The 57,671-nt window shown below is 41.4% G+C and carries 50 protein-coding genes (2 of these 50 running past the window's edge); 28 read left to right on the top strand and 22 right to left on the bottom strand.

Going from position 1 to position 57,671, the window contains the following annotated elements; translation table 11 throughout:
- From ACQY4U_RS00455 to ACQY4U_RS00470, 4 genes are all read left to right on the top strand, one after another.
- Positions 1 to 1,243 carry the 3' portion of a TIM barrel protein gene (locus ACQY4U_RS00455; RefSeq protein ID WP_428327386.1) on the top strand. It extends 32 nt beyond the left edge of the window, so 1,243 of the gene's 1,275 nt are visible here — the last part of the coding sequence; its start codon lies off the left edge, out of view; the stop codon is at positions 1,241 to 1,243.
- Positions 1,244 to 1,253: 10 nt separating this feature from the next.
- A complete protein-coding gene (locus tag ACQY4U_RS00460; RefSeq protein ID WP_428327387.1) occupies positions 1,254 to 2,639 on the top strand; it encodes an FGGY-family carbohydrate kinase in 1,386 nt (461 codons plus the stop codon).
- A 231-nt stretch (positions 2,640 to 2,870) separates the two neighbouring features.
- On the top strand, positions 2,871 to 3,797 hold the full coding sequence (locus ACQY4U_RS00465) for a Nif3-like dinuclear metal center hexameric protein (RefSeq protein WP_428327388.1): 927 nt from the start codon (positions 2,871 to 2,873) through the stop codon (positions 3,795 to 3,797).
- 94 nt (positions 3,798 to 3,891) lie between these two features.
- Positions 3,892 to 4,923 (top strand): aldo/keto reductase, encoded by a 1,032-nt coding sequence (locus ACQY4U_RS00470; protein ID WP_428327389.1) that lies wholly within the window; start codon positions 3,892 to 3,894, stop codon positions 4,921 to 4,923.
- A gap of 63 nt (positions 4,924 to 4,986) precedes the next feature.
- On the opposite strand, the gene ACQY4U_RS00475 is transcribed toward ACQY4U_RS00470, so the two are convergent.
- Both ACQY4U_RS00475 and ACQY4U_RS00480 read right to left on the bottom strand, forming a co-directional pair.
- A complete protein-coding gene (locus ACQY4U_RS00475; RefSeq protein ID WP_428327390.1) occupies positions 4,987 to 5,571 on the bottom strand; it encodes a carboxymuconolactone decarboxylase family protein in 585 nt (194 codons plus the stop codon).
- A 71-nt stretch (positions 5,572 to 5,642) separates the two neighbouring features.
- Positions 5,643 to 6,188 (bottom strand): peroxiredoxin, encoded by a 546-nt coding sequence (locus tag ACQY4U_RS00480; protein WP_428327391.1) that lies wholly within the window; start codon positions 6,186 to 6,188, stop codon positions 5,643 to 5,645.
- Positions 6,189 to 6,966: 778 nt separating this feature from the next.
- Between ACQY4U_RS00480 and ACQY4U_RS00485 the strand changes: the two genes are divergently transcribed.
- From ACQY4U_RS00485 to ACQY4U_RS00495, 3 genes are all read left to right on the top strand, one after another.
- Positions 6,967 to 8,634, top strand: a complete 1,668-nt coding sequence (locus ACQY4U_RS00485; RefSeq protein WP_428327392.1) for a hypothetical protein — start codon at positions 6,967 to 6,969, stop codon at positions 8,632 to 8,634.
- Between the two features lie 82 nt (positions 8,635 to 8,716).
- Positions 8,717 to 9,589, top strand: coding sequence for an ABC transporter ATP-binding protein (locus ACQY4U_RS00490; protein WP_428327393.1), 873 nt, complete (start codon positions 8,717 to 8,719; stop codon positions 9,587 to 9,589).
- Between the two features lie 4 nt (positions 9,590 to 9,593).
- Positions 9,594 to 11,171, top strand: coding sequence for a hypothetical protein (locus ACQY4U_RS00495; RefSeq protein WP_428327394.1), 1,578 nt, complete (start codon positions 9,594 to 9,596; stop codon positions 11,169 to 11,171).
- A gap of 16 nt (positions 11,172 to 11,187) precedes the next feature.
- Here the strand turns inward: ACQY4U_RS00495 and ACQY4U_RS00500 are convergent, their stop codons facing one another.
- The 4 genes from ACQY4U_RS00500 to ACQY4U_RS00515 all read right to left on the bottom strand — a co-directional run bounded on the left by ACQY4U_RS00500 (position 11,188) and on the right by ACQY4U_RS00515 (position 13,386).
- Positions 11,188 to 11,532, bottom strand: coding sequence for a hypothetical protein (locus ACQY4U_RS00500; protein WP_428327395.1), 345 nt, complete (start codon positions 11,530 to 11,532; stop codon positions 11,188 to 11,190).
- Between the two features lie 26 nt (positions 11,533 to 11,558).
- Complete coding sequence (locus tag ACQY4U_RS00505) at positions 11,559 to 12,380, bottom strand: N-acetylmuramoyl-L-alanine amidase family protein (protein ID WP_428327396.1); 822 nt, start codon at positions 12,378 to 12,380, stop codon at positions 11,559 to 11,561.
- Positions 12,381 to 12,414: 34 nt separating this feature from the next.
- Entirely contained in the window at positions 12,415 to 12,870 is a 456-nt protein-coding gene (locus ACQY4U_RS00510) for a Fur family transcriptional regulator (protein ID WP_428327397.1), read from the bottom strand.
- An 87-nt stretch (positions 12,871 to 12,957) separates the two neighbouring features.
- Positions 12,958 to 13,386, bottom strand: a complete 429-nt coding sequence (locus ACQY4U_RS00515) for a MerC domain-containing protein (RefSeq protein ID WP_428327398.1) — start codon at positions 13,384 to 13,386, stop codon at positions 12,958 to 12,960.
- 142 nt (positions 13,387 to 13,528) lie between these two features.
- On the opposite strand from ACQY4U_RS00515, the gene ACQY4U_RS00520 reads away from it, so the two are divergent.
- From ACQY4U_RS00520 to ACQY4U_RS00545, 6 genes are all read left to right on the top strand, one after another.
- A complete protein-coding gene (locus ACQY4U_RS00520) occupies positions 13,529 to 14,149 on the top strand; it encodes a phosphatase PAP2-related protein (RefSeq protein ID WP_428327399.1) in 621 nt (206 codons plus the stop codon).
- Between the two features lie 112 nt (positions 14,150 to 14,261).
- Entirely contained in the window at positions 14,262 to 14,945 is a 684-nt protein-coding gene (locus ACQY4U_RS00525; RefSeq protein WP_428327400.1) for a response regulator transcription factor, read from the top strand.
- Between the two features lie 3 nt (positions 14,946 to 14,948).
- Complete coding sequence (locus ACQY4U_RS00530; protein WP_428327401.1) at positions 14,949 to 16,307, top strand: HAMP domain-containing sensor histidine kinase; 1,359 nt, start codon at positions 14,949 to 14,951, stop codon at positions 16,305 to 16,307.
- 77 nt (positions 16,308 to 16,384) lie between these two features.
- Positions 16,385 to 17,668, top strand: coding sequence for a TolC family protein (locus tag ACQY4U_RS00535; protein ID WP_428327402.1), 1,284 nt, complete (start codon positions 16,385 to 16,387; stop codon positions 17,666 to 17,668).
- The gene (locus ACQY4U_RS00540; protein ID WP_428327403.1) at positions 17,665 to 18,780 is read left to right on the top strand and encodes an efflux RND transporter periplasmic adaptor subunit; all 1,116 of its coding nucleotides are present in this window, start codon (positions 17,665 to 17,667) and stop codon (positions 18,778 to 18,780) included. Before ACQY4U_RS00535 ends, ACQY4U_RS00540 begins: the two co-directional genes overlap by 4 nt.
- Before the next feature lie 99 nt (positions 18,781 to 18,879).
- On the top strand, positions 18,880 to 22,011 hold the full coding sequence (locus ACQY4U_RS00545) for an efflux RND transporter permease subunit (protein WP_428327404.1): 3,132 nt from the start codon (positions 18,880 to 18,882) through the stop codon (positions 22,009 to 22,011).
- 139 nt (positions 22,012 to 22,150) lie between these two features.
- Here ACQY4U_RS00545 and ACQY4U_RS00550 read toward each other — a convergent pair whose 3' ends face one another.
- From ACQY4U_RS00550 to ACQY4U_RS00575, 6 genes are all read right to left on the bottom strand, one after another.
- Complete coding sequence (locus ACQY4U_RS00550) at positions 22,151 to 24,592, bottom strand: ABC transporter permease (RefSeq protein ID WP_428327405.1); 2,442 nt, start codon at positions 24,590 to 24,592, stop codon at positions 22,151 to 22,153.
- Between the two features lie 161 nt (positions 24,593 to 24,753).
- Complete coding sequence (locus ACQY4U_RS00555) at positions 24,754 to 25,776, bottom strand: asparaginase (protein ID WP_428327406.1); 1,023 nt, start codon at positions 25,774 to 25,776, stop codon at positions 24,754 to 24,756.
- A gap of 46 nt (positions 25,777 to 25,822) precedes the next feature.
- A complete protein-coding gene (locus tag ACQY4U_RS00560; protein WP_428327407.1) occupies positions 25,823 to 26,590 on the bottom strand; it encodes a TatD family hydrolase in 768 nt (255 codons plus the stop codon).
- Between the two features lie 45 nt (positions 26,591 to 26,635).
- A complete protein-coding gene (locus ACQY4U_RS00565) occupies positions 26,636 to 27,583 on the bottom strand; it encodes an FKBP-type peptidyl-prolyl cis-trans isomerase (RefSeq protein WP_428327408.1) in 948 nt (315 codons plus the stop codon).
- A 50-nt stretch (positions 27,584 to 27,633) separates the two neighbouring features.
- Entirely contained in the window at positions 27,634 to 28,608 is a 975-nt protein-coding gene (locus ACQY4U_RS00570) for an FKBP-type peptidyl-prolyl cis-trans isomerase (protein ID WP_428327409.1), read from the bottom strand.
- Positions 28,609 to 28,610: 2 nt separating this feature from the next.
- A complete protein-coding gene (locus tag ACQY4U_RS00575; RefSeq protein WP_428327410.1) occupies positions 28,611 to 29,621 on the bottom strand; it encodes a DHH family phosphoesterase in 1,011 nt (336 codons plus the stop codon).
- Positions 29,622 to 29,846: 225 nt separating this feature from the next.
- On the opposite strand from ACQY4U_RS00575, the gene ACQY4U_RS00580 reads away from it, so the two are divergent.
- Positions 29,847 to 30,266 carry a nucleoside-diphosphate kinase gene (locus ACQY4U_RS00580; protein ID WP_428327411.1) on the top strand — a complete coding sequence of 140 codons (420 nt, stop codon included), beginning with the start codon at positions 29,847 to 29,849 and terminating at the stop codon, positions 30,264 to 30,266.
- A 150-nt stretch (positions 30,267 to 30,416) separates the two neighbouring features.
- Positions 30,417 to 30,614, top strand: coding sequence for a hypothetical protein (locus ACQY4U_RS00585; RefSeq protein ID WP_428327412.1), 198 nt, complete (start codon positions 30,417 to 30,419; stop codon positions 30,612 to 30,614).
- On the opposite strand, the gene ACQY4U_RS00590 is transcribed toward ACQY4U_RS00585, so the two are convergent.
- Positions 30,601 to 30,891 (bottom strand): DUF721 domain-containing protein, encoded by a 291-nt coding sequence (locus ACQY4U_RS00590; RefSeq protein WP_428327413.1) that lies wholly within the window; start codon positions 30,889 to 30,891, stop codon positions 30,601 to 30,603. The genes ACQY4U_RS00585 and ACQY4U_RS00590 overlap by 14 nt on opposite strands.
- Positions 30,884 to 31,984: a DNA replication/repair protein RecF gene (recF, locus tag ACQY4U_RS00595; protein WP_428327414.1), complete on the bottom strand. Its 1,101-nt coding sequence runs from the start codon at positions 31,982 to 31,984 to the stop codon at positions 30,884 to 30,886. The genes ACQY4U_RS00590 and recF overlap by 8 nt, the downstream gene beginning before the upstream one ends.
- Before the next feature lie 247 nt (positions 31,985 to 32,231).
- Here recF and ACQY4U_RS00600 point away from each other — a divergent pair, with 247 nt between their 5' ends.
- From ACQY4U_RS00600 to ACQY4U_RS00625, 6 genes are all read left to right on the top strand, one after another.
- Positions 32,232 to 32,909: a tetratricopeptide repeat protein gene (locus tag ACQY4U_RS00600; protein WP_428327415.1), complete on the top strand. Its 678-nt coding sequence runs from the start codon at positions 32,232 to 32,234 to the stop codon at positions 32,907 to 32,909.
- Positions 32,910 to 33,029: 120 nt separating this feature from the next.
- A complete protein-coding gene (ribH, locus tag ACQY4U_RS00605; protein ID WP_428327416.1) occupies positions 33,030 to 33,524 on the top strand; it encodes a 6,7-dimethyl-8-ribityllumazine synthase in 495 nt (164 codons plus the stop codon).
- A gap of 237 nt (positions 33,525 to 33,761) precedes the next feature.
- Positions 33,762 to 34,091: a bacillithiol system redox-active protein YtxJ gene (ytxJ, locus tag ACQY4U_RS00610; RefSeq protein WP_428327417.1), complete on the top strand. Its 330-nt coding sequence runs from the start codon at positions 33,762 to 33,764 to the stop codon at positions 34,089 to 34,091.
- 119 nt (positions 34,092 to 34,210) lie between these two features.
- Positions 34,211 to 35,089, top strand: coding sequence for a lipoyl synthase (gene lipA, locus ACQY4U_RS00615; RefSeq protein WP_428327418.1), 879 nt, complete (start codon positions 34,211 to 34,213; stop codon positions 35,087 to 35,089).
- A 24-nt stretch (positions 35,090 to 35,113) separates the two neighbouring features.
- Positions 35,114 to 35,665, top strand: a complete 552-nt coding sequence (locus ACQY4U_RS00620; protein WP_428327419.1) for an RNA polymerase sigma factor — start codon at positions 35,114 to 35,116, stop codon at positions 35,663 to 35,665.
- 10 nt (positions 35,666 to 35,675) lie between these two features.
- Positions 35,676 to 36,503 (top strand): anti-sigma factor, encoded by an 828-nt coding sequence (locus tag ACQY4U_RS00625; RefSeq protein ID WP_428327420.1) that lies wholly within the window; start codon positions 35,676 to 35,678, stop codon positions 36,501 to 36,503.
- Between the two features lie 334 nt (positions 36,504 to 36,837).
- Here the strand turns inward: ACQY4U_RS00625 and ACQY4U_RS00630 are convergent, their stop codons facing one another.
- Positions 36,838 to 38,343, bottom strand: a complete 1,506-nt coding sequence (locus tag ACQY4U_RS00630; protein WP_428327421.1) for an NAD(P)H-hydrate dehydratase — start codon at positions 38,341 to 38,343, stop codon at positions 36,838 to 36,840.
- A gap of 222 nt (positions 38,344 to 38,565) precedes the next feature.
- Between ACQY4U_RS00630 and ACQY4U_RS00635 the strand changes: the two genes are divergently transcribed.
- Positions 38,566 to 39,816 (top strand): acyltransferase family protein, encoded by a 1,251-nt coding sequence (locus ACQY4U_RS00635; protein WP_428327422.1) that lies wholly within the window; start codon positions 38,566 to 38,568, stop codon positions 39,814 to 39,816.
- 48 nt (positions 39,817 to 39,864) lie between these two features.
- On the opposite strand, the gene uvrA is transcribed toward ACQY4U_RS00635, so the two are convergent.
- Both uvrA and ACQY4U_RS00645 read right to left on the bottom strand, forming a co-directional pair.
- Entirely contained in the window at positions 39,865 to 42,711 is a 2,847-nt protein-coding gene (uvrA, locus tag ACQY4U_RS00640; RefSeq protein ID WP_428327423.1) for an excinuclease ABC subunit UvrA, read from the bottom strand.
- A 226-nt stretch (positions 42,712 to 42,937) separates the two neighbouring features.
- Positions 42,938 to 43,681: a lytic transglycosylase domain-containing protein gene (locus ACQY4U_RS00645; RefSeq protein WP_428327424.1), complete on the bottom strand. Its 744-nt coding sequence runs from the start codon at positions 43,679 to 43,681 to the stop codon at positions 42,938 to 42,940.
- Between the two features lie 271 nt (positions 43,682 to 43,952).
- Between ACQY4U_RS00645 and ACQY4U_RS00650 the strand changes: the two genes are divergently transcribed.
- On the top strand, positions 43,953 to 45,488 hold the full coding sequence (locus tag ACQY4U_RS00650; RefSeq protein WP_428327425.1) for a pseudouridine synthase: 1,536 nt from the start codon (positions 43,953 to 43,955) through the stop codon (positions 45,486 to 45,488).
- A gap of 160 nt (positions 45,489 to 45,648) precedes the next feature.
- Complete coding sequence (locus ACQY4U_RS00655; RefSeq protein ID WP_428327426.1) at positions 45,649 to 46,785, top strand: lactonase family protein; 1,137 nt, start codon at positions 45,649 to 45,651, stop codon at positions 46,783 to 46,785.
- A gap of 65 nt (positions 46,786 to 46,850) precedes the next feature.
- Here the strand turns inward: ACQY4U_RS00655 and ACQY4U_RS00660 are convergent, their stop codons facing one another.
- The 4 genes from ACQY4U_RS00660 to ACQY4U_RS00675 form a co-directional block, all read right to left on the bottom strand.
- The gene (locus ACQY4U_RS00660) at positions 46,851 to 47,345 is read right to left on the bottom strand and encodes a hypothetical protein (protein ID WP_428327427.1); all 495 of its coding nucleotides are present in this window, start codon (positions 47,343 to 47,345) and stop codon (positions 46,851 to 46,853) included.
- 83 nt (positions 47,346 to 47,428) lie between these two features.
- A complete protein-coding gene (gene bshA, locus ACQY4U_RS00665; protein ID WP_428327428.1) occupies positions 47,429 to 48,568 on the bottom strand; it encodes an N-acetyl-alpha-D-glucosaminyl L-malate synthase BshA in 1,140 nt (379 codons plus the stop codon).
- A gap of 248 nt (positions 48,569 to 48,816) precedes the next feature.
- Entirely contained in the window at positions 48,817 to 50,634 is a 1,818-nt protein-coding gene (locus ACQY4U_RS00670; RefSeq protein ID WP_428327429.1) for a serine hydrolase domain-containing protein, read from the bottom strand.
- Positions 50,621 to 52,252 (bottom strand): amidohydrolase, encoded by a 1,632-nt coding sequence (locus ACQY4U_RS00675; RefSeq protein WP_428327430.1) that lies wholly within the window; start codon positions 52,250 to 52,252, stop codon positions 50,621 to 50,623. Before ACQY4U_RS00675 ends, ACQY4U_RS00670 begins: the two co-directional genes overlap by 14 nt.
- 132 nt (positions 52,253 to 52,384) lie before the next feature.
- Here ACQY4U_RS00675 and mutL point away from each other — a divergent pair, with 132 nt between their 5' ends.
- From mutL to ACQY4U_RS00695, 4 genes are all read left to right on the top strand, one after another.
- Positions 52,385 to 54,241: a DNA mismatch repair endonuclease MutL gene (gene mutL / locus ACQY4U_RS00680; RefSeq protein WP_428327431.1), complete on the top strand. Its 1,857-nt coding sequence runs from the start codon at positions 52,385 to 52,387 to the stop codon at positions 54,239 to 54,241.
- A 21-nt stretch (positions 54,242 to 54,262) separates the two neighbouring features.
- On the top strand, positions 54,263 to 54,961 hold the full coding sequence (locus ACQY4U_RS00685; RefSeq protein ID WP_428327432.1) for a rhomboid family intramembrane serine protease: 699 nt from the start codon (positions 54,263 to 54,265) through the stop codon (positions 54,959 to 54,961).
- A gap of 112 nt (positions 54,962 to 55,073) precedes the next feature.
- Positions 55,074 to 55,940, top strand: coding sequence for a rhomboid family intramembrane serine protease (locus ACQY4U_RS00690; RefSeq protein ID WP_428327433.1), 867 nt, complete (start codon positions 55,074 to 55,076; stop codon positions 55,938 to 55,940).
- Positions 55,930 to 57,042, top strand: a complete 1,113-nt coding sequence (locus ACQY4U_RS00695; RefSeq protein WP_428327434.1) for an endonuclease/exonuclease/phosphatase family protein — start codon at positions 55,930 to 55,932, stop codon at positions 57,040 to 57,042. Before ACQY4U_RS00690 ends, ACQY4U_RS00695 begins: the two co-directional genes overlap by 11 nt.
- A gap of 99 nt (positions 57,043 to 57,141) precedes the next feature.
- Here the strand turns inward: ACQY4U_RS00695 and cysM are convergent, their stop codons facing one another.
- Positions 57,142 to 57,671 carry the 3' portion of a cysteine synthase CysM gene (gene cysM / locus ACQY4U_RS00700; protein WP_428327435.1) on the bottom strand. Its footprint extends 343 nt past the window's final position, so 530 of the gene's 873 nt are visible here — the last part of the coding sequence; its start codon lies beyond the right edge, outside the window — the gene reads right to left on this strand; it ends in the stop codon at positions 57,142 to 57,144.

Consider the following 57,671-nt stretch of genomic DNA (forward strand, 5'->3'; position numbering starts at 1 on the left):
AAACCAGCAGCAATTAGCCGCACATAAACGCAAACTTGATTTTGTGAGCGATGGCATAGCTAATGCCGGCGAAGTAATCAATAAACTACAGGCCTTTAATATAGCTATTCCGAGCTGGGCCTTGGGTACTGGTGGGACACGTTTTGGTCGTTTTTCGGGCGGTGGTGAACCACGCAGCCTGGAGGAAAAGATTGAAGATGTTGGCGTGATCCATGCATTAAACAAATCGAGCAATTCCATCTCGCTGCATATCCCCTGGGATATTCCTGAAAATGCATCGTCAATAAAAGCATTGGCGGGGCAGCTGGGTTTGCATTTTGATGCCGTTAACTCAAATACCTTTCAGGATCAGGCTGATCAAAAACTTAGCTATAAATACGGCTCATTACACCATGTGGATAAGGCGGTGCGCAAACAAGCCGTAGAGCACAATATTGAAGTTATAAAGTACGGCGAGCAGTTAGGCTCAAAGGCATTATCTGTTTGGTTGTCTGACGGGTCAAATTTTCCGGGGCAGCTTAACTTTCGCAAAGCATTTCAAAATACATTGGAAAGTTTGCAGGAAATATATGATGCCTTACCTAACGACTGGAAAGTTTGGATAGAATACAAACCATTTGAGCCAAACTTTTATTCAACCACCATTGGCGATTGGGGCCAATCCTACCTGTTATCATCAAAATTAGGCAGCAAAGCACAAACGCTTGTTGATCTGGGCCACCACCTACAGGGCACCAATATTGAGCAGATCGTATCCTTATTGCTAATGGAAGGCAAGTTGGCCGGTTTTCATTTTAATGATTCAAAATATGGCGATGATGATCTTACCGTAGGCAGTATAAACCCTTATCAGCTCTTCCTGATATTTAAAGAATTGGTTGAAGGCATGGATGCCCGCAACATGACCCACGCTACCGATATTGGCTGGATGATTGATGCATCGCACAACGTGAAGGATCCGATTGAAGATCTGCTGCAATCAGTAGAAGCTATAAAAATAGCTTACGCGCAGGCTTTATTGGTTGATAATGCGGCATTAACTATCGCCCAAAATAATAATGATGTGGCAATGGCGCAGGAAATTTTGCAAACGGCTTACCGTACAGATGTACGCCCGCTATTGGCCGAGGCCCGTTTAAAAGCCGGCGGTACATTGGATCCTGTTGGCACTTATCGTAAACTAAGCATCAGGGAAAATTTAATAAAAGAACGCGGCTCAAAAACTGTTGCTACAGGACTATAATATAACTAACATGAGCGCCATACACGTAATTGCTATAATTGATGTAGGTAAAACCAATAAAAAGTTGTTTTTATTTGACGAGAACTATCATTTAGTTTTTGAAAAAACAGCCCGCTTTATTGAAACTACCGACGAGGATGGCTTTCCTTGCGAAAACCTGGAAAGCTTGCGGCTCTCTGTTTTTGATTCCCTCAGCGAGATCTTCCGGCTGAAAGAATTTGAGGTTAAGGCGGTTAATTTTTCGGCTTATGGCGCAAGCTTTGTTTATGTAGATGATGCCGGTAAACCCGTTTGCCCACTGTACAACTACCTTAAACCATATCCTGAAGACTTAAGTGAAGGTTTTTATGAAAATTACGGCGGTGCCGTGCAGTTCAGTATCCAAACGGCTTCGCCGCTTTTGGGGAGCCTAAATTCGGGCTTGCAGCTTTACCGCTTAAAAAAAGAGCAGCCTGAAATATTTGCCCGGATAAAACATGCACTGCATTTGCCGCAATATTTGAGCTCCTTGTTAACAGGTAGCTTTTATTCGGATATTACCAGCATTGGCTGCCATACCGCCCTATGGGATTTTGAACACAACCGCTATCACGAATGGGTACAGAACGAAGGGATAGCTTTAAAGCTGCCCCCAATAGTGGCTGCCAATAAAGTATTTGCATCGCTTTTTCCGGGGAATACTTATAAGGTAGGAATTGGCTTGCACGATAGTTCGGCGGCGTTAATTCCCTACCTGGTTAATTTTAGCGAACCCTTTATCCTGCTATCTACCGGTACCTGGTGTATCAGCTTAAACCCTTTTAATAATGCACCTTTAACGGCGGCGGAGCTCAATAATGATTGCCTGAATTTTTTGCAATACCAGGGCAAAACGGTAAAGGCATCCCGGCTGTTTTCGGGCCACGAATATGAGTTGCAGGTAAAGCGAATAGCTGCTCATTTTAGTACCGATGTGATTAAATACCGCAATATTCCTTACGATCCTGAGATCATTGGTCGCCTTAAAAAAGAGGCATCACCTTATAAGGGTGGTGATGTTTTGAGTAAGGAGTCGGTATTTAATTCAAGGGATCTTTCTGTATTTAAAAACGACGACGAGGCCTATCATCAATTAGTGCTCGACCTGATCAACTTACAGGTGGCATCAACCCAGTTAGTTTTAAAAGGAACGCCAGTAAAAAGAATATTTGTTGATGGCGGCTTCAGTAAAAATAGCGTATTTATGCATTTGCTGGCTTCGGCGCTCCCGCAATTAGAGGTTTTTGCGGCTTCAATGGCGCAGGCAACGGCGGTTGGCGCAGCATTGGCTATCCATAAAGAATGGAACCGCAAAAACATCCCTAATGATATTATTGATTTAAAATATTACTCTGCCGTGCAGGCAATTTCAATTTAAGAAGCGGAGTTTTGCTAACTGTCAGGCATCCCGATAGGACGAGAAGCTCAATTCTTGTTACTTACCAAAATGCCTACCGGATTATCATCCCTGTCCCATAGGGACAACTGGTGGGTAGCAAAAATGATGAGAAGACATTGTGTTCCGCAGGAACGTTTCGTGCAAAATCAGGCTTTGATTTGCACCGTTATCATGAATAATTCCTTAATTTTAATTCCATATAAACCACCTATGGATCCATTATCAAATCTCCCTGGTAAACCTGTTGGCAACAGAAGAAAATTCATTATCAACTCAGCAAAAACTGCCGGTGTCCTTTTAGCAATGCCGGTGATGAGCAAGGCCGGAAACTTCATCAGCATCAATGAAAATTATACGGTTGGGCAAATAATGGACCTGTTTATAAACAGCGTGCCGGGTGGTGCGATAACTAAAACGGTTGATACTTTAAAGTCAGGCAGCCGCGATACGGTGGTTACCGGCATAGTAATGACCATGTTTGCTACCATCGAAGTGATCCGTAAAACAATTGAACTTGGTGCCAATTTTATTATAGCACATGAGCCTACTTTTTATAACCATGCCGACGATACCACCTGGCTAAAAAACGATGAGGTTTATAAATACAAAGCCGACTTGCTAAAACAGCATAATATTGCCGTTTGGCGCAATCACGATTATATTCATACGCTGGTACCCGATGGGGTGATGACGGGTGTACTGAAACAAATGGACTGGGAAAAATATGCAGACAAAGCCATACCTAACATTATAACCCTGCCGCCTACCAGCCTAAAAAATCTGATCAGCTATACCAAATCAAAGCTGCACATTGACAAAGTAAGATATATTGGCGACCCCGAACAAGTATGCAAACGGGTATTGTTTATGGAGGGATCTCCGGGTGGGCATGCTGAAATTGAAGATGTGACAACAACAAAACCTGATGTGCTGATCTGCGGGGAGATCTCGGAATGGGAAATTGCCGAGTACGTGCGCGACGCAAGGGCAAAAGGCGATAGCTTAGCCCTGGTGGTAACTGGCCATATTGCCAGCGAAGAACCAGGGTCTGAATTTATGCTGGGTTGGCTTATGCAGCACGTGCCATCAGTTAAGGTTACACATATCCTGTCGGGTAATTCTCTATCATTTTTATAGCTAAAAGTACCCGGCTTTGTGATAACCTGAAATTGTGCTGACATATTTATGCCCGCACTGTTGTTACTTTGAAAAAGACATCAACAAAACAACTATGGAATACAGACAATTGGGCGCATCGGGTTTAAATGTACCGGTGCTTAGTTTCGGTACGGCTACCTTTGGTGGTGGTAATGAGTTTTTTAAAGCCTGGGGAAACACACAGGTTGAAGAAGCAAAACGTATGGTTAACCTTTGCCTGGATGCAGGCGTTAACTTTTTTGATACGGCAAATGTATACTCGCGCGGTTTATCTGAAGAAATATTAGGCAAGGCGCTTGAAGGCCTGCATAGCAAGGTACTTATATCAACCAAAGCCACATTTACAATGGGCGATGGCCCAAATGATTTTGGATCATCGCGCTCACACCTGATCCAGATGTGTGAGGATAGCTTAAGCCGCCTTAAAACAGACCATATTGATGTTTACCACATGCATGGTTTTGATGGCAATACCCCCGTTGAAGAAACCCTGCGCGCACTTGACGACCTGGTTACCAGCGGAAAGATACGTTACATTGCCTGCTCTAACTTTTCGGGCTGGCACTTAATGAAATCATTGTCGGCATCGGAGCGTTACGGCTGGTCAAAATATATTGCGCACCAGGCCTACTATTCATTATTAAACCGCGAGTTTGAGTGGGAACTGATGCCGCTTGGCATTGATCAAAAAGTAAGCACCATTGTATGGAGCCCTTTATCATCAGGTCAGCTTAGCGGTAAATTCAGAAGAGGGCAGCCGCTTCCTGAAAATAATCGCACCGCACAGGGAGGATCACATGGCCCGGCAACTGATTTTGAGCATTTATACAATATTGTTGATGCACTGGATGAAGTGGCCGAAGAAACTGGAAAATCAGTAGCCCAAGTATCATTAAACTGGCTGTTACAAAGGCCAACTGTTGTGAACCTTATAATAGGTGCCCGTAATGAGGAGCAACTGAAACAAAACCTTGCCGCAGTAGGCTGGAACCTGACTACAGACCAAGTGAAGAAGCTTGATGAAGCCAGCAATGTTGACCCTATTTACCCGTACTGGCACCAGCGGCAAAATGTTAAATTAAACCCGCTGCCAAAGTTTTATTAACTGGTACCCATAAAAAAAGCTGCTCAGTAACGGGCAGCTTTTTTATTTAATCTTTACGGGGATTTAGAATATTATTTTACCTGTTGCGGTTACTAATGATGCAATTCTAACTGCATCAAAAACACGCTCCTCGGTAGTGCCTAATTTAATCAGGGAATCTTCATGGGCGTTTACACACATTTCGCAACCGTTAACGGCCGAAATGGCAAGGCTCATCAATTCAAAAAATTCTTTTCCGGTTACCGGTTTCATCATTAACTGCATGCGGATACGCGCAGGGATCTGCGTATATTTTTCTTTTTGCGTAAAGTGACGGAAACGGTAAAACACATTGTTTGATGCTAATAATGAAGCACAGCCGGCAGCTTCGGCAATATCGGCAGCGGTTGCACCATGTGCCTCGGCATAAGCGGTAAAGTATTTGGTTAATACTACGTTATTATTATTAATAGCCGTTGAAAGGCCTAATAAAGCACATTCTTTGGTTGACAAATGCTCAGATGTAAGCGTGCTGGTAAAGTTCAGCTTCATGTCACGCAGGTAGCGCGATTCGCCTTTTTCCAAAAGGGTAAGGCTTTCTGTACGGTAAGCGGTATCAACACCAATACTTTGCAATATCTCGTTGATGATCTCGGTTGATTCGTTCATTTTTTTTCAGACTTGAATAAATAAAAAATCCCCGCACTTTATAAAATACGGGGACCTGATATTTTAATTAATTATACAGTAATGGTGTCTTCGCCTTTAACCCAGTTACAAGGGCAAAGCTCGTCAGTTTGTAAAGCATCAAGTACACGTAAAACTTCTTTCACGTTACGGCCAACATTTAAATCATTAACTGATACCCAACGGATAATACCTGTAGGATCAACAATGAAAGTAGCACGGTAAGCCACTTTTTCAACAGGCTCTAAAATACCCAAATCTTCAGCTAATGATTTTGAAGTATCAGCAAGCATCGGGAATTTTAAATCGCGCAGGTCATCGTGGTTTCTTCTCCATGCAGCGTGCACAAATTCAGAATCAGTTGAAGCACCGATTAAACGTGCATCACGGTCACGGAACTCGCCGTAGTTATTATTAAATTCTGCAATCTCAGTAGGGCAAACAAAAGTAAAATCTTTTGGCCACCAGAACATTACAGTCCAAACGTTGTCTTCATTTACCAGGAAATCAGAAGTGATGGTTTCAAGTTCTTTTCCTTTTTCAATACTTACAACCGCTGTTTTAGAAAATTGAGGGAATTTTTGACCTATAGTTAGCATATCTATATATTTTTAATTTATTTATTGCAAATATATCATTTTTAGCGAAGCCGTTTTATACAAAGAATTGATACCATATAACTAATATCTATAATCAATTTAATATTCAATCGTTTTTATCAATATATTAAAATCACTCCTTTTTGCAATCAGTTTAATTTAATTTTTTAAAAAACAGCTCATAAAAATTGCGAAATATTTAATACAGATAGCCGCCTTTTTTTGCTTTCCTATCTTTAAAATCGGTTAAGTCATCCCAGTTAATTTTTCAGAACAGGTTAACCAAAACAGCATACTTTTTACATCACTCCTTACACCCTATAGGAATAGTTAATTTATAAGAAAAATTTAAAATAAAATTAACATCTTAATTTTCAATATTTTAAAATCACATTATGTATATTTGTTAACCACCAATTATAAACCTATTGCATGAGAGGTAGACATTAAATGTTTTACTTTAACCAAAAGGTATCATGCAAACAAGCTCATCTTCAAAAGCTTCACTCAGTGAATCGTTATGCCCTTGTGGTAAAGCAACCCGTTCAGAAATTGAACGCATACCAAGGGGGCTGTTTTTAAAAACATTCCTGTTTTTTTTACCGTTAAAAAGATACCGGTGCCATAGATGCGGACGTAAAAAACTTAGCTTCAACTAAATACACACCTAACTATAACTACTTAATACTCTTTCCTATTTTATTTACAAATTGTGCTTGTATTTTAATTTGTTCTGCTACTTTTATCCAATAGCATTATAATAATTAATTTATCCTTTATGCACAGACGGCATTTTGTAAAGCTTTCGGCCACTTCTATGGCTGCATTATTGATCAGCAGGATCACTTATGCTGAAGGCAACGGCAGATTAATGAACCACCCTGACGAAGTATGGACTTCTACCGGCAGCGACTGGTTTCAGCTAAAGTCATCTGGCGGTTCGGTATTTACCAATAAAGGCATCGAGGTAAGTATAAAAACAGAGGGTAATGCCAAAGGTGTATACGCATTATCGCCTGCTGCTCCGTTAAGCGGGATCCGTTTAAAATGGAAACATCAGGTAGCCCCTGACACCAAAGTTTTAGGAGATAGCTTTGAACGCACCTATGGCGATGCCGCCTGGAAAGCCCCTGATGCCAATAATAAAAACCCCTGGTATGTATTACTTTATGACGAAAAGCAAACAGCCTGCTTTGGTGTAAAAACCGGCTGCAATACTATTTGCTGGTGGACAGTAGGTAACAACAGCCTTGAGTTAACCCTTGATACACATTCAGGCGGTGTGGGTGTTCAGTTAGGTCAGCGCCAGCTTCATGCGGCTGATATTATAACTACAGAAAGTAACGCAACAGAAACCCCTTATGCAACAAACCACCGTTTTTGTAAACTGATGTGCGAAAAGCCGCGTTTACCTAAACAACCCATATACGGTATAAACGATTGGTATTTTGCCTATGGCAATAACTCCGCAAAATTAATACGTGAAACAACGGCTACGATGGCCGAATTGGTTACCGATACCAACAATCGTCCATTTTCGGTAATTGATGCGGGTTGGGCTCAGTATTCGCCGCTCTTGCCGGGCGATGGTGGCTGGAACGAAGATTTTTCAAAGCCTAATGATAAGTTTAAGGATATGCACGTCCTCGGCGATGAGATCAAAAAACTGGGCATGCGCCCCGGTTTGTGGATGCGCCCCCTTTGTGCACGCCACGATGAAAAAGCCAACCTGCTGGCGCCAAAGATCCCCGGCAGGGACGACCCTAAAAACCCGGTGCTTGATCCAACCATTCCAGAAAATATTGCCCGTATTAAACAGTGCTTTACAGTTTACAAACAATGGGGCTATGAAATGGTGAAACATGATTTTAGCACTTATGATATAATGGGCCGCTGGGGGTTTGAGATGAAAGATAGCCTTACATCACCAGGCTGGAGCTTTAACGATAAGACTAAAACCAATGCCGAAATAATCAATCACCTTTATTACTCCATAAGAGAAGCTGCCGGCGAAAACATATATGTTATTGGATGTAATACCATGAGCCATTTATCGGCCGGGATATTTGAAATGTGCCGCATTGGCGATGATACCAGCGGACACGAATGGGCGCGTACCCGTAAAATGGGTGTTAATACATTGGCCTTCCGTCTATCACAGCATAATGCTTTTTATGCAGTTGATGGTGATTGCGTGGGTTTAACCACCCAAATCCCTTGGGAGAAAAACAAACAATGGATGCAACTGCTTGCTGAAAGCGGTGCGCCCTTATTTATTTCGGCACAGCCGGAAGCATTAGGTGCTGAGCAAAAAGCATTTATTAAGGATTGCTTTGCCAAAGCAACAAAAGTGCAGCGGGTTGGTGAACCTTTAGATTGGCTGACCAACCCCTTGCCCACCAAATGGAAGTTAGATAACAAGGAAGTAAATTTTGACTGGAGTTAACCTGCACTGATCAAACTAAAATATTTATTTATACGCTGTAACCTAAGGTTGTATTTGATGTCAAACAGGCATATAAAACCTTATGGCCTTAGAAATTAAAAATCTTACCAAACAATATAATAAGCATAAAACAGGGTTAACAGATTACTCCATCACTATTGAAAAAGGAGTATTGGGACTGCTTGGGCCCAATGGTGCGGGTAAATCAACACTGATGAAAATTATTGCCACCATCAGCAAACCCACTACAGGCACTTTATTTTTAGATGGCGTAGATATTGTAAAAGACCCCGACCATATTCGCAAAATACTTGGCTACCTGCCGCAGGATTTTGGCGTGTACCCCAATCTAAATGCTTATGAGTTTTTAGAATATATTGGCGCCATGAAAGGCGTTGGCGGCAGCAACTTACGCAAGCGGATTGACATGCTGCTGGAGGGTGTAAACCTAACTGCCGATGCAAAGCGCCCGATCGGCACTTATTCGGGTGGGATGAAACAGCGGATAGGGATTGCACAGGCACTGCTTAACGACCCGAAAATATTAATATTTGATGAGCCCACCGTAGGCCTCGACCCTGAAGAACGGGTAAGGTTCAGACAGCTGATCTCTGACCTGGCCGATGATTGTATTATTATACTTTCATCGCACATTGTATCAGATATTGAAACCATTGCCGATGAAGTGGCTATTATGCAAAACGGCAAACTACTTGAAAAGGCAGAACAACCGGATATTATTAAATTAGTTGAGGGCCGGGTATTTGAGCTATTGATTGATAACAGCGAGCTTACCGCCTTGAAGACAAACCAGTTGGTTATTGATACCAGCCGCCAAAAAGATAAAACACGGGTGCGTTATATTCTTAAAACCAGCGCTCATGAACCAGCATCAACCCTGGTGAATGCCACCTTAGAAGATGCTTATTTGTTTTTAACTCAAAACAAAGCCTGAGCCCGTGAAATACATTTACAGCATTATTAAGGCCGATTACCTGCAACGTACACGCAGTTATTCATTTTTGATCACACTGGCCATAACTATTTACGCGGCTTACTCGTTTGTGCCGCCACCTACAGCATCATATACTACCCTTAATGTGGTTGGTTATAAGGGCGTTTATAACGCTGCATGGGTGGGCCATGTTTCAGCAATGATGACGGCTATTATGTTATCACTCTATGGTTTCTTTTTAGTGAACAGCGGCATTAAAAAAGATATTGATACCGAGGTGGGTTTAATAATTGCCACCACGCCGATCACCAATTTTGGCTATTTGTTAAGCAAGCTATTGAGCAACTTTTTGGTACTGCTAACTATTGCAGGCATCACCTTTATTATTAGTATAGTGATGTTTTTTGTGCGCACCACCGGCCAGCCATTTATTACCAGCGACTTTATTTTCCCTTATCTGTTCTTCGTACTACCTGCTTTATTTACTATAAGTGCTTTAGCCATAGCCGGCGAGGTGTTTTTACGCAAGCGTACCATATTACAATATGTTGCATTTATTTTTCTTTTCGGGGTAATAATGGCTAACGTAAACGGGCAAAAGAATAATACGGTAGCTGTTTTTATCGACCCATTTGGGGTAAGGACAATGGTTCAAAGCGTTAAGGATAAGATAAACACGCAATACCACGAAAACATCCAGGCAATTAACCTGGGTTTTACTTTTAACCACAGGCAGGGCTTTAAAACTTTTGAATGGAACGGCATTGCCTGGACAAGTATTTTCTTTTTAAGCCGCCTGGTATGGATCAGTTTTTCACTGGCTTTGGTTTACTTCTCCTCGTTCTTTTTCCACAGGTTTGATTTTAAACAACCGCTCAGCAAAAAAAAGAAAACGGCAATTACTATACAAGATACACCGGCTATCAGCATTGCGCCGGCAGGCATCAGCAGGGAATCATTACCGCCAGTAGTGGCCGATTACAGTATCTTCCCCTTTATAAAAACCGAATTACTCTTGCTGCTCAGGCAAGGGCCACAATGGTTATGGCTTATTAATGGTGGGCTTTGGATAAGTATGCTATTTGTGCCTTTAAATATTGCTTATGCATATTTACTACCTGTTTTATTGTTTATGCAGGTTACCCGCTGGTCTGACCTGGCTACTAAAGAAAAAACGAACAGGCTGCATTATTTCACCTATTCGTCTTACAAACCTTTGCAACGCATGCTGCCATCACAACTGCTTGCCGGTATTGTTATGGCGCTGGCACTTTTGGCTCCGGTATTACTGCGCTGTTTAATTACTGCCGATCTGTTTTCGGTCATCAATATTATTAACGGCTGCCTATTTATAGTGCTGTTAGCTGTATGCTTTGGCATTGTGAGTGGCAGTAAAAAGCTGTACGAGATCATCTTTTTTTTACTCACTTATTTAATTATTGATAAGGCGCCTTTTGCAGATTTTATAGGCGGCATACCACATGATAACCATGCTGCTTATTTAACAACTATGGTAATACTTAACCTATTTTTAGCCATAACAAGCTTTACAGTACGAAGCTACCAGGTAAGGCATTTATAAATAAGAGGCAATGGGATTATTTTGCGTTGATCTGTTCCGGTTCAGCAATCTGAATTTCGGGCCTGTCCTTAAATAATATAAAAACACCGGTTACGCACAGTGGCTTGCCTTTAAGGTCGGCCCAATTAAGGTTTATTTTGTTTCCCTTTACGGCAACAGTATATTTTTGATTTGGATAGGCACCACCCATATTTAATAAAGTAAGGGTATCGCTCACTATCCGCAGCGAATAAATAGTATCGCAAAGTGTACCGGTTTTACCCAGGTTCTTTTTAAAATCAGCTGCCGAAAAGGTGTTTTGTGCTAAAGCTACCCCTGCAAATGCAACACTGACAATTAGGGTTAGTATTAATTTTTTCATATAAATAGATATTTGCGTTAGGCTAATTAATGACTATTGATCTCTTTACGATAAATTTTAATGGCGCGTACTATTGAAGCAGCAATTTCGCTTTGCCCGCTTTCGGAGTTCAGGTATTTTTCTTCGCCGGGATTATTGATATAGCCGGTTTCAACCAACACGGCAGGCATGGCACTATGTGCCAATACTAAAACACCTTGTTCCTTTACACCCCGGCTTTTACGACCATTATTGTCAATAAACTGTTTGTCCAAAATCTCCCCAAACAAAATACTTTGCTTACGATATTTTTGCATAAAAGTATTCAGCACTATCATTGAGGTTGGGTCCTTTTCATCGTACCCCGCATAATTTTTCTTGTAATCCTTTTCAATATATATAGAGGAGTTTTCCCGAAGGGCTTCCAATTGTTCTTCCTTACGGTGATAACCGTAAACTAACAGCATTACACCTTTTTCTTTATGAGCAATTTTTGCGGTTCCTTCTGGCGATGAGTTACAGTGTATTGATACAAACAGGTTGGCATCAATACTATTGGCTATATCGGCACGCTTGTTTAACTGAACAAATTTGTCTGTTGAGCGGGTCATTACCACTTTAACATCAGGCATATCCTCTTTTAATAAATGATCTACCTTTTTGGCAATGGCCAATGCCACATTTTTTTCTAACGAGTATGAGCCATGCGCGCCGGGATCTTTACCGCCATGCCCTGCATCAATAACTACAGTTTTAAACCTGAAAGAGGGCTTAGTCTGAGCAATACAGTGGCTAAAGGAGATTAATATAAAAAACAAACCAAAGGTAATTGGTAGAAGTCCCTTTAGTTTTTTAGCTTGTTTGATCATCGGAATACATAAGAATGGAATCAAATAAATTGTTTTAATCTATTTTTTTTTCCGCTGTTTTACTGCATTTGGGGCATAGGCCTGCAGCATATAAAGTAAAACCTTCGGGCTTAAAGCCTTTAGGGAGTTTTATTGGTGGTAAATTAAGGTCATCCAGGCAGTATACATTTTTGCAAACGGTACAATTAAAGTGCAGGTGCTCATCATGGTGATGGTCCTCGCCGCAATCAGACGAACACATGGCATAATTTGCCGTTCCATTAAGGTCAAATACTTTATGTATAATTCCCTTTTCTTCAAAAGCACTTAGTATGCGGTACAAGGTTACACGGTCAATACCGTCCATAACACTTTCAAGATCAGGCTGCGAAGTAGCCACATCCTTTGCAGACAACATGGAGAGCACCTTCAGGCGCGGCCCGGTTTTCTTCAAGTGGTGCTTTTCAAGCAGGTCCTCAAAATTTATATTATGATTGTGAACGTGACTCATTGATAAATGAATGATTTACGAGTACAAATTTAAAAAGAATAAAACTCAGATCAGAAAAAAGTATTGACCAATTGCAGTTTAGCCTTTTTAATGAGCGTGCGGATGGTTATGCCCTAAATGAAACAGGGTGTTTCCGCGGTTGCAGCTTTCTGTGTATTTATAGTTAAAAAAATGAGCCGCAGCTATATGAAAACCACCTATGGGTACAATAATAGCTTCGCGCCAATCGGTAACAAAAATATGCCCGGCAATGATTATTAAAAAGCCGGCCACCATTAAAATTATAGGTAAAACTTTGTGGTGTGCCCTGAAATAAGAAAGCCCGATTGCATAAAAACCAATAAACACCGCAAAAGTTATCATGCTCCACTCTACCCAGGGGTTGGCTAAAAAACCCAGGCCTAACAAAGGCAAACTGGTAATTAATAAGGGCACAACAGCGCAATGAATAGCACAAAGTATAGATGCCGTCATCCCTATATTATCTAACCGTGGCGATCTTTTATGACTTTTCATGTTGCAAATATAAAAACAAATGCAACAAAATTGCTTTTAAAAATACAGGTTTTTGTCATGTTAATTTAATATAACTTTAAGGTTTCCTAATCCTTAATCAATTCTTACTTTTGCAATCGCTAAAATTAATGCTGTGCCCCTTATGCCATTAACAACATTAAACTGGAAAGAAACCTGGAAATTGCCTTATAAACGCGGCCAGATCATTATTGGTACAACCATTATGATGACCGCAGTTTTTATGATGCCTATATTTTTTGGATATATTGAGAAAAGACAAGGCGTGCTTTTGAACGACTGGATTTTAGCCAGCATTCCACCCTACAATGTATCGGTATTTATTTTTGCCATTATATGGGGAATGGTATTGCTTACGCTTTACAGGGCCATTTATAATCCTTACATCTACATACTTTATTGCTGGGCCCTTATACCTGTTTGCATTGCACGCTTTATAAGTATAGCATTGGTTGCCCTTGCACCACCCAAAGGCCTTATCCCCCTAACCGACCCGCTAACAGGTATTTTTTACGGACAGGCGCTCATTACCAAAGATCTTTTCTTTTCGGGCCATACGGCTACCCTTACCCTGATGTTTTTATGTCTCGAAAAAAGATCTGACAAAATAATAGGGTTTATGGCCATTATTACGGTTGCCTGCTTATTACTGGTACAGCATATTCATTATACCATTGATATTTTGGCAGCCCCTTTTGTGGTTTATGTGAGCTACCGGGTAACCCGCCATTTTCTACGGAAATAAAATTCCTCTTTCTATACTCTTCATATAATGACGCCATTTTAAATAATGTGGCCGCAGTTTGCCTGCAATTTTACATGGGTTTATAAGCTAATAAATTACCATATTTGTTGGTATGGCTAATATCTGTTTAGTTGAAGACGAACAAAAGGTTTCTGCATTTATTTGCCGGGGATTAGAGGAAAACGGCTATAAGCTGCAAACAGCTAAGGATGGTGCATCGGCAAAGGCGCTGCTTCAAAAAACAGAGTTCGATCTGATTATAATGGATGTGATGCTGCCTGATATTAATGGCATTGAACTATGCCGCCAGGTAAGGTTTACAGATACCAAAACACCGATACTGATGCTTACCGCACTGGACCAGATCCAGAACAAGGTATCGGGTTTAAAAGCCGGGGCCGATGATTACCTGGTTAAACCCTTTCACTTTATTGAGCTGCTTGCCCGCATTGAAGCATTACTGCGCAGGCAAAAGGTTACAGAAGCTGTTGAGCACGTACTAACATTTGACGACCTGAAGTTAGATACCTGGAGCAATATTGCCGAAAGGGCCGGCCACCAGATTTCGCTTACCGCTAAGGAATATACTTTGTTAGAGCTGTTTATGCGGCACCCTAATAAGGTATTGTCGCGCGAGTACATTGCCGAGCAGGTTTGGAACATTGGCTTTGACACAGGTACTAATTTTATTGATGTGTACGTAAACTATCTGCGCAAAAAAATTGAAAAAGGCTTTAAAAATAAACTGATACATACTGTTATTGGCATGGGCTATATTTTAAAAATCGAAAAGTAGCAGATGAAGATCAAGAACCGCCTGTCGCTTTACTTTACGGCAGTAAGCTCCTTTGTGTTGCTTATTGTACAGGTGGTTATCTGCTTAACATTTAACTCGTTCATTAAATCTGATTTTTATGATCATTTGATGGATAGGGCCAATGTTGCCGCCAAATTATATCTCGAGGCCGACGAAATCTCTGCCGACTCATTAAACCGGGTAAGAGAATCATACATCCACAGCCTGCCAAATGAAGTGATCCGCTTGTATGATGAGCGCAATGGCGCATCTTTTATAAAAGATAAGAACCAGTTTTGGACCAGCCCTGTGATTGAATCGGTACGGAAACATAAATACCTTCAATTCAGCGAAGGCCAGCGGCAAACGGTTGGTATCTATTATAATGATAACCAGGGTAATTTTGTGATCCTGGTTTCGGCTATTGATACCCAGGGCAACAAAAGGCTCAATGATTTGATTGGAACTATGGCGATATTGCTGCTTAGCGTTACTGCCTTGCTATTTGTGATGAGCAGGTGGTTTGCCCAAAAAACGCTGGAGCCAATTGACAAAGTAATTACACAAATGCGCCGGGTTAGGGCAGGCGATTTAAGCCTGCGCGTTAATGAGGGCAATGGTAAAGATGAGATAAGCGCGCTGGCCCATAATTTTAACCAGCTTTTAGAACACCTTGAAAATGCCTTTGAGCTGCAGCAAACCTTTGTGATCAATGCATCGCACGAGTTAAGGACACCCATAACCACAATGGTTGGCGAAATTGAGATAGCCCTCAATAAACCCCGCACAAACAGTGAATATGAGCAGATACTGCGGTCGGTATTAAATGATTCTGACCGGTTAAATGAAACCATCAGCAGTTTGCTTGAATTAGCAAATGTAGACATGAACTACACGCAGCCTGCTTACAAACCGGTAGCTATTGATGAACTGATATGGGAACTTAATGATTACTGGACTGATAAAGCCGGCAAAGGCAAGTTTATAGTTAACATACTGCACCTGCCCGATGACCAGGAGAAATTACAGTTGCTGGTCAACAAATCGTTATTAAGCATTGCGCTAAACAATATTATTGGCAACGCCTTTAAGTTTTCGGAAAACAAGCGCGTAGATTGTGACCTTTATGCCGACAACAAAGACATTATTGTAAAAATAACCGACCACGGTGTTGGCATTATGCCCGATGAGCTTGAAAAAGTATTTGAATCATTTTACCGGGGCACTAATGTAAAAGGTTACCGGGGTAACGGAATTGGCCTTTATATAACCTCAAAAATCATCCATCTTTTTAACGGCACTATAGCTGTCGACTCTATTCCGGGCCAAACTACAACTGTTACCATTAAATTCAGCAGGTAAAATTCTAATCCAATTCTAATGCTCCTTTAATTCAGCTTTAATATTAGCCGTATAACTTTGCAAAATCAAATTATACCATGCTAAAAAAAGTTGTTCTTCATATATTATTACTGCAATTAGGTTTCGCAATAGCGGGTACTGCTGCTAAGGCGCAGGATGTAGCCACCGATACCCTGAAAATAACTATAAAACAAGCTGAAGACCTGTTCCTTAAAAACAACCTTCAACTGATCATTCAGCGTTACAATATTGATAACGCAAATGCACAGATCATTACCGCCCGCTTGTTTCCAAATCCCGATTTTAATTACAGCAATGGTATCCATACCAATGATGCATCGCAGGGGCCGGCTTATAAAGACCACTCGATGGGCATTTCGCAGCTTTTTACAACTGCGGGCAAGCGCAATAAAAACATCCAGCTGGCAAAAATCAGTGTTGAGCAATCAAAATACCAGTTTTTTGATTTGCTGAGAACCTTAAAATTTACTTTAAGGAATGATTTTTACACTATTTATTTCCAGGAACAATCGGCCAGGGTTTATAATGATGAGATCAACTCCTTATCAAAAACCTTAGTGGTATTTAAACAGCAATATGACAAGGGCAACATTGCTAAAAAGGAAGTATTACGCATCCAATCACAACTATACTCACTGCAAGCCGAGTACAATAACCTGCAGGCAGGGATAGATACCACGCAGAGTGAATTTAAGCTCCTGATCAAATCGGGCTCAAATACCTACGTTAAGCCGGTATTTAATTATGATTTAGACGGCAAAAACATCGTATCTGCTGTGCCATATCAAAAGCTGCTTGATTCGGCTTATGTAAACCGTTATGATCTGAAACTGGCAAAATCGGCGGTTGACTATAACAATGTTAACCTGCAACTGCAAAAAGCTACAGCCGTCCCGGATTTTTCCCTTTCTCTTAATTACGATAAGTTAGGTGGCTATGGTACCAACTTTTTAGGTGGCGGCATTGAATTTAACCTGCCATTTTTTAACCGTAACCAAGGTGGTATTAAACAGGCCCGCATAGCAATTGACCAAAGCAAAGTGCAGCTGCAAAGCCAGCAAGACCATATAGAAAGCGATATAGCAACCAACTACAAAGGGGCATTAAGGTTAGAAAAACTGTACAACAGTTTTGACCCGCAGTTTAAGGATGATTTTGAACACCTGATACAGGAGGTTTTTAAGAACTACGAAAAAAGAAATATCAGCATGCTGGAGTTTCTTGATTTTTACGATTCGTACAAAACAAACACCTTACAGTTAAATACCCTTGAGCTTAACCGCGTTACCTCGCTTGAGCAGCTTAACTATGTTACCGGCACTTCTTTTTTTAATCAATGATCATCCCTATAAAAATGCATACTAAATATAAAATACTATCAATCTCTGCCGCTTTATTTATCACCGGCTTATCATTGCAAGGTTGTCATCATGCTGATGAAAGCCAGGAGAAGGATACCCGCTTCCAGGTTACAGATACCTTATTAAACAGCCTGCTGACGGATACTGTAAAAGAAGCAAGCGCAGTATCACAAATTTCACTTACCGGCAGCATTGCTCCCGACGAAACTAAAATGGTAAAGATTTTCCCATTGGTGAGCGGGGTTGCCCAGGATGTTAATGTGCAATTAGGTGATGTGGTACAAAAAGGACAAACGCTAGCCATAATGAAGAGTGCCGAAATGGCTGCCTTTACCAAGGATTACGTTTCGTCTGAAGCGGACATCCGTAATACCAAGCGTATTTATGAATCAACCCAGGATCTTTACAAAAGCGGTTTAGCATCACAGAAAGATTTAGAGCAGGCACAATCAGATTACCAAAAAGCCCAGGCCGAAGGTAAACGTGCCAACGCAGTAGTATCTATCAACAAAAGCAATGCAAATGGCTACGAGGTTAAAACACCATTATCAGGATATGTAGTGGAGAAAAACCTAACCAGTAATACACAGGTAAGGGCCGATAACAGCCAAAACCTTTTTACCATTGCTGATCTGTCGACCGTATACGTGTTGGTTAACGTGTATGAGTCTGATATATCAAAAATACAAACCGGTGATCCGGTAAAGGTTACCACCTTATCATACCCTGATAAAACATTTGAAGGGAAGATTGACAGGATTGACAACATGCTTGATCCTGATAACAAGGTGATGCATGCCCGTATCAAAATTGTTAACCCGGGTAATTTGCTTAAACCGGGCATGTTTGCCAACATACAGATCAAAGCAAAATCAGGCGAAACTTTACCAGAGATCAGCTCGAGTACCCTGGTATTTGATAATAATAAAAACTACGTGATTGTGGTTGATGGAAAGGCCAAAGTTCATATCCAGCCTGTTGAGGTTGCCAAAACTGTTGAAGACAGGGCCTATATCAGCAAAGGTTTAAAACCTGGCGACCGTGTTATAGCGTCAAGACAGGTATATATGTACGAGTCACTTAAAGATTAGTTAGCAAGCGGGGTGTAAGCCCGGTTTTGAAAACTATATAACTACATAAAATAATACTTAATCCGAATCCGGACACCCGTATTTCGATATAAAAGAAACATGAACAAGTTCATAAAAAATATACTTTCTTTCGCCCTTAAGAACAGGTTTTTCGTGTTCTTTGTTACTGCCTTACTTGCTGTTGCGGGTTATATCAGTTTCAAAACCATCAGCATAGATGCTTTTCCTGATGTTACCAATACATCGGTTACCATTATTACCCAATGGCCCGGCAGAAGCGCCGAGGAGGTGGAGAAATTTGTTACCCGCCCTATTGAAATAGCCATGAACCCTGCGGAGAAAAAGACCAGTATCCGGTCTTCTTCGCTGTTTGGTCTATCGGTAGTAAAAATAACTTTTGATGATGATGTAGACTACAATACAGCCCGTTTACAGATCAACAACCACATTGGCGACGCCAATTTACCCGATAACGTAAGCCCATCAATAGAGCCGCCTTACGGCCCTACCGGTGAGATATACCGCTTTACATTAACCAGTAATAAAAGATCAGTTAAGGAGCTAAAAACCATTGAGGATTGGGTTGTTGACCGCGAGATCCGCGCTGTACCCGGCATTGCTGATGTTAACAGCTTTGGCGGCGAGGTAAAAACTTACCAGATCACTATCAACCCCGAAAAAGCCGTTCAGTATAATGTAACCCCCTTACAGTTATATGATGCCGTATCAAAAAGCAATGTTAACGTTGGCGGCGATGTAATTGACCAAAACGGACAAGCTTATGTGGTTAGAGGAATAGGCCTGTTGAATAATATTGACGAGATCCGGAATATTGTAATCAACAATATTAAGGGTACACCTATTTATGTAAAAACCATATCAGAGGTTACCGAATCATCATTACCCCGTTTAGGGCAGGTAGGCCGCGACAGGGATCCGGATGTGGTTGAAGGTATTGTGGTAATGCGCAAAGGCGAAAACCCGAGCGAGGTTATTAAAAATTTAAAAGCGAAAATAAGTGAGCTAAACGGTAAAATATTACCGGATGATGTTAAGATAAAACCATTTTATGACCGCGAGGTATTGGTAGATTTTGCTACACATACTGTATTGCATAACATGGCCGAAGGGATCATTTTTGTAACGGTGATCGTATTCCTGTTTATGGCCGACTGGCGTACTACTTTAATTGTATCGCTTATTATCCCGCTTGCTTTATTATTTGCCTTTATCTGTTTAAAGTTAAAGGGCATGTCTGCCAACCTATTGTCAATGGGTGCTATTGACTTTGGTATTATTATAGACGGGGCCGTAGTAATGGTTGAAGGGATTTTTGTTGTGCTTGACCATAAGGCCAAAGAAGTTGGCATGGAAAACTACAACAAAATGAGCAAGCTGGGCCTTATTAAAAAAGCCTGCCAGGTAAATGGTAAAGGTATATTTTTTGCCAAGCTGATCATTATTACAGGCTTACTGCCAATCTTCAGCTTTCAAAAGGTTGAAGGTAAAATGTTCTCGCCATTGGCATGGACACTTAGCTTTGCTTTGTTAGGTGCTGTAATTTTAACTTTCACTTTTGTACCGGCTTTAGCCAGCGTGCTTTTGCGTAAGGATGTTAAAGAAAAACACAACGTTTTTGTAAACGCCTTAACCAATGGCGCCATGCGCTTTTACTCGGTATGTTTTAAAAGCAGAAAATTAGTGTTCCCTATTGCTATAGTTGCCCTGGTAGTTAGCCTTGGCTGCTTTAAGTTTTTAGGTACCGAGTTTTTACCCGAACTAAATGAGGGTGCCATATATGTACGTGCCACCGGTCCTTTAAGCATCTCGCTAAAAGAGTCTGTTAAAATGGCAAACGAGATGCGTACCATATTTTTAAGCTTTGACGAGGTAAAACAGGTAATGTCACAAACCGGCAGGCCTAATGATGGTACCGATGCAACCGGCTTTTATAATATTGAGTTCCACGTTGATATTTATCCCGAAGACCAGTGGAAGAGAAAAGAAACCAAGGAAGAACTGATCCAGCGGATGCAGGAGAAGTTAAAATTCTTCCCGGGAGTTGATATCAACTTCTCGCAGCCAATATCTGATAACGTGGAAGAAGCGGTATCGGGTGTAAAAGGCTCCATCGTAGTAAAAATGTTTGGCGATGATTACCCATACATTGAGAAACAAGAAGTTGGCATCTATAACATATTAAAAGGTGTACAGGGTATCACCGATCTTGGTATACTTCATAACGTTGGCCAGCCCGAGTTACAGATTGACCTTAACCAGGATGAAATGGCACAATACGGTGTTACCGCTGCCGATGCCAACGCTGTAATTGAAACTGCCATTGGTGGTAAAGCAGCTACACAGATCTATGAGGGTGAGCGCAAATTCGACCTGCGGATCCGTTATCCCGAAGATTTCAGAAACAATGAATTATCAATTGGCGACCTTAGGGTGCCAACACTAAATAACAATACTGTACCCCTACGCGAAATAGCAAATATCAAAAAAACCACGGGTGTGAGCATGATCTACCGCGACGATCATCATCGTTACGGCGCCATTAAGTTCTCCATCCGTGGCCGTGATATGGGTAGTACTATTGAAGAAGCACAATCAAAGGTTAATGCGCAAATTAAACTGCCCAAAGGTTATAACCTGGAGTGGGCCGGTGATTTTGAAAACCAGCAGCGTGCAACCAAGCGTTTAAGCCAGGCAGTGCCTATCAGCTTACTCATCATCTTCTTTATCCTTTTCATCCTGTTCGGTAACTTCCGCGACTCGCTGTTAGTGCTAAACAATGTCCCGTTCGCCATAATGGGCGGTATCCTGGCCCTGCTTATAACAGGGGTTAACTTTAATATATCGGCAGGTATAGGCTTTATTGCATTGTTTGGTATATGCGTACAAAACGGGGTGATATTGATCAGTAAGTTTAAAAGCAACATTTCCGAACTCAAGCACCACACCACCTGGACATCATTTGCTGTAGCGTTAAAAGCCGGCGTTGCCGATCGTTTACGCCCCGTGGTAATGACAGCCATGATGGCTGCAATTGGTTTGTTACCGGCCGCTATATCACACGGTATAGGGTCTGAGGCATCTAAACCATTAGCTATTGTGGTAATTGGCGGGTTAATTACCAATACCATATTTAACCTCTTTATTTTCCCGATAGTGTTTTTCTGGTCGTACCGCAAACGTGTTGAAAGCGGTGTAATAAGCCGGATCTAATTCCCTTTGACTTAATACCCCTAACTATATATTAAATGGGTAAAGGCAGTGTGATTGACCTCACACTGCCTTATTCAATTCTGGCCGGTTCAAATACATTGAATAATCCCCTAAAAACCTATCCTCAATACCTGATAATCTACTCCGCCCTTAAACTGTTTATAGGATTAGCCATAGCTGCTTTGATAGTTTTAAAAGCGATGGTTGCAAAGCCCGTAATTAGCCCTGCTGATAGGGATGCAGCAAACATCCACCAGCTGAGGTGTATCCGGTAAGGGAAATCATTAAGCCAACTGTTCATAAAATACCAGGCTACTGGCCATGCAATCATATTGGCTATCAGCAATAGTTTAAAATACTGCTTTACAAACAGCGATACCACGCCGCCAACGCTGGCCCCAATTACCTTGCGGATGCCTATCTCCTTTGCCTTTTGAGCCACCGAATAGGTGATGAGCCCCAATAAACCCAGGCATGAAATAAAAATGGCAATAAAGGTAAATGAACCTATCATTTGCTGCTCGCGCTGATCCTGCTGGTAATCGCCCTGAAAAATATCATTCAAAAACCCATAGGTAAATGGCGTATCCGGATTTAAACTTTTCCATTGATCACCTGCATATTGAATGGCTGCTGCAATATGCCGGCTATCAACCTTAGCAACAATGGTGGTACACCTTAAAGGGTTTATAGCCATAATACCGCATGGGCCAATTGCCGCGTGTAAAGAAAAGTAATGGTAGTTTTTCACTACACCCACTACCTTATAATTATAAACTACCCCATTATGCAGGTGCGACACATACTTGCCTATTACGTTGTTCGGGGTAAATCCTAATAGCTTTACGGCCTCTTCGTTTAAAACTACCTGCTTACCAAAATCGTGCAGTTCCATGTCTTCCTGCATATTGGTATTGGTAAATGCCTGCGAACTAAAATTGCTGCCTGCCGTTAGCTCAAGCCCAAGGGTTTTTAAATAGTTTTCATCCGCAAAATCAAAAAACACCTCCTTCTTGTCGTTGATGGTTTTTTCTGCCGGATACAAATTCATATCACCCGATACTAAAGCAGCGCTTGCATTGGTAACTGATTTAAAATTGATATTACCCGCAAGCTGTCTTACCAATAGGGTGCTATTTTTTTGCGCCTGCTCGCTGTTAAGGTTTAAAACCAATTGCTGATCATGATCAAAGCCAGTTTTTGCATTGATCATAAAATGCAGCTGGTTCCAGATAACAATGGTGGCAAATACCAAACAGGTTGAGATAATAAACTGCGAAACGATAAGCACTTTACGCACACTAAACATTCCTGATGAGTCAGTCACCTTTCCCTTTAATACCTTAACTGGCTTAAAGGCCGACAAATAGAACGCCGGGTACAAACCTGCCGCAAAGCCGGTTATACCTGTAACCAATATTACCCATAAAATTAGACTGCTGTTTTCTTTGGCAAAAAACGAAAGCGTTTGCCCGGTAAAATTGTTAAACACCGGCAAAAACAAAAAGGCCAGCACAATAGCTACCAGCAGTGCAAAAAAGCTGATGGTCATGGTTTCAATCAAAAACTGGTAACGGATGGCATTTTTACCGGCACCCATAACCCGGCGTACACCTACCTCGCGTGCACGGCCTATGGCCTGAGCCGTTGTTAAATTCATGTAGTTTATACAACCTAAAAGCAATATCACCAAAGCAATGGACGCTAACAGGTACAAGTATTTTATATTGCCCTGCTTATAGCCCAGGTAATCCTGATAAGCGCCAGAGTGAAGGTGAATATCACTTAGCGCCTGTAATGAATTGGTCATATAATCGTTAGATGCCTTCATATCGGCACGGGCGTGCTTAATCAGGTAACTATTGAGCTTTTTAATTACCTGCGCAACATTACTGCCATGCTTTAGCTTTATATAGGTGTAATAATTATCGTTTACAACCCAATTGTTATTGTTAGCTATCTGATCCCTGAAATGATCGCTGTTGTTTGATGCGTAAAACCCGGCCTGGATATGGTTTAAAAAATCCTCCTTAAAAACACCTGTGATGGTATAAGTATTAATCCCCGCTTTTAATGTTTTACCTATGGGATACACCTTGCCGAAAAGTTTTTTAGCCAGCGATTGAGAAAGCACTATGGTATTTGGCGCGTTAAATGCTGTGTTACGGTTGCCCTGCAAAAAATGAAAGGATAATACCCTGAAAAAATCAGGATCAACCCAATAACCGGAATCTTCAGTGTAAGGAGTTGCTGTACCTGCTCCCTGCACCTGCAATATAACGGTGCCATTGGTAGCATCCAAACGGCTAACCTGTTCAATTTCGGGGATCTCGCTTTTTAAATATTTGGCATAAGGCTGGCCAACGGTGGGCGCCTGGCTCCCATCTCTGAAAGTGGTTGTAACGCGGTAAATATCGGCCGTGTTATCAAAACCCTTATCGAAACTAAATTCGTGCTGGCAAAATAAAAACACCAGCGCACAGCAAGCCAAACCTGCCGATAAGCTTAAAACATTAATTGCCGTAGTGGTTTTACGCTTCCAAAGGTTTCGGAGCGCAAGCGTCAGGTAACTTTTAAACATAGGCTTTTATCAAGGTTATGTTCAAAAATAAACGCTTATTGGTAAAGTACTGCATATAAGTACTTTATTTAACAAATTTTAACCGGGTATACTTTTGCAGCCGGGGTTCGTCTGCAAATACTGCAAACAATTATTTTTTGTTTTGGAGATAAGCCGAACTGTTAAGAAACGGTTATTTCGCCCCTGATGTCGGTTTCTAAATAGTGCTTTACTTCTTTAGGGTCATCCAACTGGCCTAACAGGTACATCATTTTGGTAACTGCCGATTCGTAGGTCATATCATAACCATTGGCTACCCCAATATCTTTTAGCTGCTTACTGGTTTCATAACGGCCTAATTCAACCGTACCTACCTTACATTGCGAAATATCAAGGATCACCTTGCCGCTGTTAATGGCATTCCTGAGCAGATCAAGGAACCACTCATCAGTGGTGGTATTACCAGCGCCAAATGTTTCCATTACCACGCCGCGTACATCTGAGGTTAAAATAGTTTCAACCACTTTAGGGCTGATGCCCGGATACAGCTTAAGCACGGCCACATCGCTCACTAAGTTTTTATGTACAATTAGTGGCGCGCCCTCCTGCGGGTGTCTTATATCGTTCACGCTGAAGCGAAGGTGCACACCAGACTCGGCCAATACTGGATAGTTTGGTGAACGGAAAGCTTCGAACTTGGATGAGTTATATTTAAAAGACCGGTTACCCCGAAACAACTTGTAATCAAAATAGATACAAACTTCGGGTACGCGGGCACGATCATTCTTTTTTGATTTGGCAATTTCAATGGCCGTCATCAGGTTCTCCTTTGCATCGGTACGGATGGCACTGATGGGTAACTGCGAACCGGTAAATATTACAGGCTTGCCCAAATTTTCGAGCATATAGCTTAATACCGAGGCCGAGAAAGCCATCGTATCAGAGCCATGAAGGATCACAAAGCCATCAACCGTATCATAATTTGATTCGATAAGACTTGCCAGCTCGCTCCAGATGGCCGGGTTCATGTTTGATGAATCGATAACCTCCTCGAAAGAGTGAACCTTAATTTTACAATTAAGCTTTTCTAATTCGGGCACATTATCCATTATCTGCTCAAAGTTAATCGGTTTGAGCACCTTAGTTATAGGGTCGCTCATCATACCGATTGTCCCACCGGTATAAATGATCAATATCTGACTCATGTGTATTTAGGTTGTAGAAAAAATAAAGCTATCGAAAAAAAATCACTCACACGCCAAATATCCGCTTTGAATTTTCTGTTGTTATGTTAGCCACAGTTTCCAGATCTGTTTGATGCAGCTCTGCAACCTTTTGGGCTATGTAAATTAAATAAGAACTTTCGTTTGGTTTGCCCCTGTACGGAGCGGGTGCAAGGTACGGAGAATCCGTTTCTAAAACTAAATGATTTAAGCTAACCTGGGCTACAACTTTATCAAGCCCGGCATTTTTATAGGTAACTACGCCACCAATACCAAGGTAAAACCCTAAATCGGTTATTTTATTGGCCTGCTCCACTGTACCGCTAAAGCAATGGAAAATCCCGCGCAGGTCGTCGCCCTTTTCCTGTAGCAGTACATCGTAAACCTCGTCAAAAGCATCCCGGCAGTGAATAACTATTGGCAGCTTAAGTGATTTTGCCCAGGCTATTTGTTGTTTAAACGCCTGTAACTGTTCTGCCAAAAACGTTTTATCCCAGTAAAGATCAATCCCTATTTCGCCTATGGCAAAAATTTCATGCTGATGAATGGCCTGTTTTATCGCGGCTAACTCTGCCTCCCAATTTTCTTTTACAGAACATGGATGCAAGCCCAGCATGGGGTAGCACAGATCGGGAAAAGAACTTTCCAACGAGTAAACCATCGCTACCGATGCAGCATCAACATTAGGCAAAAATAAGCGGCCTATGTTGTTGTACTTGCAGCGCTGCACCAATTCGGCCCGCTTTACATCGTCGGTTTCATAATACAAATGGGTATGCGTATCGGTAAGTAACATGCTGCAAAAATAAAAAAGCCCCCTGATGTATGAGGGGGCTTTTGCTTAATTTTTCTTTACAACCGCTTTCTTTTTATAAAGCGGCTTTTTAACGGGCCCTTTTGCTGCGGGTGAGGCGGCATGTTTTATAGGGTTAATTTTTACTAATTCTATATCAAATACCAGGGTGCTGTAAGGTGCTATACCCTGGTTGCCCTGGGCACCGTATGCCAATGCCGACGGGATAACAAAAATAGCTTTTGAGCCTTCGTTCATTAAAAGCAAGCCTTCGTCCCAGCCCGGGATAACGGCAGCTGTACCCACAACAACGGGGTATGGCTCATAAGTACGTCCGGGTTGCTCCAAATTGGCTTCCTTAGCTGCAGATTCAATGCTGGTATCAAAAACCTTACCATCAACCGTGCGGCCAATATAGTTCACCAACAGCGTATCGCCTTTAAGCGGCTTACGTTTTAAAGTAGGATGTGTAAAAACGTATTTTAAACCTGTAGGCGTAGTTTTAACCAGCAGCTTATGATCGGCAATATATTTAGCGGCACCGTTAGCTTCGGCACTTTTAACTTCGGCCATATAATCATCAAGGGATTGTACCTTTTCTATCTTCAGGGTAAAGTTAAGGTTACTGCCTTTAGGGAAGAACGGAGGGCGTGCCTCCTCATGTCCTTTAAATAACGAATCGGTAGGCACCTTTACAAATAAGCTATCCTTAACTGTTAACAGCGGGAAGATCTCCATCAGATCGGCAACATTTTGCGATGCCCTTACCTGCGTTTGGGCGCTATGGCCCGCAGTATAAGTACTGAAAAGTACTGAATCCTTATCCGTTTTTTGGATGTACTGAAAGGTAATAATATCGTTCAGTTTTATTTTTTCGCCGGTGTTACTGGTAAAAATCTGGTACTGGGCACCCTTTGGGGTACTTTGCAGTGTATTTTGGGCATTGGCACTAACAGCAATAGTTAATGCTAAAACAAACAGAATATATTTCATCATTAATAAAAAAAGCCTCCCGTGTATATGCGGGAGGCTATATGGTTATTTAATTATTTAACAGGTTGTGCCTGTGGTGCACTTGGCATAACAGGGGCAGGTTTTGGCGCATTTGGATTAGGGTGAATAATATCAACCAATTCAACATCAAAAACAAGTGGTGTAAACGGCTGTATTTCGCGGCTTCCCTGTTCGCCATAAGCAAGGCTTGACGGAATAACCAATGTAGCTTTAGTGCCCTTGTTAAACAAAAGGAAACCTTCGTTCCAGCCCTGTATCATACCTTGAACGCCTAACGGGAAACGGATAGGTTTGTAAGGGTTCATTGGGTTGATAGGCAATTTGTATTTAACAGCTTCGGCTTTTACGCTTGTTTCAAAAGCTTTACCGTTTAGAAAACGGCCAGTGTAGTTAACCACTGCAGTATCACCTACGGCAATGTTAGGGCCTGTTCCTTTTGTAGTTACCACATAGTTTAAGCCTGATGCTGTTGTAGTAACTTTAAGGTTATTATCAGCAATATATTTTTTGATGGCGGCAGGCTCTGCTTGTTTTGATGCATCGGCAAGGCCTTTCATATAACCTTGGTATTTAGCTGCAAATTCCTGATCACTTAAGTTACCTTTAGGGATAACTTTTTCAATTTTGATAGTGTAGGCCATATATTTACCCTTAAGACCGGGTTGTCTTGGATGACCTTTTGACATGGTATCAATATTAACCTTGATAATTGCGCTGTCGCCTTCGCTTAACATAGCAATACCACTCATAATATCGCCCTTAATGGTTGATTTAGCCGGCATAAGCTGAGGTATAGCATGCCCCATATCGTATGAACTTGCCAAAACTGAATCAGCATCATTTTTTATAGTGAAGTTAAGGCTTACAAAATCACCTGGTTTTATTTTTGGTCCGCCTTTATCATTAATAATTTTATAAAGCATCCCTCCGTCACCTTTTTCAAATCCGCCATTACAGCTTGCTAATCCCATTGCGGCAAGCGCCAGAAACATTAGTCCTTTTTTCATTTTTATTGTATTAATAGTTTTTTATATTCAGGTAAAATTAATTTGAATTGATTGACAGTGGCCTCAAGGCCTTCGTTTGATACGCCGCCTGCTGCATTGCGGTGTCCGCCGCCGCTAAAGTACCTTTTACAAATATCATTAGCCGGAAATTCGCCTTTAGATCGTAAAGAAAGTTTTACCCTGTCATTCCGCTCAACAATAAACGCGGCTAACTTAATGCCGGCTATTGATAAAGCATAGTTCACTATCCCTTCAGTATCGCCGGTAATAACATCATATTTTTCCAGATCGGCATGGGTAACAGCTATAATAGCAGTATTAAACTCAGGCAATATCTGTAAACGTTCTGAAAGGCAGATCCCTAAAAAGCGTAAACGATTTTCGGTAGAGTTTTTGTATATCTCATCATATATATACCAGTTTACGGCGCCTGCATCAATCAGGTCGGCTATAATACGGTGTACGGCTGATGTTGTATTGGGCAATGAGAACGATGCAGAATCAGTAAGGATACCTGCATATAAACAAGTAGCCACATCTTTATTGATAAGTTCTTTATGCTTTAGTTCCTGTGTAATAAAGGTATACACCAATTGTGCCGTTGCGCAGGCATTGATGTTCCAATAGCGGTAATCGTCAAAATCCTGAGGTTCCAGGTGATGATCAATCATTACTTTAATGGCATTGCTTTCGCCCACAAGCACGCCCATTTCGTTAATGCGGTTCAGGGCATTAAAGTCGAGGCAAAAAATAATGTCGGCATCAGCTATCAGCCGGGCAGATTCGTCAAGGTTTTCTGTGTAAATAATAACCTCGTCATTACCAGGCATCCAGTTTAAAAACTGGGGATAATCAGTAGGTGTGATCACCTTTGCATGATGGCCCTGCTGAATAAGGTAATTGTATAAACCTAAAGACGACCCCATAGCATCACCATCAGGTTTATGATGGGTAGTAATCACTATTTTTTGAGGCTGCGCTAAAAGTTCACTAAGCGAGGCTATATCTAACATCCGTTTTTAAAAAAGAGTTGCAAAGCTAAATAAATAAATTAAATACAGGTATGTTATTTAATGTAAAAGCCTTTATGTTTCAATTGTAAAAGGCTACTTTTGCCCGAAATTTAAATAAGGCCTAATTAAGGCTGCTAAATTTGTAACCCGTACAATTAGAGTGGGATATGCGGGTTTAACTATAAACACCACTAAAATTTAATAATCAACAAGTAAACAATTGTGATGAAAGAGAATAAAACATTTACCATGATTAAACCTGATGCGGTTGCAAATGGCCACATTGGTGCAATTTTAGATCAAATTATTAAGGCAGGTTTTAAAATTAAAGCAATGAAATATGTTGCTTTAAGCGAGCAAATTGCAGGTCAGTTTTATGAGGTACACAAGGAGCGTCCTTTTTATGGCGAACTGGTGGAATTCATGTCATCAGGCCCTATAGTAGCTGCAATACTTGAAAAAGATAACGCTGTTGAAGACTTCCGTAAGCTGATTGGTGCTACTGACCCTGCAAAAGCAGATAAAGGTACTATCCGTCAATTATTTGCCGAATCAATTGGTGCTAATGCTATACACGGTTCTGATTCAGCTGAAAATGCCGAAATTGAAGGCAATTTCTTCTTCTCAGCATTCGAAAAATTCTAATTTTTATTAGCCGGGCCGGGTAAGTTTATTAAATATTCTTACCCGGTTTTGCTTTTATTTTGCTTTTTCGGAAAGAAGTGTATAAATTTATAAAATTGTTGCAGATTTTACATTGCGATAACCCACTGATTATAAACTGAAATAACAATTATGAGACTGCTGTTAAAATACATTTTATACTCCTTACTTATTATTGTATTAGTTTCAGGAACAATATTACTGTACAGAACGCACCCCGAGGCACAGCTTGCCTTTATACTGCCGGGCTTGTTTATTCTTGCTTTTTCAAGAATGAGCGATGATTTAAATTTCCGTGCCTTTTTCCCAAAGTGGACTAAAGGAAAATAATCTCCTCAACCAATATCCCTTTTGCCTGCTCATTTATTTTGTCAATGATCTGGGTGCGCATCATTATCAATTCATTTTTAATTACCGAAGACTCAATCCTGAGGAACAATTTTTTATCGTGGATAAATATCTCCTTAGTTCGGTTGGCAACAGGTTTGCCCACTAAGTCGGGCCAGGTGGCAATAACAGCCGTTTCATCAAAGCGCCGTTTTATTTTATAAACCTGCAACATTTGCTCAATAGCATCCTTTAACGATTTATCATTGGCCTTACGCATCTATTTCGCCCCCCTTTACTTTAAATAGGGTAATAGCTACGCCTATATTATTAAATATCTGCCTTACCCGGCTCTCGTTGGTATCAGTAATAAATACCTGGCCAAAATCGTGATTTGAAATCATCTGCATCAGTTTAGTAACGCGGTGATCATCAAGCTTGTCAAAAATATCATCGAGCAATAAAATAGGTTTAAACCCATTTTGCTGATAAAGAAAACTATACTGCGCCAGCTTAAGTGCAATTAAAAACGACTTTTGCTGCCCCTGCGAACCAAACTTTTTCATCGGCATGCCATGTATGGCAAATGTAAGGTCGTCCTTATGGATGCCTGCGCCGGTGCGCTCAATTATCCTGTCCTTTTCAATATTCTTTTTCAGCAGGCCGGCAAACTCATGCTGAAACAGCTGCGACTCATAGATCAACTCAACCTGCTCGGCGTTATCACTCAAAAACTGGTAGTGCTTATTAAATATGGCGGTAAAGGTTTCCATAAAAGCCTTTCGCTTTTCAAATATGCGGCTGCCTGATGCGGTAAGCTGCTCATCCAGTATCTCTAAAAAAGCAGGATCATACCGCCCGGTATCGGCAATGAGCTTTAAAAAGGCATTACGGTTATTTAATATCTTATTATAGGTGATCAGCTCGTCCAGGTATGAATTATCTGTTTGAGAAATCACGTTATCAATAAATTTGCGGCGCTCCTCGCTGCCCTCAATAATAATACTGATGTCATAAGGCGATACCATTACCAGCGGCAGCAAGCCAATATGATCGGCAAGGCGCTGGTAATCCTTCTTGTTGCGCTTAAATTGTTTCTTTTGATTCCGCTTTACTGCGCAGGCAACATTTTCGTGCTTATCGTTCTTATTAAAATCGCCCGTGATAATAAAAAAATCGGCTCCCTGCCTTATTTGCTGGCTATCAATCGGGTTAAAATAGCTTTTACATAAGGACAGATAATGGATGGCATCAAGCAGGTTTGTTTTACCTGCACCGTTATTACCGGTAAATACGTTTACGCCATCGCTAAAGGTTAGCCCGGCTTCTTCGTAGTTTTTAAAATTGATGACAGATAGTTGCTTCAGATACATAAAAGAGTGTACAAAGTTACTTGTTTTTTCAGTTTGAAAATTGGAAAAGTAGGCTGGTAAGAAAGATATAAGGGCCGGTAATTTGGCAGTCAATATTCAAAAAGCCCTCAATGCTTTAATCCTGCATTGTTTCAGTGTTTTGCGGCCTGCTTTTAGCCCCTATTTTACCGGCATAAATATTTAATTTAAAAGGTATTGTTAAAAATTTTGAAAACTGTATTTTTGCAAACTTAATTTTACAATAGAAATGTCAAAAACCCAGGCGAACACCAAGGTAGTAGTAGAGGACAAGAATTTTGGAAAGACCAGTAATTTTGTACGCGAGAACCAAAAAAGCTTACTTTTTATAGGCGCTGCTATAGTTGCCATGATAGTTATTTATATTGCTTATCAGAAATTTTATATAGCCCCGCGCGAAGTTACCGCATCAAACCAGATGCATGTAGCACAAGATTTTTGGGCTAAAAAAGACTGGGACAAAGCAATAAACGGCGATGCCAGCTACCCGGGTTTTAAAAAGATTGTTGATGAATACAGCAATACTAAGGCTGCTAACTTAGGTTACTTTTACCTGGGCACTGCTTATTTAAACAAAGGCGAATACCAGAAAGCTATTGATAATTTAACCAATTACCGCGGCGATGACAGTATGATTGCTGCCGAAGCGCTTGGCTGTACTGCTGATGCTTACGTTGAGTTAAAAGATTATGACAAGGCCGAAACTTATTTTAACAAGGCGGCTGATAAAGCAAAAAATAAATTCCTTAGCCCAATGTACCTGAAAAAATTAGGCTTGGTTTATGAGGCTCAGAACGATAATAAATCGGCTGATGAAACCTATAAAAAAATAAAAAGCGATTACCCTGAAAGTGCCGAATCACAAAGCATTGACGAGTATATTGCCCGTACCGAAGCAAAACTTTAATAAGTTTTAATCTTTCGGACATTATATGCCGGATCAATTTATACAGATGTAATAACGATGCTGTATAAATTGATCCGGTTTTAATTAAAGCCGTACTGAAAATCCAAAATCTGAAATAAGATGGCAACCCAGCTTAAAAATTTATCTGATTTTTCAAATACCGAAGTTCCATCAGCCGCTCCCTTTAGCTTTGGGATAGTGGTTGCCGAGTGGAACGCAGAAATTACCAATGCCTTATACCAGGGCGCCTTATCAAGCCTGCTTGAGCATGGTGCTTTAGCCGAAAATATTTATACGTATGCAGTTCCGGGTAGCTTTGAGTTAACTTCGGGGGCCGATCTGCTGCTAAAAACAGGTAAGTTAGATGCCGTAATATGCCTTGGCTGTGTTATACAGGGCGAAACACGCCATTTTGATTTTATTTGTAATGCAGTAGCAAATGGTGTAAGCAATGTTGCCATAAAATACTCAAAACCTGTTATATTTGGTGTATTAACAACCGATAACCAGCAACAGGCTATTGACCGTGCAGGTGGTAAGCATGGAAATAAAGGTGTTGAAGGTGCTGTAACTGCCATAAAAATGGCTTATCTTGCTGCAACATTAAACAACTGATTTTCGTAAAAGGATTAAGTCGGATTAAAAAATGAAGAAAGTAATTTATATAGCTCTTTTAGCTTTGGTGTTAGGCGGCATGTCATCATGCTCAAACAAACTGTGTCCAGCTTACGGCTCCTATCCAAAAAGCGGACGCTAACAGCTAATTGTCATTTTTTTTAAATTGCTTAAAACCGCAACATGTTTTGCGTTGTTTTGTAGTTTATAAGCATTTATCCCTTATAATTATTTTTTATGAATTGGACATCGCTTGAGTCGGCAGATCAAATTAATGCTATCAAAAAGCAGGAAGGCTATAGTTTAATTTTCAAACACAGTACCCGCTGCTCTATCAGTATGATGGTAAAGAAACGTTTTGAGCTGGACTGGGAAAAACTGCCCGACAATTTACCCCTTTACTTTTTAGATCTTATTAAGCACCGCGATATATCTAACCAGGTAGCAACTGAATTTTTTGTTCATCATGAATCGCCGCAGTTACTGATGATAAAGGATGGTGAATGCGTGCTTGATCTTTCGCATGGTGAGGTATCAGTTGATGAAGCCTTATCAGTTTTAAATTAAGATCGAACCAATTACAGGCCGGCATTTAGCTGACCCATACCTTTTAATTTGCATAACATATCACTTTAAGCTATTACTATATAGCAGTATGTTGATAGTTTTTTAACTATTTTTGTACCATGATTGAATTGCCGGTTGTTTCAGCAAGCCAAACACAACGCAAGCCCGACTGGCTGAGAGTAAGACTCCCTGTTGGTAAGGAATATGCGCATGTACGTGGGCTGGTTGACGAACATAAATTACATACGATTTGCGAAAGCGGAAATTGCCCCAATATGGGCGAGTGCTGGGGAGCCGGCACAGCCACCTTTATGATATTGGGTAATATTTGTACACGTTCATGCTCTTTTTGCGCTGTAGCCACCGGCAGGCCATTAGCCGTTGATGTGGACGAGCCTAACCGTGTAGCAAATTCGGTTAAGTTAATGCAGGTTAAACATTGCGTTATTACCTCGGTTGACCGTGATGATTTGAAAGACGGCGGATCAATTATATGGGCCGAAACGATTAATGCCATCCGCAGGGAAAGCCCGGATACTACGCTTGAAACTTTATTGCCCGATTTTAGGGGCGTATGGGAAAATTTAGCACGCGTATTGGAAACCAAGCCCGAAGTTGTATCACACAACCTTGAAACAGTAAGGCGCCTTACTAAAGAAGTACGCATACAGGCCAAATACGACCGGAGCTTAGAATGTTTAAAACATGTATCGCAGGCAGGTGTACGTACAAAATCAGGCATTATGCTTGGGCTTGGCGAAACCGAAGACGATGTTTTAGAGGCAATGGACGATTTACTGGAAGCAGGTGTACATATTTTAACTTTAGGGCAATATTTACAGCCCACCAGAAACCACCACCCGGTAATTGACTGGATACATCCTGATCAATTTGCCAGGTACAAACAATTTGGGTTAGTTAAGGGTTTCAAGTATGTTGAGAGCGGGCCGTTGGTACGTTCTTCTTATCATGCAGAAAAACACCTGTTTGAAATTTGATAATTCCTTTATATCTTCAACCCATTGACCAAAAAACGAAAAATATCGCTATCCGAAGATGAATTAGTGCTTGCACTAAGGAATCGTGAGAAAATTGCTATCGAAGCCTTGTACGATATGTACTCGTCTTCGCTATATGGCGTTATCTCCCGCATCATTATTGATACAGCAATAGCAGAGGATGTGCTACAGGAAACTTTTGTAAAAATATGGCATTCCTTTTCGAGCTACAGCACCGAAAAGGGCCGTTTGTTTACCTGGATGGTTAATATCGCACGCAATCTGTCAATAGATAAAATAAGATCAAAGGATTTTAAGAACCAGAATAAAAACCAGGAGCTTGAAAATAACGTAACTTTCATAGACGAGCAAAGGAACACGGTTTACAAACCTGAGCTGTTAGGCATCAAGGAATTAGTAGAAACCCTGAAGCCGGAACAAAAATCTATCCTTGATCTGGTATACTTTAAAGGGTACACGCATGTGGAAGCCGCCGATGAATTAGGCATTCCGTTGGGTACTATTAAAACCAGGCTAAGAATGGCTATACAGCAGCTTAGAAAACATTTTAATTGAAAGTTGGAAAGTGGAAGATATTAAAGCATATATAGAATCAGGGGTTTTGGAACTTTACGTTCTGGGAGATATTTCCCGGGATGAAAAGTTGCAAGTGGAGGCGATGATTATAAAACATCCGGCTATTAAAGCCGAGGTTGTTGAGATTGAACGGTCGATGGAGTTATATGCCGAAGCAAACGCAGTTGACGCACCAGAACATTTACGCAGCAGGGTATTAAACAGCATACTTACTAACTTAGGCGACGACAATAGTTTCCCGCCAGCAAAAGCTGAACATAAAAATAATGTTATTGCCTTACCGGCACCAAAAGCAAACAGCTTTTACAAATATGCATTTGCAGCATGCCTTGCCTTATTAATAGCAAGCGGTATAGCTTTAATAAATTTATACAATAAGCTGCAGCAGTCTAACACGCAATTGGCGGCTTCGCAGTTAAATAACCAGCATTTTAGTAACAGGGTAAACCTGATGGATAGACAACTGGAGGTTTTCCGCGACCCTTCATTTAAATTCCTTAAATTACAGGGAACCGTACATGCCCCGTCGGCGTTGCTTACTATTGCATGGAGCCCGGCTAAACACAAAGTAATGGTTGATTTAGGCAGTATTAAAATGCCTGTTAACGATAAAGCACACCAGTACCAGCTATGGGCACTTGTAGGCGGCAAACCGGTTGACCTGGGGGTGTTTGATTCAAGTCCTGATTCTACCGAGATGAAGGAGATGAAAAGCATTGCTGCTGTATCAACCGATGCATTTGCTGTAACACTTGAACCACGCGGCGGTAGTGCAACCCCAACAATGGACGAGATGATGGTTTTAGGTAAGTTTTGATAACTACCTACAATTATATTTAATGTAATTATTTATAAGGGTATCAATAATAAAATATTGATACCCTTATTTTTTTATTGCTTATTAAAACAATTTTAAAACCATATTGTTGTTACAGATAATTTTACCCCTGAGAAGACAATTTTTACAGTAGCTTTTGTAACTAAAAGCATATTCCAGACGTCCTATCATTGTAAAAGATTTATTACTTTGATACGGACATAAAATGAAAACAAAAATGATCCGTTATTAAAGCACAACAATTGAGTATTTTGTTCTTTATAAGATCAGTTAATAGTTAAAAACGGATGCATGATACTAACATCCGTTTTTTTTATGCCATTAATTTTGCCATACTAATTGGCAAACGTGCAGCCACCTGGGCAGGCATCACTACATTCATCCGGTTGGGCAGGGCAAGTTCATCACCCGCTTTACCATGTATAAATACACCAATTAAACAAGCTTCTTCAGCCGTATATTTTTGAGCTAACAATGAGGTAATCACCCCGGTAAGTATATCGCCCATGCCGCCTGTTGCCATTGCCGCATTACTTGTTGTATTAAAATACACTTTACCCTGCGGAGAAATGGTTATGGTATAATCGTTTTTAAGGATAATATAAAGCTGGTGCTCTTTTGCTTTTTGAAGCCCCGTTTGGATCCGTTGCCACCAGTTATCATGATCGCCAAAAAGCCTGTCAAACTCTTTCATGTGCGGGGTTAAAATACTGTTTGCAGGCACCGAAGCCCAAAGCTCCTTATTTGTGGCTAATAAATTAAGCGCATCCGCATCAATAACAACCGGCTTTTTATAATTGGTTAAAACATCAGTCAGTAAGGCTAAAGTATCGGCCTGTTTTCCCAAACCGGGCCCTATCCCAATGGCGCTAAAGTTATCATATTCAATTTCGGGCAGCTCATTCCCTTCCCTTACTATTGCCATCAGCTCGGGCATATAGCTATTTAAGGCGGTAAGGCCACTTTGCGGCACACATACGGTGGTTAAGCCACACCCGGCATAAGCACAAGCCGAGGCACTAAGCAAAGCAGCACCCATAGTTTCGGCCTGCCCGGCAACAATCAGCGCATGGCCATAAGTGCCTTTATTACTAAAGTGATGCCGTGGTTTCAGCAGTTTCCGTATATCTTTTTCCTCAACAGCCTGGTAGGCCGAGTTAAGCGACTGTACAAATTTTTCATTTATCCCAATATTTACGGCCTCCCAGCAATTAATATAAGGTGCTGATTCGGGCAGTAAAAAATTGATCTTCGGCTGCTGAAAAGTGATCACCAGGTCGGCTTTCAGTACAATAGCATCTTTTGGCATCTCGCCATCGGTAAAAAAACCGGTAGGCACATCAACGGCAACTACTGTTTTGTGCAAGCCATTAATATAATTAACCAGACGCTTATAGTCGCCATCCAGCGGTTTATTTAAGCCGCTGCCCAATAAGGCATCTATAATAATTGCAGTATCGTCCGCAGTAAAAGAATCACCAGGAAAAATCTCTGTGCACGTAATTCCTGTTTCCTGCACTCTTTTAAGGTTCTGATTAAAATCATCCGTTGCCTTATTACTGAAGCGGGCAATTTTAATATGCAGAGCCTTGTAATCATGATCGCACAGCATTCTTGCTATGGCCAGCCCGTCGCCGCCATTATTACCAGTACCACAATAAACGCTTATGGCTTTCTTTTTATCCGGAAAATGGTTTACAAACCAGCCCACAAAAGCTTTGGAGGCCCGCTCCATTAAATCAATTGATGTAATGGGTTCATGCGCTATGGTATAAGCATCAGCTTCACGGATCTGGGCAGCAATTAACAGTGGTAACATATACCTTAAAGGTACAATTGTTTGTTTTTGTTTGGATTATTATAATGATGCATCCAATTAATAATTAACAAGGATTTAAGATTTAACTATTGCCCTTTAATTAAACCCGAACCAATGTAAAATGAAATATTTTCATAATAAGCAATTAAAATCACAACAATCAATTTTAAATTCCCGTAAAACCCTGAGGTTAAAACAGTTTGATTTTTAAATCGTGTTTGAATGAAAAAGATATATCTCGAATTTTTCAGGGGGGGGTCGTCTATATTTATATTGGGCTGGCACCTGGTTTTTTTAGCACCTACCGGTCATGCAACAAAATTTACAGGTTATTGGGGTACAGATGCATTAATGATGTTCTTCATGCTATCTGGTTTAGTGATCAACTTAACCGAAACCAATAAGCCAAAATCAACCAAAGCATTTTTAATTAACCGCTTTATCCGCATATATCCCTTGTTTGTTATAGGCATGCTGCTGGCATTTTTAGCTTTATATATTACCAATACGGCATTCCCATCGCTAACCGTTATCATCGGGAACTTTTTACTGGTGAGCACCATGAAAGATTATATGGGTTATATTGTACCCAGTATTGAAAGCAATCTGGCGGTATGGTCGCTCTCTTTCGAAGTTGCTTTTTATGTGCTGTTTGCCTTTACAATCGGCCGCAATCAAAAAAAGGCGGTATTGTACTGGTTTATTATAGCTCTGCTTGCCATCCCCTGTTACTTTTTAAAGGTTCAGCACGATGTATTTTATCATTTGATAGCCGTGTTTGCATTTTCGTCCATCTGGCTGGTAGGTTATTATATTTATGAATACCGTAATTTATTTTATGCCGATAAATACGTTGCCCTTTTCGGGCTGGGCGTGCTCCCTCTTATTTCGCGGATGCACTTTACCTGGAATTTTTACGACCCGTTTAAATACTTTATCCTGTCGCTTTTTGCTGTCCCGTTTTTCAGATATTGTTTACAGTTACCGCCCGCAGGTAAAAAAATCAAGCTTATTTATTTGATAGTACCGCATATTATTATTGTATATGCTGCATTAACTATCAGGTACCTGCCGCTGGCAAATGCTTTGGCATATAGCACCCTACCTTACGTTTATATGGGTATTGGCTATTTGGTAAATGTGCTTAATATTAAAACTGCTGTATTAAATATGGTAAACAAAGTAGGTACAGTTACCGGCAAATATTCATACGCATTATACATTACGCATTTTCCGCTGGTGTTTCTGTTTTCAAAACTGTTCCATAATTTATGGGCATATGTGTTTTTGAGCTTACCGGTAATAGCATTTACCGCTTATAGCCTTGAAACCTGGCTGCAACCAGCAATAGTGAATTACTTTAAGAAAAAAAGGAAACAAAACTTACCCCAGGAACCACCGTTAAATATACCCAACGCAACTACTGCCGAAACTTATAAAACAGGTGAGGTTGACATTCATACAGCCCTGTAAGTTTTTGAGATTGAGTTTATTTTTTACCGAATGCCATAAATCTCAGGCTTATTTTATGTTCATTTCCTTTTTCAGAAATTGCCCGGTAAAGCTTTCCTTAACCTTGCACAAACCCTCAGGGGTACCGCTGAAAAGGATCTTCCCACCGCCTGACCCACCCTCAGGGCCCAGATCAATCACATGGTCAACCACCTTAATAACATCAAGGTTATGCTCAATTACCAAAACAGTATTGCCTTTATCAACCAATTGGTTCAACACGCCTAACAATACATTTATATCTTCAAAATGCAGCCCGGTTGTAGGCTCATCCAATATATAAAAAGTATTACCGGTATCTTTTTTTGAAAGCTCGGTTGCTAACTTAACACGCTGCGCCTCGCCACCCGAAAGTGTGGTTGACGACTGGCCCAGGGTAATATAACCCAAACCAACATCAAACAAGGTTTTAACCTTGCGGTAAATGGCCGGGATATGCTCAAAAAATGGCGTAGCATCTTCAATACTCATATCCAGCACATCGCTGATCGATTTTCCGCGGTAACGAACCTCTAATGTTTCGCGGTTATATCTTCTGCCGCCGCATTCTTCGCAAGGAACCTGTACATCGGGTAAAAAGTTCATTTCTATTACCTTCATACCTGCACCCTGGCAGGTTTCGCAACGGCCGCCCTTCACATTAAATGAAAAACGCCCCGGTTTATAACCCCTGATCCTTGATTCAGGCAATTGCACGTAAAGGTTACGGATATCTGAGAAAACGCCGGTATAAGTTGCCGGATTTGAGCGTGGTGTACGGCCAATAGGTGTCTGGTCTATTTCAATCACCTTGTCAATATGCTCCAGGCCCTCAATTTTTTCGTAAGCCAGCGGGTGCTTCTTCGCCCTAAAAAAGTGGTGGTTTAGTATTGGATAAAGCGTTTCGGTAATTAGGCTTGATTTACCACTACCCGATACGCCGGTTATGCCTATCAGTTTACCTAAAGGGAAATCAACCGATACCTTTTTAAGGTTATGGCCGGTAGCTTTTTTAAGGCTCAGCGTATTACCGTTACCCTCCCGTCTTTTTTCGGGGATAGCAATTTCGCGCTCACCATTAATATAGCTGGTGGTAAGTGTGTGCGCCTTCATTAATTCGGCAGGCGTTCCCTGCGCAACAATCTGGCCGCCGTGCACACCTGCTGCAGGGCCCATGTCAATAACATGGTCGGCATGCAATATCATATCCTTATCGTGCTCAACAACCAATACGGTATTGCCTAAATCGCGCAGATTTTTTAAAGCGTTGATCAAACGTTCATTATCACGCTGGTGCAAACCGATGCTTGGTTCATCCAAAATGTACATTACATTCATTAACTGCGAGCCTATCTGGGTTGCCAGCCTGATACGCTGCGCCTCGCCGCCTGATAAGGTTTTTGCTGTACGGTCGAGCGTTAAATAACTTAAGCCTACATCCAACAGGAAAACTATCCGCGCACGAATCTCTTTTAATATTTCTTTTGCAATAACATTCTGGCGGTCGGTTAAACGGTCTTCCAGGTTAGCAAACCACTCCTGCAGGTTACGAATATCCATACAGGCCAGTTCAAATATATTTTTACCGTCTACCTTAAAATGCAGCGATTCTTTTTTAAGCCTTGCGCCATCACAAACAGGGCAGGTTTTCAGTACACGGTAATTCTCCATGTCGTCCATACCTTCATCTCCGCGGCGTTCCTGCTGCTCTTCCAGCATCCTGATGATGCCATCAAAACTGATCTGATAGCTTTGCACGTTCCATTTATTATACTCAACGGCAACGGTTATCATCTCAGGCGATCCGTTAAGGATAATATCTAAATGATCCCTTGAAAGTTTCTCGATAGGAACCGAAAGCGAAAACTCATACTTTTTAGCTAATGCTTTTAATACCTGGAAGATCCAGGTTTCGCGGTACTCGCCGATAGGCGCAAGTCCGCCATTTAAAATACTTAGTTTTGGGTTGGGGATAACCGATGCTTCATCAACTTCAAAAATATAACCCAGTCCGTTACATTTATCACAGGCACCATAAGGCGAGTTAAATGAAAATGTATTAGGTTGCGGCTCATCATAAGAAATACCTGAAATAGGATCCATCAGGTACTTGCTGTAATAAGCAACATTATTATCCTTATCAGCAATACGGATAATCCCCTTTGCAATTTTCAATGCCGACTGGATAGAGGTATATAAGCGCTTACTATCGTTTTCGCCTACTACAAGCCTGTCAACAACAATATCAATATCGTGAATTTTATACCTGTCTACCTGCATTTTAGGTTCAACATCGGCTATGGCGCCGTCTATCCAAACCTTCAGGTAACCCTGCTTGCGGATTTGCTCAAAAAGCTCGCGGTAATGACCCTTGCGCGCTTTTACAACAGGGGCCAAAATGTTTACAGGCTCGCCATTAAATTTATCGCTGATGGTTTTCAGAATCTGATCTTCAGACATGCGCTCCATCTTTTCGCCGCTTACATAAGAGTAAGCCTCGCCTGTGCGGGCAAAAAGCAAACGCATAAAATCATAGATCTCGGTAATGGTACCTACGGTTGAGCGCGGGTTTTTGCTGGTGGTTTTTTGCTCAATGGCAATAACCGGGCTAAGGCCTGATACCTTATCCACATCGGGCCGTTCCATACCGCCCATAAACTGGCGCGAGTAGGCCGAAAATGTTTCCATATAACGGCGCTGCCCTTCGGCATAAATGGTATCAAAGGCTAATGATGATTTGCCGCTGCCGCTTAACCCGGTAATTACTACCAGCTGGTTACGCGGAAAAGAAACATCAATATTTTTTAAATTATGTACCCTGGCTCCATACACTTCAACTTCGTTTTGCTCGCCCAGGTCAATAGATTTTGTAATCATGCAGAATTTATCTTTCAGTTAAATAAGCAGCCGGCTGAATTTTGGCTGATTGCACTTCAAACATTTCACAGTTTTTAAGTACGATCAACTATATACACATAATCAACTCAATCAACTTATTATGCTACAAATATACGCAAAAAAAGGCCGATCTTCCAGCTGGGAAGATCGGCTTCAGGGTGCTCCGTAATATAAATTTACTTTGTGATGGGATTAAATCCTATCCTTAGTTTGCTGCCAGCAGCTCGGGTGAGGCTGGGTTAAAATATCTTACTTTATAATAATCATAGCCATATTTTTGCGGATGGCTTATAATTGCCTTCATGGCAATCAGGTTATAAACGTATGCGCCGGTTTCGCGGTTTAAATGCATACGGAAATAATTGTCTTCATTTTGCCTGTTAATGGCTTTTTCAAGTTTTATAGAACCGTTATTGTAGGCCGCAGCCGCCAAAGTCCAGCTATTAAACTCGCCATAAAGTTCCTTGATGTACTTGCAGGCAGCAATGGTAGATTTCCGAACGTTTAAACGCTCATCAATTCCATTCCGTACCCTTAAACCATAAGTGCGTGCAGTGCCTGGCATAAATTGCCATAAACCCTTTGCGCCTTTTATGGATGTACCTTCGCACAAACCCGATTCAACAAGGGGAATGTATTTGAAATCGTCAGGAATACCGTAGGCTTTTAAAATAGGCTCAATTATCGGGAACAATTTATCTGCTTTGCTTTGCAAAATAGTTGATTGTACATGCCGGTAATTGTGTTTAAGAAGCGAGCGCTTCAGCCTTAAATTTACACTTGCATCATTAACAGGTAAAGCTTCATTAGCGAAGCTATAATCATTTGCACCATCAGTATTTTTAAATACAAATTTCGAGATGCCAGGGCTTAATTTTGTCGTTTTTGCAACGATTGGTACAGACGTTGTACCATAAATATTAAACCCTGAAATGATAACCAGAAGCATTATTACGGAGCACGTAATTAAGTGTCTCTTAGTCATTTCTTTTTTATCCATAAATTGTACATTTGGTAGAATGCGCTGCAAAGGTACGCTATACGGGGCACATTATCAAATACTTAGCTTTTTCCGACTTTTTCAAAGCCCAGTTTTTGGTTCAAAAACTGCCTTTAAAACGTTTAAACCAAGATTTTGCAACATGTAAAAAAAATTATAATTATCGGCCAAAAAACGCTAACTTTGACCCTCACGCTGCGAAAGCGCAAACAAAAACAATATGGCATTTAATAGACCAGGGAACAGTCGCGACGACAAATCCGGCAGATCATCAAACAGGGCTCCCAAAGCCGGTGACAGGCCAAAAAGATCAACCTCAACAAGAGGAAATTCTACATCAGGTTCTGATCAAACCAAAAGCAGCAGACCATCAAAAAAATATAACAGTGAAGGCCCCGGCGAAAAGAAGTCGTATTCGGCATCTGACAGCAAATACAGAGGCAAGCCAAATGATGGTGGCGATAAATCGGCGAGCAGCTTTAGCAGCAGTGCCGGAGAAAAAAAATCATTCAAACCAAAAGGAAGACCATATACCGGTAGAACAACCGATAATGATGCCCCAAAAAGAAGTTTTGGCGGCGAAGGAAAAAGCAGACCTTATACCGGAAGAATAGCTGATAACGATGAAAGACCAGCAAAAAGCTTTGGCGGCGAACGTACCGGTGATAAAAAACCATTTTCTTCACGCGGTAAATCAGCAGCAGGATCATTTGGATCTGAAGACAGGCCGAAAAGAAGTTTTGGTGGTGATAAAACAGGCGACAAGAAACCCTTTTCATCACGTGCTAAATCAACAGGCTCATTTAATGCTGACGATAAACCTAAAAGAAGCTTTGGTGGCGAAAGACCAGGCGAAAATAAATTTTCGCGCCCGGCATCAGCCGGCGGATTCAAAAAAACCGGAGGCGATAAACCATACGGTGCCGATAGGCCGCAACGCTCAAAACCAACTTACGATAAAATAACTCCTGATCTGGATGCCCCGGCAAAAACTTTAAGGAGCCGCAAAAAAGGCCCTGAAACTAAAGATTCAGGGTTAATAAGACTTAACCGTTATATCTCTAACGCAGGCATCTGCTCACGCCGTAAGGCCGACGAGCTGATCATAGCCGGTGTGGTGTCAGTAAACGGTGTAGTTATATCTGAATTAGGCCACAAGGTTGATCCGCAGAAAGATGAGATTCGTTACAACGGTGAAACTTTAAGGCGCGAAAAAATGGTTTATGTATTATTAAATAAACCAAAGGACTATATTACAACTACTGAAGACCCACAGGAACGACGTACCGTTATGCACCTGGTTGAAAAAGCCAGCAAAGAACGTATTTATCCTGTAGGGCGATTAGACAGAAACACCACCGGTTTATTATTAATGACAAACGATGGTGATTTAGCTGATAAGCTTTCGCACCCGCGTAACAGCATTGTTAGCAAATTATACCAGGTAGAGCTAAACAAAAGCTTAACCCAGGGCGATTTAAATAAAATAAGTTACGGTATTGAGCTGGAAGACGGTTTAATAAAACCCGATTCAGTATCGTACGTAGCAGGTGGTACAAAAAGAGAAGTAGGGATACAAATACATAGCGGTAAAAACCGTGTTGTACGCCGTATATTTGAAAGCTTAGGCTACGAAGTAGTAAAGCTTGACCGTTCGGTATATGCCAACCTTAACAAAAAAGATCTGCCACGCGGTCGCTGGCGATTTTTAGAAGAAAAGGAAGTGATACAGTTAAAACACCTGATAAAAGGATAATATATATAACAAAAGGGCAAAGGTTTAATCATCTTTGCCCTTTTCTGTTTAAAGCAACTTACAAATCCACACTGCCATTGCTTTAGGGCCTTACCTTAAAAACCCTTTTGGCTTTCGGCTTCAATTACTATCTTGCAGGCAATTACCAATTCACCTCATAATGAAAAAATTCCTGCTGATAATTTCGATGCTTTTTCCTGTGCTTATTTATGCCCAGCATAAAAAAACAGGCCCATACACTTTCGATCTGCTTATAGGCACTTATACCAAGGGCAAAAGCAAGGGTATTTATGTATATCGCTTTTATGCCGAATCGGGCCGCTTAGCTTATCTGAATGAAATTGATGGCGTTGATAATCCATCTTACCTAACTGTATCAAACAATAACAAGTTTGTTTATGCGGTAAATGAAATTGGCAAAAACGGCGAAGTAAGCGCTTTTAAATTCGATGCCAAACAAGGCAAACTTGAGTTTATTAACAAGCAGCAGTCAAAAGGTGCCGACCCATGTTACATAGCTGTTGATAAAGCACAAAAAAATGCATTCGTAGCTAACTACAGCAGTGGCAGCCTTACTGTTTTACCTATTAATGCCGATGGCTCATTAAGCCCGGTATCGCAGGTATTGCAGGATGAGGGTCATGGTGTAAATGCCGAAAGACAGGAAGGCCCGCATGTACATACCGGTGTGTTATCGCCCGATGAAAAATATTTATTGTATACTGATTTAGGTACCGATAAAGTAAATATTGAACGTTATAAAGCCTCAAAGCCACAACCGTTAAGCCCTGCATCGCCTGCATTTGTAAGTGTTAAAGCCGGCAATGGCCCGCGCCACCTTGTTTTTGGCAATGATAAGAAACACGTATACCTGGTAACAGAAATGGGATCGAACGTAACTGTGTTTGATTACGATGGCGGTAAGCTGAAAGAAAAACAATCCATCACCTTACTAAAACCGCATTTTGCAGGTAAAACTGCAGGTGCTGCTATCAAGATCTCGCCTGATGGTAAGTTCCTTTACGCATCAAACCGTTTAGAAACCAACGAACTTACCGTGTATGCCATAAACGAAGAAAGTGGTGAATTAACGCAGGTGCAGCAGGTATCAACCTTTGGTAAAAATCCACGCGATTTTGCAATTGACCCTACCGGGAGTTTCCTTGTAGTTGCCAACCAGGATAGCGATACCATTTATGTATATAAAATTGACAAGGCCACCGGTAAAATAGGCAAGATAGGTACCACGCTTGAAGTTGGTAATCCTGTTTGTTTGAAATTTACACCTGCCGAGTAAAAAAATATAAAGCAAAAAGAAAAGCGTAAAGGATCGATCCTTTACGCTTTTCTTTTTTTGGTAAGCTATAGCTTATTATGATTTTTAAAGTTGTATATAATGTAGGCTGTTTTATCACCCACACTTATTGGCGATCTAAGCGTCATGGAGCTGCCATCATTACCGGCTACAACTAAAAGGTAACCTTCGGTTACTTTTTGAGCTTTATCGCCCTGGTAAAGTTTTTTGAACTGAAAGATCTGCCCACTGCCAGTACCGTTATTAACCGACCAGAATATAGTTTGCGATGTACCATTTGGTAAAGTATAAATACCATTACCGCTGTTGGTCAGTTTCCAGGTACTGCCAATAAAATCAGCAGGCGGGGCCTGGTCAAATACATTTTGAATAGCCTGCGGCACTATGCCATCGTAGCTAACATTATTAACCGTCCAGGTGCCAACAAATTTACCGCGCGATGCATTGTTTGATGATGCAGTAGTATTTTTAGTTGAAGAACAGGATGCAAAAATGAATATAAGCGCTAAAACTGTAACAGAGGTTTGAAATATTTTTTTCATGTTGTGTATTTATTTAACAGGTAATAAGCATAAACCCTGCCAAAAATATTATTTAATATTATAAAAGTGATGTAAAAACAGGCTTATACCTTGTCTTTACATTTTTCTAATACTTCAGCATAATAGTTTTCATACACAGGTAAAATATTTGCCAGGTCAAAGATCTTTGCGCGAGCAAGGGCATTTTCTTTAAAGGTTTGCAGGCGTTCTTCATCCTCTAATATATAGATCGCTTTTTCAGCCATCCCGTTAACATCACCTACATCCTTCAAAAACCCGGTAACACCATCAATATTCAATTCAGGCAAGCCACCTGCATTTGAGCTTATTACAGGCACTTTGCAAGCCATAGCTTCTAATGCCGCTAAACCAAAACTTTCAGATTGCGATGGCATTAAGAACAGGTCGGAAACGGAAAGTATCTCTTCTATCGCATCCTGCTTACCTAAAAACCTAACATCATCACAAACACCCAACTCACGGCTCAGCTCTTCGCAGTAGGAACGTTCAACACCATCGCCAACCATTAGTAGTTTAGCCGGTATTTTTTCAACCAGCTTGGCAAATATTTTTATTACATCCTCCGTACGTTTAACCTTGCGGAAATTTGAGGTGTGTACAATTATTTTTTCGCCCGATGGTGCAATGGCCTTTTTAAAATGATCTTTTGCTTTAAGGCTGAAACGGTTCAGGTCGATAAAGTTTGGGATCACTTTTATATCATTCTCTATCTCGAAAAAGTTATAGGTATCGTTCCTTAAATGTTCAGAAACTGCCGTTACCCCGTCGGATTTATTGATGGAGAAAGTAACCACAGGTTTAAAGGTCCTGTCTTTACCAACAAGGGTAATATCAGTACCGTGCAGGGTGGTTACCACCGGGATATATATGCCGTAGGTCATCAGTATCTGCTTGGCCATAAAAGCAGCCGAAGCATGGGGTATTGCATAGTGTACATGCAAAATATCCAGCTTTTCAAACCTAACCACATCAACCAGCCTGCTTGCCAGTGCCAATTCATACGGTGGGAAATCAAAAAGCGGGTAATTAGATACCGATACCTCGTGATAAAAAAGATTTTCAGAAAACAGGTCGAGCCGGGCCGGTTGATTATACGTAACAAAATGAACCTGGTGACCACGTTCGGCAAGTGCCTTGCCCAGTTCCGTAGCAACTACCCCGCTTCCCCCAAAGGTTGGGTAACAAACTATTCCTATTTTCATTGATTGTGATATGCTATATATTGGTAATGAAACTTATAAGGCTAAGTATATGTTTGGACCAAACTAAATTCATCACTGCAAGTTTAACAGCAATTTATGTGAATAGTGTTATACTGATGTAAAATGATTTTGAAGATAGCTGTTTGTAAAAACCTGCCCGAATAGGCAGAAATTAAAAAACGCTTAAACAACATCCTGAAAATTCTATACTTCCGTAAATCCTGATTCAGATATGATTCACAGTTTCATTACATCCCCTTTTGTATAGCCTCATAAACAACATCCTGTATACGTGGCCTTATATTAAGGCTAGATAGCTTGCTGCCCACATTAGGGTTTACCCGGTTTGATAAAAATATATACACCAGGTTATATTTAGGATCAACCCAAACGCAGGTACCCGTAAAACCGGTATGCCCATAGGTTTGCGGCGATGCTAATTTTGAGGGATAATGATGATCGGCAAGTGGATCCCATCTGTCAAAACCCAAACCACGGCGGCTTACCGGCGATTGCTTGGCTGTAAAAAGATCCACCGTTTCGGGCTTAATGTATTGAACACCTCCATAAGTACCGCGGTTAAGCACCATCTGGTACAAAATAGCCACATCATTGGCACTTGCAAATAAACCAGCATGGCCTGCAACGCCACCCATCAGGGCCGCAGTTGGATCGTGCACATAGCCATCAAGCAGTTCGTGGCGGTATTCGCGGTCATCCTCTGTAGGTACTATCTGGTACGGTGTAAAACGGTAAAGCGGTAAAAAGCCTGCCGTTTGCATACCTAATGGTTTATAAAATTGCTGCTGCACGTACACATTTTCGGGCGTGGCGGTAACCGTTTCCTCAATTTGCTGCATAAAACACATGCTCAAATCGCTGTATACATACTGTCCCCTGGTTTTTAGGGGCGAGTTCAGCATTTCAGGCCACATTACATCTTTAAAATAATCCTTCCTTAAAAAGTAATTATCATTCACCTTGGTTGGATAAGCGGCTGATGAATCTGTACTATGATCTGACGGTCTGATCTTATCGAATGAAGGAATATCAGGGATCAATCCTGCCTGGTGCAATAACAGCTCCCGAACGTGGATGTCATTTTTGTTGGTCTTTTTAGCCAATGGCAGATAGTCGCCAATGGTAGCATCTAAAGTTAACTTCCCCTGGTCGGTTAACTGCATGGCCTCAATAGTGGTAGCCGAAATTTTGGTCATGGATGCCAGGTCGAAAATATCTGTCAGCTTATCGGCCTGGGTTTTAGCATAGGTATGGTAGCCATAAGCTTTATTAAATATCACCTTACCATCTTTTATCACCAGCACCACGCAACCCGGTGTAGCCTGGTTAGCCATTGCTTCGTTGGCAATATTATCAATGCCGCTTAAATTGGCCGTACTAATTCCAGCAGCCTCGGGCACGGTGTATTGCAACCGCGTTTTGGTAGTGAGGAAACCCATATTGGCTTTATAAAAAGCCGAAACATCGCTGCTTAATTTTTGCGTTATGGCAACCCCGCCGAATATAGCCTGCGCGCTATAAAATGCAGAAACAGGTGATACCCTTTCTGCCCATATAATGGGCACCGCTACATTATTTAACTTAGCTAATGAAGCGCTGCTGCCAAACAAGGCAATAATCACATTCTTGATCTTTTGGTTCGAACTGATAAAGCCCATGATCTGCGGATTATTCAGATCGGCATCATTGAGCTGTATGATCAGCGTGTTATACCATTTTAAATCGGCCGATAAATTATCAAGGGTTTTAACGCCATTATAATCATTCCCGCTGTAAACGGTTACTTTGGTGTATTTATTAAGCAGGCTATCAAAACCCGTAGCATACAGGTTTGAAAAATGCACGCTGGCCACCCTTGCCTCGCCAATATCTTGAATAGGGATCAGGTACGATGCGTTGTTTAACAACACGGTGGTTTTTTCGGCCAGCTTTTCTTCGCTTAAATAGGATAAGCCACTAAGCGGTGGGTTTTGGGCACAAGCAGAATTAAATAAAACAAAGCCAAATAAAATCAGGGAGTACGACCGCCAGTTATTTTTTCTCATAAACCTTTTCTCCGTTTATAAACGTTTTTAAAACTTTAACGTTTGGCAAATCTGCTCCTTTTATTTTCATAATATCACTGTCAAGTATCACAAAGTCGGCGTACTTGCCGGGCTCAATGCTGCCTTTTTCCTTTTCTTCAAAATTTGCTTTGGCCGCCCAAATGGTCATGCCCTGTAAAGCCTGCTGCCTGCTTAGTGCGTTCTCCATCTGGAAACCCCCTTCGGGATAACCTTTCAAATCCTTGCGCTCCACAGCTGCATAAAACGTATACATCGGGTTAATATTTTCGACCGGAAAGTCGGTACCTAATGGCATCCAGCCGTTTTGCTCAAGCAGTTGTTTATAAGCATAAGCCGTTTTTAAACGTTTTGCCCCTAACCGTGTACCCGCCCAGTACATATCAGATGTGGCATGGGTGGGCTGTACCGATGGGATAATATTATAATCACCAAAGTATTTCATATCCTCGGGTGATATGATCTGCGAGTGCTCTATCCTCCAGCGGCGGTCGTTCTTGCCTTTTAATGCTGCCGCATAAATTTTGAGCATTACCCGGTTGGCCGAATCGCCAATGGCATGCGTACACATCTGGAAGCCTTTGGCTGCTAATTTGGTGGCAACCTCTTCAAAATGTTTCTGGCTGCTCAATAAAAAGCCCTTCCAGTTTTTTTGATCATCGTAAGGCTGCAGCAAGCAAGCACCCCTTGAGCCTAATGCACCATCGGCATAAACCTTAAATGCGCGCACATCAAGGCCAGGTGTTTTGTAAACGCCGCGTTTAAACAGGTATTCAAAATTTTCCTGATTGTCTGACAGCATTACGTACATCCGCATTTTCAATGCGCCTTTATGCTGCAGTTGCTCAATAGTATTGACCATGGTATAAGGCAAACCGCAATCATCGACCGTGGTTAAGCCTACGGCAAAGCAATTGGTTTGCGCATCTAAAAAAGCCGATTGCGTTATCTGGTCTGTCGGTGGTGGAATTTTGCGGGTAACTATACCTTGGGCATTGTCAATCATTATCCCGGTAAGCTTACCGTTTATAGTTTCAATTTTACCGCCGGCAATGGTTTGCCCCGGTTTAACGCCTGCTATATTTAATGCTGCCTGGTTAACAATTATGGCGTGGCCATCAATACGGCTCAATATCACCGGCCTTGCCGGGAACAGCGAATCAAGCTGTGCCTTATCCGGGAACTGCTTTGTAGTCCATTTATTCTGATCCCATCCGGCACCAACAATCCAGCCTTCGGGGTTTCTTTGGCCGTAGGCGCTTACTGAATCTAAAACTTCTTTCCAGCTTTTGGTTTTGGTAAGGCTGGCCTCCTGTAAACCCAAACCGTATTCATAAAAATGGGCATGCGCATCAATAAAACCGGGGTAAACTGATTTTCCTCCGGCATCAATTACCTCGCGGGCCTTGTATTTTTCTTCCAAAGTATCGGCTTTTCCTACCGCAATGATCTTTCCGGCACTTACTACAAAGGCATCAGCTGTCGAAAACTTACTGTCTACCGTATATACAACTGCATTTTTAATCAGCAGGTCGGCATTATAATCCTTTTGTTTACAGGCTGCTAACAGGATAAGCAGCACTGGTATTAATTTTTTCATGAGGCATGTATGGTAAAAAGATGTAAACTACAAAACTATATACAAAATCAAATACATAAAGTTATGCCGTCAAATAATTAATTTAGCAGCGGAATTGATCCGCCACATGGCGGAGAAGGGAATTTATACATAATGTCAGATATTATCCAGCTTTTACCGGACTCCGTTGCCAACCAGATTGCCGCAGGCGAAGTAGTGCAGCGACCGGCATCAGCAGTAAAAGAACTGATCGAGAACGCCATAGATGCGGGGGCCGATAAAATACAATTGATACTTAAGGATGCCGGTAAATCACTGATACAGGTGATTGATAACGGCTGCGGCATGAGCCTTACGGATGCACGTATGTGCTTTGAGCGTCATGCTACCTCAAAGATCCGCAAAGCCGAAGATCTGTTTGCCATCCGTACTATGGGTTTCCGCGGCGAGGCAATGGCATCTATAGCCGCAATTGCACAGGTAGAGCTTAAAACCCGCAGGCACGAGGATGAGTTAGGAACCTGCCTTACCATTGAAGGATCGGAAGTTTTGAGCCAGGTAGCCTGCTCGGCCAATACAGGATCGTCCATATCTGTCAAAAACCTTTTTTACAATACGCCTGCCCGCCGTAACTTTTTAAAAAGTAACCCGGTAGAGATGCGCCATATTATTGACGAGTTTCAGCGGGTGGCATTGGCTAACCCACAAATATTTTTTACCCTGCACCACGATGGGCAGGAGGTTTATCATTTACCGGGATCAAACCTGAAGCAGCGCATTATCCATTTATTGGGCAATAACTATAACGAGCGCCTTGTGCCTGTTGAAGAGGATACTATGGTGATTAAACTCCAAGGCTTTGTAGGCAAGCCCGAATATGCCCGCAAAACCCGTGGCGAGCAGTTCTTTTTTGTGAACAACCGCTTTATCCGCGATGCTTACCTTAACCATGCCGTACTGATGGCCTTTAAGGAACTGCTGCCCGAAGACACCTTCCCGCTGTATGTTTTATTTATTGAGATAGATCCTGCAAAAATTGACATCAATGTTCATCCTACCAAAACAGAGATAAAATACCAGGATGAGCAAACTATATACGCCATTATCCGCTCGGCAGTAAAACGGTCATTAGGCCGGTATAACATTACCCCAAGTTTGGATTTTGACCAGGAGAACAGTATTGAGCATTTGGTAACCCCAAAGCCCTTTGAAGAAATTGTTGCCCCAACCATATCATTTAACCCGGATTTTAATCCTTTTAATAACGACAGGGCGCCCCAGTATGATGCCCCGATACGCAACAGCAGCGGCAATTACCGCAGTGCTCCAATCCCATCAAACTGGGATACGCTTTACGAGATCAGCAAAAAAGAAGTAACTGTACAACACCAAATGCACGATGAAAAAAGCATTGAGGTGGATGACCAGGAAATTAACAAGCCAAGCGAGCGCCAGCTGTTCCAGATCCAGAACCGGTTTATCCTGTCGCAGATCAAATCGGGCTTTATGGTGATCAACCAGCAGGCGGCACATGAACGGATATTGTACGAACGCTTTTTACAGCAATTGCAAAACCACTCCGGCGTTAGCCAGCAAAGCCTGTTCCCGCAATCAGTTACGCTGAACAGCAGTGATTTTGAGTTATTAAAAGAACTTTTGCCGGATATCAGGGCCCTGGGCTTTGACATCCGCGAATTTGGTAAAAATACAGTGGTGGTTGAAGGAATCCCTGCCGATTTGAATAACACCGCCGAAACCGAGATATTAGAACACCTGCTGGAAGGCTTTAAAAATAACCAGTCGATATTAAAATTAGATAAGCGTGATAGCCTTGCGCGGTCATTAGCGCGTAACGCTGCAACAAAAATGGGTACCCGGATGTCATTAGAGGAAATGAACTTACTGATAGACCAACTTTTTGCCTGCCAAATGCCTAATGTTGCACTAAATGGCAAACTGGTAATTACTACCTTTACACTCACCGAATTATTAGAACGATTTGAAAAATAGCCAAAGGCTTAATTATATACTATGAACAGGCAATCACCCTTCGCCAATTTAACACCGGTTGTAAAAAACCTGCTGATCATTAACCTTATTTGTTTTATCCCCTTTATTGTTTTAAGTGATAATAACTACAACGATTTAGTGGTTAAAAATTTGGGGGCCTTTTACTTTAACTCGCCCTATTTTAAACCATGGCAGCCCATTACGTATATGTTTTTACATGGTGGCTGGGCACATATCCTTTTCAATATGTTCGCCTTGTTCTCTTTCGGGCCTATACTGGAGTATGCTATTGGCCCCAAGCGCTTTTTAAACCTGTATTTTATTTGCGGTTTGGGTGCTATTTTATTCCAGATGGCGGTACAGGCCATTGAGGTGCATAATTTAATCGGCAGTTTTATGGCTCCCTTCCATTTCAGCCTCAATGATCCTACCATCCCCGATCAGGTAAAAGCTATTTATTATTCACCTGTTGTTGGTGCATCGGGTGCTATATTTGGTGTATTGGTAGGTTTTGGTATGCTTTACCCCAACATGGAGCTGATGCTGATGTTTGTACCCGTACCTATTAAAGCCAAATACCTGATACCTGTTTATATTTTATTTGAGATCTACTCTGGTTTTGGACAGGCAGCCGGCGATAACGTGGCTCACTTTGCACACTTAGGCGGTGCCTTATTAGGTTTTATAATGATAAAAGCCTGGGGGTACAGAGGTTCCTGATGATGAAATAGTTAACAAATTATTGTCTATCTGTTTGTATATTGTAAAATAGAAATTGCAATACAACTTTTTCAAAAAATAGAAGTTATCAGCTTAAAGAATGATATAGTTTATGAACACCTGGCAAAGTATACAATACAAAATGTTGCGCTCCGGCAGCAAGCTTAACCTGTTGATAGGGATCAACATTATTGTTTTTTTGCTGATAAATATTCCGGGTACGCTGGAAACATTAATATTCAGAAGCAATGCCATCGCTAACTTCAGTAATGAGTATTTGCTGCTGCCTGCGTATCTGCCTAAACTGCTTACCCGTTTCTGGACACCGTTTACCTACATGTTTATGCACGATGGGGTATTCCACATTTTGTTTAACATGTTATGGCTTTACTGGTTCGGGCAAATTTTTGAAGAGTATTTAGGTAAAGATCGCACCTTAGGCCTTTATTTTTCAGGCGGACTTACCGGTGCGGCGCTTTTTATCCTTTCTTTTAATACACTCCCATTTTTTACCCATAACCATGCTGCCGAAGGTGCCATTATGGTTGGAGCATCGGCAAGTGTAATGGCAATTATAGTAGCCACCGCTACGCTACTGCCTGATCATACCATCTCGCTGATTCTCATCGGCCCGGTAAAGCTTAAATGGCTGGTACTGTTTTTTATAATTATTGACTTTTTAGGCATTACCGGCCTTAACGCCGGTGGCGAGCTATCACACCTTGGCGGCGCACTGATTGGCTATATCTATATTAAGCAATTACAAAAGGGGCATGACTGGATAGGCTCGGTAGCTACCCTCTTCAAACCAAAGTCAAAATTGAAGGTAGTGGTTAATAATACCTCCAGAAAATCAAATGATCTGCCGCGGCAAGAAGAAATTGACCTTATATTAGATAAAATTTCACGCTCGGGTTATGACAGCCTGAACAAACAGGAAAAGGAAATTCTATTCCGCGCAAGCAATAATGAAGGTTAAAGGCAAACTATCCTTTTTTGATACATTATTTTTATGGATAAATATTCTGCTGTGCCTTGCATTGCTGATTAGCTATCTTGCCCCCTTTGTCGACCCAAAAAAGATCTGGGTAATTGCTTTTTTTGGCCTTGCCTATCCCCTTTTGCTTTTAGGGAATATACTATTTATTGTGTTTTGGCTGCTGCGTAAAAAGTGGCTGGTTTTGCTCCCGATAATTTGTATTGCCATTGGGTATAATATGCTGCTGAATAATTTTGAATTGCATGGGCCATCTTCTATATCATACGGCAACAAAACCGTAATACACATGATGACCTACAACGTGCATAATTTTAAACGTTATGGGTCAAAGAACGATATATCAACCAAGCACGAGATATTACAGATCATTACCGAGCAGCATCCCGATATTATAGGTTTCCAGGAGTTTTATACCCGCAAGGCAGGACAGTATGATATGCGCGATTCTATCCTGAAAATAATGGGCACTACTTACTATTATTTTGAACCGGTTATAGCCAATAGCCAGGAAGCCATAGGCCTCGCCATATTTTCAAGATACCCGATAACCGCACATGGCCTGGTTACCCTGGCAAATAAATTAAGCGAAAACGCCTGTTTATATGTTGATGTTACCGTTGGCAGCAAACAGTTAAGGGTTTACAGCGTGCATTTACAATCCATAAAGTTTGACCCTGATGATTATAAGTACCTGAATGGCATTGCTAAATCGCAACAAAGCACCACTGATAAATCGTCGGTAAGGCGCATGGGGAGTAAGTTAAAGGCTGCCTTTATCAAACGCAGCGACCAGGTAGTTAAAATAAAGGAACATGCCGAGCAATGCCCTTATCCGTTTATTATATCCGGCGATTTTAATGATACACCGTCATCCTATGCGGTTAACCAAATGGCAAAGGGCTTAAAAAATGCCTTCCGCGAAGATGGCAGCGGCTTTGGCCGTACCTATAACGGCGATTTTCCTAATTACCAGATAGACTATATTTTGACAAGCCCCATTTTTGGCATAGCTAATTATCATATCATTGAAAAAAAGCTTTCGGACCATTACCCGGTTAGTGCCGATCTGCTGCTGAACTAAGCAGTTTTAACATTCATAACAGCTTTATAAATGGATTGCTTCGTCGATCCTCCCCGCAATGATATTCGCATTTTTATAAGCTTCCTTTTCAGGGTTTCACTATCCAAACAGTTCGCTGCTTAAATACCTGTCGCCCCTGTCGCAGCAAATAAATACAATAGTGCCCGAGCTTATCTCCTGCGCCAATTTAATAGATGCCGACATTGCGCCACCACTGCTCATACCGGCAAATATGCCTTCTTCCTTGGCAAGGCGGCGGGCCATAAGGGTTGCGTCCTCTTCCGAAATATCCATCACCCTGTCAACTCTTGATGCATCAAATATTTTAGGCAGATAAGCCGCCGGCCACCTGCGGATGCCTGGGATAGACGAGCCTTCGGTTGGCTGGCACCCCACAATCTGTATAGCCGGATTTTGCTCCTTTAAATACATTGAATTACCCATAATAGAGCCCGTAGTACCCATTGCACTTACAAAATGCGTTACCTGCCCTGCGGTATCGCGCCAAATTTCGGGGCCGGTACTTTTATAATGAGCCAGGTAATTATCGGGGTTAGCAAATTGGTTCAGTAAAAAAAACTTACCTGTTGCACCCTTTTCTTCAGCATAATCACGGCAAAGTTCTATCC

Origin of the sequence: Mucilaginibacter sp. (genome assembly GCF_965277465.1) — a bacterium.
Taxonomy (GTDB): domain Bacteria; phylum Bacteroidota; class Bacteroidia; order Sphingobacteriales; family Sphingobacteriaceae; genus Mucilaginibacter.

Coding starts and splice junctions, on each gene's coding strand:
- ACQY4U_RS00655 (WP_428327426.1), top strand. CDS start 45,649: ATGAAAAAATTCCTGCTGATAATTTCGATGCTTTTTCCTGTGCTTATT.
- ACQY4U_RS00510 (WP_428327397.1), bottom strand. CDS start 12,870: ATGAGTCACGTTCACAATCATAATATAAATTTTGAGGACCTGCTTGAA.
- ACQY4U_RS00480 (WP_428327391.1), bottom strand. CDS start 6,188: ATGCTAACTATAGGTCAAAAATTCCCTCAATTTTCTAAAACAGCGGTT.
- ACQY4U_RS00670 (WP_428327429.1), bottom strand. CDS start 50,634: ATGAGAAAAAATAACTGGCGGTCGTACTCCCTGATTTTATTTGGCTTT.
- ACQY4U_RS00630 (WP_428327421.1), bottom strand. CDS start 38,343: ATGTTACCACTGTTAATTGCTGCCCAGATCCGTGAAGCTGATGCTTAT.
- ACQY4U_RS00695 (WP_428327434.1), top strand. CDS start 55,930: ATGAAGGTTAAAGGCAAACTATCCTTTTTTGATACATTATTTTTATGG.
- ACQY4U_RS00520 (WP_428327399.1), top strand. CDS start 13,529: ATGCCATTAACAACATTAAACTGGAAAGAAACCTGGAAATTGCCTTAT.
- ACQY4U_RS00555 (WP_428327406.1), bottom strand. CDS start 25,776: ATGAGTCAGATATTGATCATTTATACCGGTGGGACAATCGGTATGATG.
- ACQY4U_RS00540 (WP_428327403.1), top strand. CDS start 17,665: ATGATCATCCCTATAAAAATGCATACTAAATATAAAATACTATCAATC.
- ACQY4U_RS00580 (WP_428327411.1), top strand. CDS start 29,847: ATGAAAGAGAATAAAACATTTACCATGATTAAACCTGATGCGGTTGCA.
- ACQY4U_RS00565 (WP_428327408.1), bottom strand. CDS start 27,583: ATGATGAAATATATTCTGTTTGTTTTAGCATTAACTATTGCTGTTAGT.
- ACQY4U_RS00585 (WP_428327412.1), top strand. CDS start 30,417: ATGAGACTGCTGTTAAAATACATTTTATACTCCTTACTTATTATTGTA.
- ytxJ (WP_428327417.1), top strand. CDS start 33,762: ATGAATTGGACATCGCTTGAGTCGGCAGATCAAATTAATGCTATCAAA.
- bshA (WP_428327428.1), bottom strand. CDS start 48,568: ATGAAAATAGGAATAGTTTGTTACCCAACCTTTGGGGGAAGCGGGGTA.
- ACQY4U_RS00570 (WP_428327409.1), bottom strand. CDS start 28,608: ATGAAAAAAGGACTAATGTTTCTGGCGCTTGCCGCAATGGGATTAGCA.
- ACQY4U_RS00460 (WP_428327387.1), top strand. CDS start 1,254: ATGAGCGCCATACACGTAATTGCTATAATTGATGTAGGTAAAACCAAT.
- ACQY4U_RS00660 (WP_428327427.1), bottom strand. CDS start 47,345: ATGAAAAAAATATTTCAAACCTCTGTTACAGTTTTAGCGCTTATATTC.
- ACQY4U_RS00505 (WP_428327396.1), bottom strand. CDS start 12,380: ATGATCAAACAAGCTAAAAAACTAAAGGGACTTCTACCAATTACCTTT.
- ACQY4U_RS00560 (WP_428327407.1), bottom strand. CDS start 26,590: ATGTTACTTACCGATACGCATACCCATTTGTATTATGAAACCGACGAT.
- ACQY4U_RS00590 (WP_428327413.1), bottom strand. CDS start 30,891: ATGCGTAAGGCCAATGATAAATCGTTAAAGGATGCTATTGAGCAAATG.
- ACQY4U_RS00650 (WP_428327425.1), top strand. CDS start 43,953: ATGGCATTTAATAGACCAGGGAACAGTCGCGACGACAAATCCGGCAGA.
- ACQY4U_RS00485 (WP_428327392.1), top strand. CDS start 6,967: ATGCACAGACGGCATTTTGTAAAGCTTTCGGCCACTTCTATGGCTGCA.
- ACQY4U_RS00535 (WP_428327402.1), top strand. CDS start 16,385: ATGCTAAAAAAAGTTGTTCTTCATATATTATTACTGCAATTAGGTTTC.
- ACQY4U_RS00500 (WP_428327395.1), bottom strand. CDS start 11,532: ATGAAAAAATTAATACTAACCCTAATTGTCAGTGTTGCATTTGCAGGG.
- ribH (WP_428327416.1), top strand. CDS start 33,030: ATGGCAACCCAGCTTAAAAATTTATCTGATTTTTCAAATACCGAAGTT.
- ACQY4U_RS00550 (WP_428327405.1), bottom strand. CDS start 24,592: ATGTTTAAAAGTTACCTGACGCTTGCGCTCCGAAACCTTTGGAAGCGT.
- ACQY4U_RS00575 (WP_428327410.1), bottom strand. CDS start 29,621: ATGTTAGATATAGCCTCGCTTAGTGAACTTTTAGCGCAGCCTCAAAAA.
- ACQY4U_RS00645 (WP_428327424.1), bottom strand. CDS start 43,681: ATGCTTCTGGTTATCATTTCAGGGTTTAATATTTATGGTACAACGTCT.
- ACQY4U_RS00635 (WP_428327422.1), top strand. CDS start 38,566: ATGAAAAAGATATATCTCGAATTTTTCAGGGGGGGGTCGTCTATATTT.
- ACQY4U_RS00470 (WP_428327389.1), top strand. CDS start 3,892: ATGGAATACAGACAATTGGGCGCATCGGGTTTAAATGTACCGGTGCTT.
- ACQY4U_RS00685 (WP_428327432.1), top strand. CDS start 54,263: ATGAACAGGCAATCACCCTTCGCCAATTTAACACCGGTTGTAAAAAAC.
- ACQY4U_RS00465 (WP_428327388.1), top strand. CDS start 2,871: ATGGATCCATTATCAAATCTCCCTGGTAAACCTGTTGGCAACAGAAGA.
- ACQY4U_RS00690 (WP_428327433.1), top strand. CDS start 55,074: ATGAACACCTGGCAAAGTATACAATACAAAATGTTGCGCTCCGGCAGC.
- ACQY4U_RS00490 (WP_428327393.1), top strand. CDS start 8,717: ATGGCCTTAGAAATTAAAAATCTTACCAAACAATATAATAAGCATAAA.
- mutL (WP_428327431.1), top strand. CDS start 52,385: ATGTCAGATATTATCCAGCTTTTACCGGACTCCGTTGCCAACCAGATT.
- ACQY4U_RS00675 (WP_428327430.1), bottom strand. CDS start 52,252: ATGAAAAAATTAATACCAGTGCTGCTTATCCTGTTAGCAGCCTGTAAA.
- ACQY4U_RS00515 (WP_428327398.1), bottom strand. CDS start 13,386: ATGAAAAGTCATAAAAGATCGCCACGGTTAGATAATATAGGGATGACG.
- ACQY4U_RS00475 (WP_428327390.1), bottom strand. CDS start 5,571: ATGAACGAATCAACCGAGATCATCAACGAGATATTGCAAAGTATTGGT.
- uvrA (WP_428327423.1), bottom strand. CDS start 42,711: ATGATTACAAAATCTATTGACCTGGGCGAGCAAAACGAAGTTGAAGTG.
- ACQY4U_RS00530 (WP_428327401.1), top strand. CDS start 14,949: ATGAAGATCAAGAACCGCCTGTCGCTTTACTTTACGGCAGTAAGCTCC.
- ACQY4U_RS00525 (WP_428327400.1), top strand. CDS start 14,262: ATGGCTAATATCTGTTTAGTTGAAGACGAACAAAAGGTTTCTGCATTT.
- lipA (WP_428327418.1), top strand. CDS start 34,211: ATGATTGAATTGCCGGTTGTTTCAGCAAGCCAAACACAACGCAAGCCC.
- recF (WP_428327414.1), bottom strand. CDS start 31,984: ATGTATCTGAAGCAACTATCTGTCATCAATTTTAAAAACTACGAAGAA.
- ACQY4U_RS00545 (WP_428327404.1), top strand. CDS start 18,880: ATGAACAAGTTCATAAAAAATATACTTTCTTTCGCCCTTAAGAACAGG.
- ACQY4U_RS00600 (WP_428327415.1), top strand. CDS start 32,232: ATGTCAAAAACCCAGGCGAACACCAAGGTAGTAGTAGAGGACAAGAAT.